This window comes from Janibacter terrae NBRC 107853 (assembly GCF_001591405.1).
In the GTDB taxonomy this organism is placed as follows: domain Bacteria; phylum Actinomycetota; class Actinomycetes; order Actinomycetales; family Dermatophilaceae; genus Janibacter; species Janibacter terrae.
The window spans coordinates 222607-278115 of record NZ_BCUV01000007.1 but is presented as its reverse complement, the minus strand read 5'-3'; the positions used below and the strand labels follow the sequence as shown (position 1 = coordinate 278115).

Sequence of the window (55509 nt, the reverse complement as noted above, 5' to 3'; positions counted from 1 at the left end):
AGGTCCTCGCCGCGGTCGCCGAGGGCCGCTTCCTCATCACGCCGCACGAGGACGTCCGCGAGTTCGCCCGGCGCAAGGCCGCCGACCACGACCGGTGGATCCACGGCATGCAGCGCTACCAGCGCCACCTGAAGGGGGACGTGCCATGACCAACGCAGCCAGCCTGATCTGGCGGTGGGCTCAGGAGACGCCCGACGCACCCGCACTGCGCGAGGACGGCCGCTCGTGGACCTTCGCCGAGCTGCGCACCGCCGTGCGCGGCGCGATGGAGGCGCTCACCGAGCGTGGCCTGCGCCCGCAGGACCGGGTCCTCCTCGTCGTCCCGACGAGCGCGGAGTTCGTCATCACCTACCACGCGGTCCTCGCCCTCGGCGCCACCGCGGTGACGGTCAACCCCCTGTGCACGCAGCGCGAGCTGACCCACTTCGTCGAGGACGCCGGGTGCACCCTCGCGCTCGGCTGGCACGAGGTGCCCGAGGCGGTCACCGCCACGGCTGCTGCGGCGGAGCTGCCCCTGTGGCTGCTCGCGCCGGACTGCGTCCCGGCGCCCCGCGGCATGCCCGACCCGGTCGACGTCGGCTCGGACGAGCCGGCGGTCCTGCTGTACACCTCGGGCACGACCGGTGCGCCCAAGGGCGCGATCCTCTCGCACGGCAACCTGCTGTCCTGCGGCGAGTCCCTCGCCGAGGCGCTCGCCCTCGGCTCCGGCGAGAGCATGGGCACCGCCCTGCCGCTCTTCCACGTGTTCGGCCAGTCGTCGTCGATGTTCACCGTCTACACCGCCGGCGGCTGCATGTCGCTGCTGCGGCCCTTCGACCCGGCCAAGCTCCTGCGGATGGCCGCCGACCAGCAGCTCACCTCCGTCGCGGGCGTCCCGACGATGTGGAACGCCATGCTCCATGCCGAGACGGACGTGACCCGTGAGGACCTCGCCTCCCTCCGCCTCGCGTGCTCGGGAGGTGCCGCGCTGCCGCTCGAGGTGGGCAAGGCCTTCCACGACCGCTTCGGCGCCGTCGTCCTCGACGGCTACGGCCTGAGCGAGACCGCGGGTGCGGCGACCTTCAACCGCGACGACTGCCCGCGCAAGGAGATGAGCGTGGGCCGCGCGCTGCCCGGCGGCGCGCTCGCGATCCTCGACGACGACCACCGCGAGCTGCCCCCCGGCGCGACGGGTGAGGTCGGCATCCGGGGGCCGTACGTCATGAGCGGCTACTGGAACCGTCCGGAGGCCACCGAGGCGGCCTTCGCGAACGGCTGGTTCCTCACCGGCGACATCGGTCGCATGGACGAGGACGGCGACCTGTGGATCGTCGACCGCAAGAAGGACCTCGTGATCCGCGGTGGGTACAACGTCTACCCGCGGGAGATCGAGGAGGTCCTCTACGGCCACCCCGACATCCTCGAGGCCGCCGTCATCGGCGTCCCGGACGAGCGGCTCGGCGAGGAGATCGCCGCCGTCATCACCCCGCAGCCGGGGGCGAGCATCGACCCGACGCGGCTGCGCACCTGGCTCGAGGAGCGCCTCGCGGCCTACAAGGTGCCGCGCATCTACGAGGTCGTCGAGGAGCTGCCCAAGGGTGCGACCGGCAAGATCCTCAAGCGGGCCATCGACCGCCCGACCATCGCGACCACCGGTGAGCGACCCGCCAGGGTCACCGCCACCACACGCTGAGCGAAGGGAGCGGACCGTGGACTTCACGACGGACGCCAGGACCACCGAGCTGCAGGAGCGGCTCACCGCCTTCATGGACGAGCACGTCTACCCCATCGAGGCGACCTACCAGGAGCAGCTCGACGCGGCGCCGGACCGCTGGTCGCCGCCGCCGGTCGTCGAGCAGGCCAAGGAGGCCGCCCGCAGCCTGGGGCTGTGGAACCTCTTCCTGCCCGGTGAGTCCGGCGCCGGCCTGACCAACCTCCAGTACGCGCCCCTGTGCGAGACCCTCGGCCGGAGCCTGCACATCGCCCCGGTCGCGACCAACTGCGCGGCACCGGACACCGGCAACATGGAGGTGCTGCACATGTTCGGCACCCCCGAGCAGCAGGAGCAGTGGCTCACCCCCCTCCTCGCCGGCGAGATCCGCTCGGCCTTCGCGATGACCGAGCCGCGCGTGGCCAGCTCCGACGCGACCAACATCGAGACCTCGATCGTGCGCGACGGGGACGAGTACGTCATCAACGGCCGCAAGTGGTACATCTCCGGCGCGATGAACCCCGACGCCAAGATCTTCATCCTCATGGGCAAGACCGACCCGTCGGCCGACCGTCACCGGCAGCAGTCGATGATCCTCGTGCCGCGCGACACCCCCGGCGTCGACGTGCGCCGCGGCATGAAGGTCTTCGGCTACGACGACCGCGACCACGGCGGCCACGCCGAGATCGACTTCACCGACGTGCGCGTGCCGGCCGCCAACCTCATCGGCGAGGAGGGCTCCGGGTTCGCGATCGCCCAGGCCCGCCTCGGCCCGGGCCGGATCCACCACTGCATGCGGCTCATCGGCATCGCCGAGCGGTCGCTGGAGCTGATGATCGACCGCGCCGCGAGCCGGGTCGCCTTCGGCAAGGCGCTGTCCGAGCAGGGCGTCATCCGCGACTGGATCGCCGAGTCCCGGGTGCGCATCGAGCAGCTGCGGCTGCTCACCCTCAAGGCCGCGTGGCTCATGGACACGGCGGGCAACAAGGGCGCCCACACCGAGATCCAGGCGATCAAGATCGCCGCGCCCGCCACCGTCGAGTGGATCCTCGACAAGGCCGTCCAGGTGCACGGCGCCGGCGGCCTGAGCCAGGACTTCCCCGTCGCCGAGTGGTACGCCCAGGTGCGCACCCTGCGTTTCGCCGACGGCCCCGACGAGGTGCACAAGAACGCCCTCGCCCGACACGAGATCCGCAGGAGGACCGCACATGCCTGATCTGCAGCAGCGGGTCGAGGAGCTCCTCGCGAGCCACGACCCGCAGACGAGCGACCCCGCGCAGTTCCTCGGCGCCCAGTTCGACGCCGGCCTCGCCTGGGTCCACTTCCCGCAGGGGAAGGGAGGCCTCGGCCTCTCGCGTGGACGCCAGCTCGAGGTCGACGCCCTCCTCGAGGAGGCCGGCGCGCCCCGTCCGGACTTCGCGAAGAACAGCATCGGCCTGGGCATGGCCGCTCCGACGCTGCTGGCCTTCGGCACGGAGGAGCTGCAGCAGCGATTCCTGCGCCCGCTCTTCACGTGCACCGAGATCTGGTGCCAGCTCTTCAGCGAGCCCGGTGCCGGCTCCGACCTCGCGGGTGTCGCGACCCGTGCCGTCCCCGACGGTGACGAGTGGGTCGTCGACGGGCAGAAGGTGTGGACCTCCGGGGCGCACAACGCCCAGTTCGCGATCCTCGTGGCCCGCACCGACCCGACGGTCCCCAAGCACGCGGGGATGACCTACTTCGTCGTGGACATGTCCGACCCCGGGATCGAGGTGCGGCCGCTGCGCCAGCTCACCGGCGAGGCGGAGTTCAACGAGGTCTTCCTCACCGGGGTGCGGGTGCCCGACACCCACCGGGTCGGCGCCGTGGGTGCCGGCTGGAAGGTCGCGACGACGACGCTGAACAACGAGCGCGTGGCGATCTCCGCCGGCAACGAGCGCGAGGCCGGCCAGATCGGCGTCGTCACCCAGCGGTGGCGCACCGACCCGTCGGTGCGCACCCCCGGCCACCACACCGAGCTCATGCAGTGGTGGGTCGAGACCGAGGTCACCCGCCTCGCCGGGGAGCGCCTGCGGCAGGGCCTGGAGGTCGGTCAGCCCGGCCCAGAGAGCTCGGCGATGAAGCTCGCCTTCGCCCACCAGGCGCAGCAGGTGAGCGGGTTCGCCCTCGAGGTCGCCCCCGAGGAGGGGCTCGAGTACCACGACTGGACGATGGTCCGCCCCGAGGGCGGCTCCTTCCTCGGTCACGGCCCCGGCTTCCGCTATCTGCGCGCCAAGGGCAACTCGATCGAGGGCGGCACGAGCGAGATCATGCGCAATGTCATCGCCGAGCGCGTGCTCGGCCTGCCACCGGACCACCGCCCCGACAAGGGGATCGCCTTCAAGGATGTGCCGCGATGACCGACCTGCTCTACACCGACGTCGAGGAGGCGCTGCGGGACAGCGTCCGCTCGACCCTGCGCCGCGCGCTGGACGAGACGCTGCCCACCCATCTCGCCGACGAACCCGACACCGACGTGTCCGGCCTGTGGCGCTCGCTGGCCGAGCAGCTCGGCCTCGCCGGCCTGCTCGTCCCCGAGTCGCTCGGCGGCGCGGGAGCCAGCGCCCGAGAGGCGGCCGTGGTCCTCGAGGAGCTCGGCGGGGCCGTCGCGCCCGTCCCCTTCCTCACCAGTGCCGTCATCGCGACGACCGCCCTCCTCGAGGCCGGCGACGAGACCCGTCTGCCGACCCTCGCCTCGGGGGAGCGCACCGCGGCGCTCGTGCTGCCGTGGACCGCGCGCCGTGGGGCGTGGACGGCCGTCGACCCGAGCGCGGGGCCGGTCGCACCGGTCGCCGGTGCGCTCGGTGCCGACCTCTTCCTCGTGCCGACCCGGGGCGAGGGGGGCGTGACCTCCCTTCGTGCTCTCGATCGCGACGAGGTCGAGCTGGAGCCCATCACGTCGCTCGACATGACCCGCCCGCTCGCCAGCGTGAGCGTGACCGGTCAGGGGAACGAGATCGCCTCCGGGACCGCCGCCGACGAGGCCGTCGACGCCGCGCTCGCCGCCGGCGCCGCGCTGCTCGCCTCCGAGCAGCTGGGCGTGGCGCAGTGGTGCCTCGACACGACGGTGGAGTACGCGAAGACGCGGGTGCAGTTCGCCCGACCGATCGGCTCCTTCCAGGCGATCAAGCACCGCCTCGCCGACCTCTACCTGGAACTCGTCGGCACCCGGGCCGCCGCCCGCTACGCCGCCGGCACGCTCGCGGACGGCGACCCCGACCAGCTGGTCTCGCAGGCCGTGGCCCAGTCGTACTGCTCGGACGCCGCGGTGCGGGCGGCCGAGGAGGCCCTGCAGCTGCACGGCGGCATCGGCATGACGTGGGAGGCGTCGGTGCACACCCGGCTCAAGCGGGCCAAGTCCGACCAGCTGGCCCTCGGCACCCCGGACCGGCACCGCAGCGATCTGGCCGAGCTCGTGGACCTCCCGGCGAGCTGACCGAACCCCCTTCGACCCACCCCCTTCGACCTCCCCTCACCCACAGGAGTGACCCCCATGCGCGAAGCAGTCATCGTCTCCACCGCCCGCACCCCGATCGGCCGCGCCTACCGCGGCGCCTTCAACGACACCCAGGCCCAGGAGCTCATCGGCCACGCCGTGCGCCATGCCGTCGAGCGCTCCGGCGTCGAGGGCGAGCGGATCGAGGACGTCGTCATCGGCGCCGCCCTCCAACAGGGCTCGACCGCGATGAACATCGGCCGGCAGGCGGCGCTGCGCGCCGGCCTGCCCGTCACGGTCGCCGGCATGTCCGTCGACCGCCAGTGCGCGAGCGGGCTCATGGCCATCGCCACCGCCGCCAAGCAGGTCGTCCTCGACGGCATGGACGTGGCCGTCGGTGGCGGGGTCGACTCGATCTCGCTGGTGCAGAACGAGCACATGAACACCTACCGCGCGCAGGACCCCTGGCTCGTCGAGCACGTGCCGGCGACCTACATGTCCATGCTCGAGACCGCCGAGATCGTCGCGCAGCGCTACGGCGTCGGCCGGGATGCCCAGGACGAGTACGCCCTCGAGTCCCAGCGACGCACGGCAGCCGGCCAGGAGGCCGGCGCCTTCGACGACGAGATCGTGGCGCTGCCCTCGACGATGCTCAGCAAGGACAAGGCGACGGGTGAGGTCTCCTCGCAGGAGGTCACGCTCGCCAAGGACGAGGGCAACCGCCCCAGCACGACCATCGAGGACCTGGCCAAGCTGAACCCGGTGCTCGCCAAGGACGGCACCGAGGGCTTCTCGATCACCGCGGGCAATGCCTCGCAGCTGTCCGACGGCGCGTCCGCGGCAGTCGTCATGGAGGCCGCCGAGGCCTCCCGCCGCGGGCTGACCCCGCTCGGCGCCTTCCGCGGCATGGCCGTCGCGGGCTGCGAGCCGGACGAGATGGGCATCGGCCCGGTCTTCGCCGTGCCGAAGCTGCTCGCCCAGCACGGGCTCACGGTGGACGACATCGACCTGTGGGAGCTCAACGAGGCCTTCGCCGTCCAGGCGCTCTACTGCCGCGACACGCTCGGCATCGACCCGGCGAAGTACAACGTCAACGGCGGGGCCATCTCGATCGGCCACCCGTACGGCATGAGCGGTGCGCGCATGGCCGGTCACCTCCTCATCGAGGGCCGGCGCCGAGGCGCGCGCTACGGCGTCGTGACGATGTGCGTCGGTGGCGGCATGGGCGCGGCGGGGCTCTTCGAGATCTTCTGACCCGCGCACCCCTTCGCCCCACCCCGTCACGTCCCCGAGGAGCAGCCGTGCCCGTCTTCGTCGCCAACCGTGGCGAGATCGCCGTCCGGATCGTCCGAGCCGCCAGGGAGGCCGGTCTGGACGTCGTGGCGGCCGTGACCCGGGCGGAGGCCGACTCGCTGGCCGCCCGGCTCGCGACGGCGGTCCACGTGCTGCCGGGGGAGGGTGCGGCCGCCTACCTCGATGCGTCCTCCCTCGTCGCCGGGGCGATCGAGCACGGGTGCACGATGCTGCACCCGGGGTACGGCTTCCTCAGCGAGAGTCCGGCGCTCGCACGGGCGTGCGTCGAGGCCGGCGTGGTCTTCGTCGGGCCGGACGCCGAGCTGCTCGAGCTCTTCGGGGACAAGGGCAGCGCCCGGGCGGTGGCGGAGCAGGCCGGGGTCCCGGTCCTGCCCGCCACCCCCGTCGGCGTCACCGAGGCGCAGGCGGAGGCCTTCGCCCTGGCGCAGCGTCCCGCAGGCGTCATGGTCAAGGCGGCGGCGGGCGGCGGCGGCCGCGGCATGCGGGCGGTGCCGGCCGGCGAGCCCCTCGGCGAGGCCTGGGAGCGCGCGCGCTCCGAGGCGGAGCGCAGCTTCGGCTCCGGCGAGCTCTTCGTCGAGCTGTACGTCGAGCGGGCCCGGCACGTCGAGGTCCAGGTCGTGGCCGACGGCGAAGGGGGAGCCACCCACCTCGGCGAGCGGGACTGCACCCTGCAACGCCGCTTCCAGAAGGTCGTCGAGGTCGCGCCCGCACCGGCGCTGCCCGACGACGTCCGGGCGGACCTGCACGCCGCCGCCGTGCGGCTGGTCTCCGGCCGCGGCTACCGCGGGCTGGCCACGGTCGAGTTCCTGCTCGACGCCGACGACCCGAGCCGCTGGTGGTTCATCGAGGTCAACCCGCGTCTGCAGGTCGAGCACCCGGTGACCGAGATGGTCACGGGCGTCGACCTCGTGCTCGCCCAGCTGCGGCTGGCTGCGGGGGAGGGCCTCGCCGACCTCGGCCTGGCGACCCCACCGGCGGTCACCGGCGCCGCCGTCGAGCTGCGGGTCGCCGCAGAGCGCACCGGCAGCCACGGCGAGGCGCTGCCCGCCCACGGCGTCGTCTCCCGACTCGCCCTGCCGACCGGGCCCGGGGTGCGGGTGGACACGCACCTCGTCGAGGGGACCCGCGTCGACGGCTCCTTCGACTCGCTCGTCGCGAAGGTCGTCACCCACAGCCACAGCGGCCTGGCCGCGGCGCTCGGCAAGGCGCGACAGGCGGTCGCGGAGTGCACCGTCGACGGGGTCGAGACCAACCTGCCGCTCCTGCGCGAGGTCCTCGACCACGAGGACGTCGCCGCGTGGGACGTCACGACCCGGTGGTTCGACGAGACCGGCCCGATCCGTGCTCTCGACCGCCCGGACGTGAGCGACGGCGAGGTCCTCGCGGAGATGGCCGGCACCGTCGTCGCCGTCCTCGTCGAGCCCGGCCAGGAGGTCGCCGTCGGGACGCCCCTCGTCGTCGTCGAGGCGATGAAGATGGAGCACCTGGTGCCCGCCCCCGCCACCGGGACGGTCACCGCCGTCCGGGTCCGGGCCGGTGCGACGACCGCGGCCGGTGACCTCCTGGTGCGGCTGCTCCCTTCCTCCGACCAGTCGTCGACCGGCGCGCTCGACGAGGGACCCGACCTCGACGCCGAGCGGGCCGACCTGTCGAGGCTGCTCGAGCGCCGCGACCGGCGCCTGGACGCGGCTCGCCCCGAGGCGGTCGCCAAGCGCCATGCGCGCGGCCGACGCACGGCCCGGGAGAACATCGCCGACCTCGTCGAGGAGGGCAGCTTCATCGAGTACGGCGGTCTCGCCGTCGCGGCCCAGCGCGCGCGGCGCAGCGAGGAGGACCTCATCGCGAGCACCCCGGCCGACGGGATCGTCACGGGGATCGGTCGCATCGGCAGCACCCCCGCCGGAGACTCCCGCTGCGCGGTCCTGGCCTACGACTACACCGTGCTGGCTGGCACCCAGGGCTACCTCAACCACAAGAAGACCGACCGCCTCCTCGAGATCGCCGAGCAGCAGCGCCTGCCCGTCGTCCTCTTCGCCGAAGGGGGCGGGGGCCGTCCCGGGGACACCGACACCACGGTCGCCAGCGGTCTCGACGTGCCGACCTTCGCGACGATGGGCCGGCTCAGCGGGCTCGTCCCGACCATCGGCATCGCGGCCGGTCGCTGCTTCGCCGGCAATGCCGCGCTCCTCGGCTGCTGCGACGTCATCATCGCCACGCGTGACTCGACGATCGGCATGGGCGGTCCCGCGATGATCGAAGGGGGTGGCCTGGGCGTCTTCGCGCCCGAGGAGGTCGGCCCCATCGAGGTGCAGGGCGGCAACGGCGTCGTCGACGTGGTCGTCGACGACGAGGCGGAGGCGGTCGAGGTGGCCCAGCGCTACCTCGGCTACTTCCAGGGGGCGCGCGAGGAGTGGACCGCCGCCGACCAGCGGGCGCTGCGCCACGTCGTCCCGGAGAACAGGGTGCGCGCCTACGACATCCACGCCGCGATCCGCACCCTCGCCGACGAGGGCTCGGTCCTCGAGCTGCGCGCCGGCTTCGCCCCCGGCGTCGTCACCGCGCTCGTGCGCATCGAGGGTCGTCCCATGGGGCTGGTCGCCAACAACCCGCGCCACCTCGGCGGGGCGATCGACACCCCGGCCGCGGACAAGCTCGCGCGCTTCCTCCAGCTCTGCGACGCGCACGGGCTGCCCGTCGTCTCCCTCTGCGACACCCCGGGGTTCATGGTCGGGCCGGAGCACGAGCGCACCGCGACGGTGCGCCACTTCGCCCGCCTCTTCGTCATCGGGTCGCACCTGCGGGTGCCGATGGTGACGGTCGTCCTGCGCAAGGCCTACGGCCTGGGCGCGCAGGCGATGGCCGCGGGCAGCTTCCACCGCCCGGCGGCGACGCTGGCGTGGCCGACGGGTGAGGTCGGCGGCATGGGCCTCGAGGGTGCGGTCCGTCTGGGCTTCCGCCGCGAGCTCGAGGCGGTCGCGGACCCCACGGAGCGCCGGGCGCTGGAGCAGCGGCTTGTCGACGACCTCTACGAACGCGGCCGCGCGGTCAACTCTGCGGCGGTCGTCGAGCTCGACGACGTCATCGACCCGGTCGACACCCGCCGGTGGATCCGCACGGCGATGGCGTCCGTCGTCCCCGACGAGCGGCCGACCCGCTACGTCGACACCTGGTGACCCGAAGGAGCCCCCATGGACTACACGCAGCACCTGCAGGACCTGCGGCAGCGTCAGGAGCGGGTCCGTCCCGCCGGCACCCCCCGCGACGTCGTCCACCCGCTCGGTGACCTCACGGTCCCCGGGTACGTCGACGCGTGGGCGCAGCGGCAGCCGGAAGAGGCCGCGATCGTCCACGACGAGGTCGTCATGGACTACCGCGAGCTCGCCGACCGGCACGCGCGCTGGGCCGGCTGGTTGCGGGCGAAGGGGGTGGCCCCCGGCGAGCGGGTCGGCGTCCACCTGGGCAATGTCCCCGAGTTCGTCATCGCCTTCCTCGGCACGCTGCGGGCCGGGTGCGTGCACGTACCGGTGAACCCGATGTTCCAGCACGCCGAGCTCGTCCACGAGCTGCGCGACTCCGGGGCGAGCGTGGTCGTCACGAGCGCCGCACTCGCGGAGCGGCTCTGCGCGGCCGCCGCCGCGACCGACGTGCACACGGTGGTCGTCCTCGCCACCGGCGGGGACCCCCTTCCCGCCGTCGAGGGGCTCGAGGTCGTGCGCTGGAGCGACACCGAGGCGACGGCGCCGCTGCGCGAGGTGGCCGGGGACCTCGACGCCCTCGCGGCGCTCAACTACACCGGCGGCACGACCGGTCTGCCCAAGGGGTGCGAGCACACCCAGCGGCACATGGTCTACACGGCCGTGAGTGCCTCGGGGGCCAACGGCTTCGACGGGACACGGGTCGTCTCGCTGTGCTTCATCCCCGTCTTCTGGATCGCGGGGGAGGACCTGGGCATCCTCATCCCCCTCGTCACGGGCGGGACCACCGTGCTGCTGGAGCGCTGGGACGCCGCCACCGTCGTGGACCTCGTCGAGAGGTGCCGCGTGACGACGACCGCGGCCACCGTGGAGAGCTACCTCGACCTGCTGCGGGTGCCCGGCGTCGCCGAGCGCGACCTGTCCTGCTTCACCGCGCCGATGACGATGTCCTTCATCCGCAAGCTCACCCCGGAGGTGCGCCGGCAGTGGTCCGAGGTCGTCGGACCCGGCTCGGTCCTGCGCGAGGGCTCCTACGGCATGACGGAGAGCCACACCGTCGACGTCGTGCCGTACGGGTTCCACGAGGGCGACCACGACCTGCTCACCGAGCCGGTGTTCTGCGGGCTGCCCGTGCCGGGCACGGACGTCGTCGTCGTCGACCCCGCGACGGCGGAGCCGATGCCCCTCGGAGAGGCGGGGGAGATCCTCCTGCGCAGCCCCTCGATCATGACCGGATACTGGCGCAACCCGCAGGCGTCGGCGCAGCAGCTGCGGGACGGCTGGCTGCACACGGGCGACACCGGCTACCTCGACGACGACGGGTGCCTGCACTACCTCGCGCGCAGCAAGGACATGATCAAGGTCAACGGCATGAGCGTCTTCCCGGCCGAGGTCGAGATGCTGCTCGCCGGCCACCCCGACGTCGCCTCCGTCGCCGTGGTGCCGGCGGACGACGCGTCCACCGGGCAGCGGCCCGTGGCCTTCGTCAGCCTGGTCCCCGGGTCCTCCGTCACCGCGACCGGGGTGGAGGAGTGGGCTCGCGACCAGATGGCGACGTACAAGCTGCCGCTCGTCGAGGTCGTCGAGGCCTTCCCGCTCACCGACACGGGCAAGATCCGCAAGCCCGAGCTGCTGGGTCGCGCGCAGGACCTCGTCGCCGCCCTCGCCTGACCGTCACCGAGCAGTCGAGGCGACCCTTGACTCGAACTTGAATCCCGATTCAACATATACCTGAATCATCCTTCACCTACAGGAGATCACACATGACTTCACCGACAACGACGTCGGACCAGGTGCATGCGCGGGCCACGCGGAAGGCCTTCGTGCGTCTGGTGCCCCTGCTCATGGCCGCGTACTTCATGGCCTTCGTCGACCGCACCAACGTCGGCCTCGCCAAGACCTCCCTCGAGGTCGACGTCGGGATCGACGCCGCGGCGTACGGCCTGGGCGCCGGGCTGTTCTTCATCACCTATGCCGTCCTCGAGGTGCCGAGCAACCTGCTCCTGCACCGGATCGGGGCGAAGGTGTGGATCAGCCGCATCGCCGTCACCTGGGGCCTGATCACCATGGCGATGATGTTCATCTCCAGCCCGACGGTGTTCTACGTCCTGCGCCTGCTCCTCGGCGCCGCCGAGGCCGGTCTCTACCCGGGGATCATGTACCTCATCACGACCTGGTTCGCGCAGAAGGACCGCGCGACGGTCGTCGGCCTCATCCTCACCGCATCCTCGGTCGCCTTCATCGTGGCCAACCCCATCGGTGGCGCGCTGATGAAGCTGGACGGCCTGGGCGGCCTCCACGGCTGGCAGTGGCTCTTCGTGCTCGAGGGCATCCCCACCGTCCTGCTCGGCATCTACATCTTCTTCACCCTGCCCAGCTCGCCGGCCACGGCGAAGTGGCTCGAGCCCGAGGAGGCCCGGGAGCTCACCCGGCGGGCCGTCGGCGAGGAGCCGGAGGAGACGCGTCCGGGAGCGATCATCCGCAACGCGATGTCCAAGCCCTTCCTGCTGACCATCGCGGCGATCTACTTCATGAACCAGATCGCCACCTACGGCGTCATCTTCTTCGTCCCCTCGATCGTGGAGGCGATGAACGTCTCGGACAGCTTCATGATCGGGTTGATCTCCGGTGTCGTCGGTATCGGTGCCGTCATCGGCGTGCTCGTCGTGCCGCGGGTGCTCCGGCGCGACCCCGGCTCGGAGGTGCGGCTCATCGGCATCACCACCGCCGGCGCGATCGTCTTCGCCCTGATCTTCATCGCCGTCGGCAACCCGGTGGCCAAGATGATCGTCCTCAGCGCCACGATGCTCTTCATCGTCGGGGTGCAGCCGCTCTACTGGTCGGTCCTCATGGCCCGGCTCGGTGGGGTCGCGGCCGCGGCCGGGCTGGCCTTCGTCAACACGATCGGCCTGACCGGGGCCTTCGTCGGCCCGTACGCGTTCGGCCTGACCGAGAAGGCCACCGGCTCGCCCTCCTCGGGCCTGTGGGTCCTCGTCGGCGCGACGCTGCTCGGACTCCTGCTCGTCCCTCTCCTGGGACGTCTGCTGGGTCGCCACGACCGGGCGCACCCCGCCGTGGCGGAGCCGGCCACCGCGTCGATGGTGCCCGACCCCGTCTGACCGACGCGCCCCCGCACGCACCTGAACCCGCATTCCCCTAGGGCAATGCGGGTTCAGGTGCGTCCGCGCTGGCTGCGCGAAGGGGTGGTCAGCGGTAGTTCGTGAACTGCAGTGCGACGTCGAGGTCCTTGCCCTTCAGCAGCGCGATGACCTCCTGCAGCTCGTCGCGCGACTTGCCGGTGACCCGCAGCTCGTCGCCCTGGATCTGCGGCTTGATCCCCTTCGGGCCCTCGTCGCGGATGATCTTGGAGATCTTCTTCGCGTTGTCCTGGTCGATGCCCTCCTTGGTCGGGCCCGAGAGGACGTACTCCTTGCCCGAGGCCTGCGGGTCCTTGTCGCCGAAGTCGATGTTCTTCAGCGAGACCCCGCGGCGCACGAGCTTGGACTCGAAGACGTCGAGCACGGCGAGCACGCGCTCGGCGCTGTTGGCCTTGATGACGACGTTGTCGCCGCTCCACTCGATCGAGGCGCCCACACCCTTGAAGTCGTACCGCTGGGAGACCTCCTTGGCGGCCTGGTTGAGCGCGTTGTCGACCTCCTGGCGGTCGACCTTGCTCACGATGTCGAAGCTGCTGCTGGCCATGGGTCCTCGTCACTCCTTCGGCGGTGGATCTGCCCGGATTTGCGTCCTCGGGCGGTCAACTTGCTATCCTTCCAGACGCACACGGCAGGTTGTCCGAGCGGCCAATGGAAACGGACTGTAAATCCGTCGGGTTATCCCTACGAAGGTTCGAATCCTTCACCTGCCACCCACGTGCACGCAGGCCCCCGCGGAGCGATCCCGGGGGCCTGCGTCGTGCCCGTGGCAGCATGCTCGCCATGGACGTGGTCATCGGTGAGGACGGGCTCGCGCGGCCGGCGTGGGCGCAGGGGGGCGGAGCCCACGGCGAGCTCCTGCGGCGCTACTACGACACCGAGTGGGGCATGCCCGTGCGCGACGAGCGCGGGCTCTTCGAGCGGCTGAGCCTCGAGGCCTTCCAGTCCGGCCTGTCCTGGGCCACGATCCTGGCCAAGCGGGAGTCCTTCCGCGCGGCCTTCGCCGGTTTCGACCCGGACGTCGTCGCGACCTGGGGCGAAGGGGAGGTCGCCCACCTCATGCAGGACGCCGGGATCGTGCGCAACCGCGCGAAGATCGTGGCGACGATCCGCAACGCCGGCGCGACGGTCTCCCTTCGCGCGGACGGGGGCCTGGTCGACCTCGTCTGGTCCCACCGCCCCGAGCGCACCCCGATGCCGCGGACCTTCGCCGAGGTGCCGACGACCTCCGACGAGTCACGTGCCCTGGCCAAGGAGCTGAAGCGGCGGGGCTTCACCTTCGTCGGGCCGACGACGGCCTTCGCGCTCATGGAGGCCGTCGGCATCGTCGACACCCATCTGCTCGACAGCCACCGCCGCGGCACCTCCGGGCTGTGGCGGGCCGACGGGACGCCGGTGCAGGATGACTGACGTGAGCGACACCTTCGACCGCGCCCGATACCCGCACTGGGTCACGATCCCGACCCGCTGGAGCGACAACGACCAGTTCGGCCACGTCAACAACGCCGTGCACTACTCGGTGATGGACACGGCGATCAACGACTGGCTCAAGGCGCACGGCTTCGACGTCGCCGCGGGCGGGGACACGATCAACCTCATCCCCGAGACGGGCTGCCGCTACCTCGCGGAGATCTCCTACCCCGACGCCTTCGAGGTCGGCCTGCGCGCGCTGTCCGTCGGCCGCTCGAGCGTGCGCTGGGAGTGCGCGCTCGCCCGGTCGGGCGACGGCGAGCTCGTCGCCCTCGCGACGTCCGCGCACGTCTTCGTCGACGCGACGAGCCGGCGTCCGACGGCGGTCCCGCAGGTCCTCCGGCCCGCCCTGGAGGCGCTCGTCGGCGAGGCAGCGGCGCCGGTCGAACCCCCGATTTCATGACCACGGCCCCGGGCGTGTAATCTCTCCCGAGGTCGTCCACCGGATCGCTCCTCGAAGCACTCGGTGGTCCTGCCCCCTTAGCTCAGTCGGCAGAGCGTTTCCATGGTAAGGAAAAGGTCGTCGGTTCGATTCCGACAGGGGGCTCTGGTCCGGCCCGCGCGCAGCGCAGGTCGACCGCCAAGGCGGGGTAGCTCAGCTGGTTAGAGCGCACGACTCATAATCGTGAGGTCGCGGGATCGAGCCCCGCTCCCGCTACGCAGTACCACGGTAGGCAGCCACCACCGATTTCCGGTGCTGGTCGTCCGTGGACTATTCTTGTGCGTCGCCGTGTTGAGCCGTGTGGGTCAGCAGGCCCGCACCTCCCGCCCAGCGCAGACCGGCGCCAGGCGAGTACCACCCCGAAGTGTCTGAGAGCAGGTTCTTACCGTGGCCACCAAGAGCGCCGACGTCCGCCCCAAGATCACCCTGGCGTGCACGGAGTGCAAGGAGCGGAACTACATCACCAAGAAGAACCGCCGCAACACGCCCGACCGCATCGAGCTGGCGAAGTTCTGCAACCGGTGCCGCAAGCACACCCCGCACCGCGAGACCCGCTGAGGTCCTGCACCCGCGATCCTTGACGACGCGGCCGTCGAGCACCTGCTCGGCGGCCGCGTCGTCGTGCACGGGGCACCTGCCTAGACTGTCGGGCATGGCCGTGAACGAGGACTTCCAGGGTCGGACCTATGATCCGTCGCCCCCCTTCTGCGTCGGGCGGGAGCACATCCGCGACTTCGCGGCCGCGGTCGGAGCGACCGACCCGGTGCACCACGACCTCGAGGCCGCCCGCGCCGCTGGGTACCCCGACCTCGTCGCCCCGCCGACCTTCGCGGTCATCCCCGGCCAGCGCACGGACGCGCAGTTCGTCACCGACCCCGAGGCGGGCGTCGACTACTCCCGCGTCGTCCACGGCGAGCAGCGCTTCACCCACCACCGCCCGATCGTCGCCGGCGACGAGCTGCGCGGCGTGCTGCACATCGACGCGATCCGGGCGGCCGGTGGCCACCAGATGGTGACGATGCGCAGCGAGATCATCGATGCCGACGACGCACCGGTCGCGACGAGCCTGTCGACGATCGTCGTGCGGGGAGGGGAGTGAGCATGGGCGTGCGCCGCTTCGACGACGTGAGCGAAGGGGAGTCCCTCCCCTCCCGCACCCTGCCCGTGACCCGGGCCCAGCTCGTGCACTACGCGGGGGCCTCCGGCGACCGCAACGTCATCCACTGGGACGAGCGGACCGCGCAGGCCGTCGGCCTGCCCGACGTCATCGCCCACGGCATGTGGACGATGGGCGCGGCCGTCCAGGTCGTCACCGACTGGGTCGGGGACGCCGGCCGCGTCGTCGACTACGGCACCCGCTTCACCAAGCCGGTCGTCGTCCCGCACGGCGAGGGCACCAGCCTCGACGTCACGGGCGTTGTCCGCTCGCTCGACGCCGACGCGCGTCGGGCGACGGTCGAGCTGACCGTCACGTGCCGCGGCGACAAGGTGCTCGGCCGCTGCCGCGCCGTCGTCCAGCTCGACTGATGCCGGTGACGGAGCACGGCGCCCCGCTGGCGCCGCTCACGACCATGCACGTCGGCGGGCCGGCCGACATGCTGGTCACCGCCACGACGAGCGACGAGGTCGTCGAGGCCGTCCGCGCCGCCGACGACGCGGGGACGGCTCTCCTGCTCCTGTCCGGCGGGTCCAACCTCGTCATCGCCGACACGGGTTTCGCAGGCACCGTCGTGCGCATCGCCAGCCGCGGGATCGAGGTCGTCCCCGTCGACGACGCGCACGTCGACGTGACCGTCGCCGCCGGCGAGGTCTGGGACGAGGTCGTCGCCCGCGCCGTCGCCGAGGGCTGGTCCGGCATCGAGGCGCTCTCCGGCATCCCCGGCCTGACCGGGGCGACCCCGGTGCAGAACGTCGGCGCCTACGGCCAGGAGGTCGCCCAGACGATCACGAACGTGCTCGTCTGGGACCGCGACGAGCAGCGCCGCCAGACCTTCAGCGCCGCCGAGTGCGCGTTCACCTACCGCCATTCCGTCTTCAAGGCCACGAGCCGCTTCGTCGTCCTCGAGGTGACCTTCCGTCTCGGCCTCGGCGGGCTGTCCGCCCCCGTGGCCTACGCGGACCTCGCCCGCCAGCTCGGCGTCGAGCAGGGTGAGCGGGTCCCGCTGGCCGCGGCCCGCGACGCGGTCCTCGTCCAGCGCGGCAACCGCGGCATGGTCCTCGACGCGTCCGACCACGACACGTGGAGCTGCGGCTCCTTCTTCACCAACCCGATCCTGCCGAGCGCGCAGATGGACCAGCTCCGCGCGCGCGCCGCGCAGCGTCTCGGCCCGGACGGGCCGGTGCCGCCCGTCTTCCCTGCGGGGGAGGGGCGGGCCAAGACGAGCGCCGCGTGGCTCATCGACCGGGCGGGGTTCGGCAAGGGGCACGGCATGCCCGGCCCGGCCGCGCTCTCGACCAAGCACACGCTGGCGATCACCAACCGTGGCGAGGCCACCGCGGCCGATGTCGCCGCCCTCGCCCGCGAGGTGCGCGACGGGGTGCGCGAGGCCTTCGGCGTCACCCTCGTCAACGAGCCGGTCTTCGTCGGCCACGAGCTCTAGGCGGCCAGCCAGGCGTCGATGTCGTCGAGGGCACGGTCGACGACCTCTCGCGGCGCCCGGCTCGCCCGGAAGGAGCCGCGGGCGAGGTCGGCGAGCTCCGCGTCGTCGAGCCCGTGCACCCGGCGCGCGGTCTCGTACTGCGCCAACAGGCGCGAGTCGAAGAGGAGGGGGTCGTCGGCCCCCAGGGCGATGGTCGCGCCCGCGTCGACGAGCGCGCGCAGCGGCACGTCCTCGTGCTCGCGGTAGACGCCGAGCGAGACATTGGACCCGGGGCAGACCTCGAGCGCCACGCCCGCCGCGACGACGGCCTCGAGGACCCGGGGGTCCTCGGTGCTGCGGATCCCGTGGCCGAGGCGGTCGGGGCGCAGCGACTCCAGCGTCTGCGCGATCGACTCCGGGCCGAGCAGCTCGCCCGAGTGCGGCACCAGGGCCAGCCCGGCGCGGTCGGCGATGCGGAACGCCGGGGCGAAGTCGAGCGTGTCCCCCCTTCGCTCGTCGTTGGACAGGCCGAACCCGAGGACGCCCTCCGGCCCGCGCCCCGCGTACTGCGCCGCGAGACGGGCGAGCGTGCGGGCCTCGAGCGGATGGCGGATGCGGCTGGCCGCCATGAGCACGCCGACACGGGCCGACCCGGTCGCGTCGGCCGTCGTGTTCACGGAGCGCGCCTCGTCGAGAACGATCTCCATCGCCGGGGTGATGCCCCCGACGAAGGGGGCGTAGGACGTGGGGTCGACCTGGATCTCCAGCCAGCGCGAGCCCTCGGCCCCGTCGTCGAGCGCTGCCTCACGCACGATCCGCCGCATGTCCGCCTCGCCGCGCACGCAGTGGCGCGCCGCGTCGTACAGGCGCTGGAAGCGGAACCACCCGCGCTCGTCCGCCGCGGACAGGTGCGGCGGGTACTGCGAGCGAAGGGAGTCCGGCAGCCGCATGCCGTGGCCCACCGCCATGTCACGGACGGTCTCGACCCGCATCGAACCGGTGAAGTGCAGGTGGAGGTGCGCCTTGGGCAGGGCGCGGAGGTCGCGGCCGGAGGTGCTCAGTCGCGGGGCCCGTCACCGTCGATGATGTGCACCGCGGCCTCCTCGGCGGAGGCCGCGCCGCCGTCCACGCCGACGTCCCGGCCCCAGGCCTGGTCGTCGGTGTCCTCGTGGCTGCCCTCGTCCGGGCTCACCAGCCGACCGGCGCGGGCGTCGCCGACCTCCTGGTCGCCGAGCCAGTCGTCCTCGGCGGCGATCGCGTCCGGGTCGTCACCGCCGACGCGGTCGGCTCCGCGTCGACGGTCGTCATCGGTCACCGCGGCGAAGGGATCGGGCTCCTCCTGCTTCAGCCGCTCGTCGATCGTCTCGTCGACGGCCTGCTCCGCGGCGGTCACCCCGTGCGCGTAGGAGCCGCGCGCCGAGTCGGGAGGGGAGTAGCCCACGTCGAGCGCGTCCTCGTCCCCGGAGCCGGTGCCCATGAGGCTGTCCTCGGGCTGCAGCTGGTCTTCGTCGTCGAGGCTGTAGCTCGTGAGGTCGGTGTCGAGGTCCTCGCGCTCTGACATGGTCACTCCTTCGTTGCGCCCAGCTGCTCCGCCGCCGCGATCAGGACGCAGGTCGCGACCGTCTCCATGGCCTCGGTGAGCTCCGACATGGGCGGCATCGTCGGAGCCAGGCGGATGTTGGTGTCCTCGGGGTCCTCGCCGTGGGGGAAGGAGGCTCCGGCCGGCGTGAGGGACAGGCCGGCCTCCTTGGCCAGGGCGACGACCCGGGAGGCGGTGCCGGGGAGCACGTCGAGGTTGACGAAGTACCCCCCGGTCGGGGTGTTCCAGGTGGCCACCCCGAGGCCACCGAGGCGCTCGGAGAGCACCCGGTCGACCTCCGCGAACTTGGGGCCGATGATCTCGGCGTGCTTGCGCATGTGGGCTCGCACGCCCTCTGCGTCGCCGAAGAACTCGACGTGGCGCAGCTGGTTGACCTTGTCCGGGCCGATCGAGCCCTTGCCGAGGTGCTCGAGGTACCAGCGGACCTGCTCGACGGACGAGGCGAGGAAGGCGACGCCCGCGCCTGCCCAGGTGATCTTGGAGGTGGAGGCGAACATCACCGCGCGGTGCGGGTGCCCGGCGCCGGAGCACAGGGTGATGATGTCGGCGCTCTTGACCTCCTCCTGCGTGAGGTGGTGGACCGCGTACGCGTTGTCCCAGAAGATCTTGAAGTCGGGCGCGGCGGTCTCCATGCCGGCCAGGCGGCTGGCGACCTCCTGGCTCACGACCGCGCCGGTCGGGTTGGAGTAGGTCGGGACGACCCACATGCCCTTGATCGAGGGGTCGGACGCCGCCAGCCGGGCGACCTCGTCCGCGTCCGGGCCGTCCTCGCGCATCGGGACGGTGACCATCTTGATGCCGAGGTCCTCGAGGAGGGCGAAGTGGCGGTCGTACCCGGGCACCGGGCAGATGAAGGTGATCTCCTCCTCCCGGGCCCACGGGCGCGGGGAGTCGATCGCCCCGAAGAGGAGCAGGTCGACGAGCACATCGCGCATCATCGTCAGCGACGAGTTGCCGCCGGCGACGATCTGGTCGGTCTCGACCCACAGCAGCTCGGCGAAGATCTCCCGCAGCTCGGTCAGGCCCGCGAGCCCGCCGTAGTTGCGCACGTCGGTGCCCGCCCGGTCCGTGGTCGCCGAGGGGAGGGAGAGCATCGGGTCGGCGAGGTCGAGCTGCGCGGCGCTCGGCTTGCCGCGGGTGACGTCGAGCTTGGTGCCCTTGGCGGCCTGGGCGGCGTGCGCCGCGCGCTGGGTCGTCGCGAGGGCGTTGAGCTCCTCGGCGGAGAGGTCGGACAGGGGGCGGCTGCTCTGCTCGGTCACGCGCCCAGTGTTCCACCTCGCGCGCGCGTGGCGAAGGGAGGTCGCCCCGGCGTGTGCTCGGTTCGCGGTGTGCGCCCTGCGTGACGTAGAGTGGCCCCTCGGTTGACTTCGACCAGACTCTCCGGCGTGCCCGTATGCGTCGAGACGAAGGGGGAGTCGACCCGGGAGACCGGCCCCACCGCGGTCCCCCGAAGGGCAGTGGCTCAATTGGTAGAGCACCGGTCTCCAAAACCGGCGGTTGGGGGTTCGAGTCCCTCCTGCCCTGCGTTGCACGACACCCGTTGCGCAGCCATGTGTGAACCCGGACGAGAAGAGACGATGTGAGCCAGCTCGGAGCGCAGCCGACCAAGGCGCGGCGCGACCCGAAGGGTGGCAATCCCATCTCCCGCTTCTTCGGATCGATCGGCCTCTTCCTGGCCCAGGTCCTCGACGAGCTGCGCAAGGTCGTCCGGCCGACCCGGTCCGAGCTGATCAACTACACGCTCGTCGTCATCGTCTTCGTCGCGATCATGATGCTCATCGTGTCCGGTCTGGACGCGGTGTTCACGCGGGTCGTGCTCTGGGTGTTCGGCGGCTGACGCCGCCGCAGATGCCGCAGTCCGGGCGCACCACCGCGCCGTCGATCGAAGTGTGAAGTGAGGAAACAGGTCATGTCCGAGCAGGCCGGGACCCCCGAGCCCCAGGAGACCGAGACCGAGGGCACCTCGAGCATCGTCGCCGCCGAGCAGGCCGAGCGCGCTGCCCAGCCGCCGGCCGACCTCCCTTCGGCCCAGGACGTCGACGACGCCCGCGCCGCCGACGAGGCCCTCGAGGAGGCCGCCTCCGAGGAGGCCGCCTCCGAGGAGGCCGCCTCCGAGGAGGTTGAGGACGACGGAGCCGAGGCAGGCACCGCTGAGCACGACACCGCCGGCGTCGACGAGGACGGTGACGTGCTCCCCGAGGAGGCCGCCGACCCCGTGCAGGCCTTCAAGGACGACCTCGCCTCGAAGTTCGGTGACTGGTACGTCATCCACACCTATGCGGGCTACGAGAACCGTGTGAAGCACAACCTCGAGACGCGTGTCGCCAACCTCGACATGGAGGACTACATCTTCGAGGTGGCCGTCACGATCGACGAGGTCACCGAGATCAAGTCCGGCCAGAAGAAGGTGCGCAAGCAGCCGCGCATGCCCGGCTACGTCCTCGTGCGCATGGACCTGACGGACGAGTCCTGGGGCGCCGTCCGGCACACCCCGGGCGTCACCGGCTTCGTCGGCAACGCGCACGACCCCGTGCCGCTGAGCCTCGACGAGGTCTTCACCATGATCAAGCCCGCCGACCTCGACAAGCCCGCCGCGCCCAGCGCGGGCGGCGCCCCCTCCCACGACGGGCTCACCCCCGCCACCGCGGTGGACGTCGACTTCGAGATCGGCGAGTCGGTCACCGTCATGGACGGCCCCTTCGAGACCATGCCCGCGACGATCTCCGAGATCCTCCCGGAGAGCCAGAAGCTCAAGGTCCTCGTCTCCATCTTCGGCCGGGAGACCCCGGTCGAGCTCGGCTTCCACCAGGTCGCCAAGCTGTAAGGGACGTGCGGGAGCGACCTGCTCCCGTACGTCGTGCAACCGGGTCATCGCCCACGGCGTGGGCCCACAACACGAAAGCAGGAACACCGCATGCCTCCCAAGAAGAAGGTCTCCGGCTACATCAAGCTGCAGATCCAGGCGGGTGCCGCCACCCCGGCCCCGCCCGTCGGCCCGGCCCTCGGTCAGCACGGCGTCAACATCATGGAGTTCGTCAAGGCGTACAACGACGCCACGGCGGACATGCGCGGCAACGTCGTGCCGGTCGAGATCACGGTCTACGAAGACCGCTCCTTCACCTTCATCACGAAGACGCCGCCGGCCGCCGAGCTGATCAAGAAGGCCGCGGGCGTCAAGAAGGCCTCGGGCGAGCCGCACAAGGTCAAGGTCGCCTCCCTGACCGCCGACCAGGTCCGCGAGATCGCCGAGACCAAGATGCCCGACCTCAACGCCAACGACATCGACGCCGCGATGAAGATCATCGCCGGCACCGCCCGTCAGATGGGCATCGAGACCCCGGGCGTCTGACGCCCGACCCCGTGGGAGGGCCAGCGCTGGCCCGGACCACACCTCCACCACCATCCAAGGAGCAGCACATGAAGCGCAGCAAGAGCTACCGCGCCGCGGCCGAGAAGATCGACCGCGACGTCGCCTACGGCCCTCTCGAGGCGGTCCGCCTCGCCAAGGAGAGCGCCAAGACGTCCTACGACGAGACCGTCGAGGTCGTCTTCCGTCTCGGCATCGACCCGCGCAAGGCCGACCAGATGGTCCGCGGCACGGTCAACCTGCCGCACGGCACGGGCAAGACCGCCCGCGTCCTCGTCTTCGCCAACGGTGACAAGGCCGACGCCGCCCGCGAGGCCGGCGCCGACTACGTCGGGTCCGACGACATGCTCGAGAAGGTCCAGGGCGGCTGGATGGACTTCGACGCCGTCGTCGCCACCCCGGACCTCATGGGCAAGGTCGGTCGTCTCGGCAAGGTCCTCGGTCCCCGCGGCCTCATGCCGAACCCGAAGACCGGCACCGTCACGATGGACACGGCCAAGGCCGTGACCGACATCAAGGGCGGCAAGATCGAGTTCCGCAACGACAAGCACGCCAACCTGCACTTCATCATCGGCAAGGCGAGCTTCGACGAGACCAAGCTGGTGGAGAACTACCAGAGCGCGCTCGAGGAGATCCTGCGCCTCAAGCCCTCCGCCTCCAAGGGCCGCTACATCACCAAGGCCGTGCTCAGCACGACCATGGGCCCGGGCATCCTGATCGACAGCTCGCGGACCAAGAACCTGCTCGAGGAGGCCGCCCCGGTGGCCGCCGACGAGGTTCCCGCCGGCGAGTGATCCACTGCCCCGGCGAGAGCGAAGGGGGCCGCTTCCCGACAGGGGGGCGGCCCCCTTCGTCGTCGATTTGGCCGGTGCCCCGCCCTGCCGTACGCTGATCCACGACCATTGACCGTCGGTTGCCGCCCTCTGGGTGGCTGAAGGTTCCGCGAGAGCGGGCGACCCACGCAGGCCACCCGATTGCTGCACACCTCGGTGTGCGTGGAGTCCCGTGCCTGCGCCGGGGCTCCTTTTCTCGTTCCGGGCCCCGACGGCACCACACGAGAAGGGAGGCCCGCATGGCGACTGCCGAGAAGAACGCCGCCATCGCCGAGATGGCGGACAAGCTCCGCACCTCGAGCGCGGCGGTTCTCACGGAGTACCGCGGTCTGACCGTGGCCCAGCTCGCCGAGCTGCGCAACAACCTCCGTGGCAACGCCACCTACTCCGTGGTGAAGAACACGCTGGCCGAGCGCGCTGCCAAGGAGGCGGGCGTCGAGTCCGCCTTCGAGGGTCAGCTCGTCGGCCCGAACGCGATCGTCTTCGTCGAGGGTGACCCCGTCGAGGCGGCCAAGGGCCTGCGTGACTTCGCCAAGGACAACCCCCTCCTGGTGATCAAGGGTGGGCTCCTCGACGGGAACCCGCTCACGCCGGAGGACATCGAGAAGCTCGCGAAGCTTGAGTCGCGCGAGGTTCTCCTGGGCAAGCTTGCTGGGGCCATGAAGGCCAAGCTCACCCAGGCCGCATACCTCTTCAACGCGCCGCTGTCGCAGACCGCTCGGGTCGTCGACGCGCTGCGCGCGAAGGTGGAGGAGCAGGGTCCGGTCTCGACCGACGCTGCTGCGGACACCGAGGAGCCGGCTGCGGCCGACGCCTCCACCGAGACCACCCCCGAGGGTGGCGACGAGGCCTGAGGCATCCGCCTCGAGCCACAGCACATCCCCGCCACTCACGGCACAGACGTTTGACAAGAAAGGACGCCCATCATGGCGAAGCTCAGCACCGACGAGCTCCTTGAGGCCTTCAAGGAGATGACCCTCATCGAGCTCTCCGAGTTCGTGAAGCAGTTCGAGGAGACCTTCGAGGTCACCGCCGCCGCCCCGGTCGCCGTCGCGGGTGCCGCCCCGGCCGCCGCCGGTGGCGACGCTGGTGCCGAGGCCGAGGAGCAGGACGAGTTCGACGTCATCCTCACCGCGGCCGGCGACAAGAAGATCCAGGTCATCAAGGAGGTCCGCGCGCTCACGAGCCTCGGCCTCAAGGAGGCCAAGGACCTCGTCGACGGCGCCCCCAAGCCCGTCCTGGAGAAGGTCGACAAGGATGCCGCCGAGAAGGCCAAGGAGGCCCTCGAGGGCGCCGGCGCCTCCGTCGAGCTCAAGTGATCTCGGCCCGTCACTGACGGGCACTGATCTGCGCGAAGGGCGGGTCGCACCTCACGGTGCGGCCCGCCCTTCGCGCTGCTCCGGCGCCTACAGCAGCGGACGCCAGGGGGAGAGGACGCCCTCGGAGACCCGGGCGATGAGCGGCCTGCGGACCCACTCGGCGAGCGTGAGCTCGGTGCAGTTGCCCGAGTCCAGCTCGAAGATCTCCTCCATCCGCCGGGCGACGTCGGCGTCGAGGATCTCCATGTTGACCTCGTAGTTGCCGGCGAGGCTCAGCCGGTCGATGTTGGCGGTGCCGATCGTCGACCAGATCCCGTCGATGGTCGCGGTCTTGGCGTGCACCATCGCGTTCTCGAAGCGCAGCAGCCGCACCCCGCCCCGCAGCAGGCGCTCGTAGGTGACCCGGCTCAGCCAGTCGGCGACGATGTGGTTGCTGAAGTGCGGGACGATCACGCGCACGTCGACCCCGCGCCCGGCCGCCTGCACGAGGCTGCGGACGAAGGCGTCGTCGGGGATGAGGTAGGCGGTCGTGAGCCAGACCCGCGTGTCGGCGCGGTCGATCGCCTCGAGGTACATGTTGCGGATCGGGTAGACCATGTCGGTCGGCAGGTTGCGGTGGACCCGCATCTCCCGGCTCCACGTGCGGCGGGCCGGCTGGGGGAGCGGGGGCCTGCCGTCGTAGTTGTTCCAGTAGTCGACGAAGGCGTTCTCGAGCTCGACGACCATGTCGCCCGAGAAGCGGGCGTGCGTGTCGCGCCAGCGGTTGGCGTAGTCCTGACCGATGTTGTAGCCGCCGACGTAGGCGGCGGTCCGGTCGACCACGAGCAGCTTGCGGTGGTTGCGGCCCCAGTGGCTGGGGAAGAAGAACTTCGCGCCCCCGGTCATGAGCGGGTGGCGCTTGACGTGGATGCCCTCGGGCAGGTCCCTGTAGAACGCTGGTGGGACGACGAGGTTGGCGAAGGCGTCGAAGACGACGTAGACCTCGACGCCCCGCGCGTGGGCGTCGACCAGCGCCTGGCGGAAGCGGCGCCCGACGGCGTCGTCCTTCCAGATGTAGGTCTCGAAGAGGACACGGGTGCTCGCCGCCTCGATGTCCGCCAGCATGTCCTCGAAGAGGTTCTCCCCGAAGGTGTAGATGCGCACCTCACCGCCGTCGACGGGCACCGGGTCACCGTGGCGGTGGGGGAACTCGTGGTCGGGGCGGTCCTTGCGCCGGGCGCTGTCGAAGACGAGCAGGCCTGCGACAGTGGCGACCTGGGTGCCCAGGGTGGCCAGCGCGGCCCGTCGGACGACGCGCCGCACGTGCTGGCGCCGGCGACGTCGGCGAGTGGCGCGGAGCTCCATGGGCCCCACCCTAGGGCGAGGCCGAAGGGGGTGCCCCCCGCCCTCGTCCGCGGCGCGCCGCGGGTCGGCGCTGCGCGACCCGCCGGGACGAGTCTTGACGTCGCTCCCTTCGTCGTCCATCCTCATGGCGTCGAATGATTCGGTCGCCCCGCCACCGCGGGTGTGTGGCCGATGACCACCGTCGCGCCGTCGGCTCGCTCGGGTTGGACACACGTGTGTTGATGCGTCTATGCTGTCGCTTTGCGCTGACTTGTTCCTGTCGTGCTGTCGTCGGGTCGCTCCAATCCCCTCACCGCTGAGGTGTGTCGAGCCCCTGGCGGGACGCGCGCACAGGATGCCCGAGCGCGCCGCCCGACTCTCAAGGCCCGTGGAAGGATCCATCCTTGGCTGCCTCGCGCACCGCTTCCCCGATGTCCACCGCACGGACGGCCAGTGGCCGTCTGTCCTTCGCCAAGATCCGCGAGCCCCTCGAGGTCCCCGACCTCCTGGCACTGCAGACCGAGAGCTTTGACTGGCTCCTCGGCAACGAAAAGTGGCAGGAGCGCGTCGCGGAGGCCCTCGACGCCGGCCGTCGTGACGTCCCGGAGCACCCGGGTCTGGAGGAGATCTTCGAGGAGATCTCCCCGATCGAGGACTTCTCCGGCTCGATGAGCCTCTCCTTCCGGGAGAGCCGCTTCGAGGAGCCGAAGTACTCCGTCGACGAGTGCAAGGAGCGCGACCAGACCTACTCCGCGCCCCTCTTCGTCACCGCCGAGTTCATGAACGCCGAGACCGGGGAGATCAAGAGCCAGACGGTCTTCATGGGCGACTTCCCGCTCATGACCGAGCGCGGCACCTTCATCATCAACGGCACCGAGCGCGTCGTCGTCTCGCAGCTCGTGCGCAGCCCCGGCGTCTACTTCGAGCGCACGGCCGACAAGACGTCCGACAAGGACATCTACTCGTCCAAGATCATCCCGAGCCGTGGTGCCTGGCTCGAGTTCGAGGTCGACAAGCGCGACATGGTCGGCGTGCGCGTCGACCGCAAGCGCAAGCAGTCCGTCACGGTCCTGCTCAAGGCCCTCGGCATGACCTCCGCCGAGATCCTCGAGGAGTTCGGTGACTATGAGTCCATGCGCGCCACCCTCGAGAAGGACACGGTCGAGGACCAGGACGCCGCGCTGCTCGACATCTACCGCAAGCTGCGCCCCGGCGAGCCGCCGACCCGTGAGGCCGCGCAGAACCTGCTCGACAACCTGTACTTCAACCCCAAGCGCTACGACCTGGCCAAGGTCGGTCGCTACAAGGTCAACCGCAAGCTCGGTCTCGAGGCCGAGCTGCGCTCCTCCGTGCTCACGCTCGAGGACATCGTCGCGACGCTCAAGTACCTCGTCGCGCTGCACGCCGACCAGGCGACCCTGCCGGGCACGCGTGACGGCGAGGCCATCGAGGTCCCCGTCGAGACCGACGACATCGACCACTTCGGCAACCGTCGCGTCCGCAGCGTCGGGGAGCTGATCCAGAACCAGGTCCGTACCGGTCTCTCCCGCATGGAGCGCGTCGTCCGCGAGCGCATGACCACGCAGGACGTCGAGGCCATCACGCCGCAGACCCTGATCAACATCCGGCCGGTCGTCGCCTCCATCAAGGAGTTCTTCGGCACCAGCCAGCTGTCGCAGTTCATGGACCAGAACAACCCGCTGTCGGGTCTGACGCACAAGCGTCGCCTGAACGCGCTGGGCCCGGGCGGTATCTCCCGTGACCGCGCGCAGATGGAGGTCCGTGACGTCCACCCGTCGCACTACGGCCGCATGTGCCCGATCGAGACCCCTGAGGGTCCCAACATCGGTCTGATCGGCTCGCTCGCCAGCTACGGGCGGATCAACGCCTTCGGCTTCATCGAGACCCCCTACCGCAAGGTCGTCGGCGGCCGCGTCACGGACGAGATCGTCTACATCTCCGCGGACGAGGAGGACAAGGTCGTCGTCGCGCAGGCCAACGCGGTGCTGCTCGACGACGGCAACTTCGCCGAGGAGCGGGTGCTCGCGCGCACCAAGGGTGGCGAGGTCGACCAGATCCCGGCCGAGGACGTCGACTTCATGGACGTCTCGCCGCGGCAGATGGTCTCCGCCGCCACCGCGATGATCCCCTTCCTCGAGCACGACGACGCCAACCGCGCGCTCATGGGTGCCAACATGCAGCGTCAGGCCGTGCCGCTCGTGCAGTCCGAGGCCCCCTACGTGGGCACCGGCATGGAGCACCGCGCCGCGCTCGACTCCGGTGACGTGGTCCGCGCGCTCAAGGCCGGCGTCGTCACGGAGGTCTCCGCGGACCTCGTGACGGTCACGCAGGACGAGGGTGGTTCGCACACCTACAAGATGATGAAGTTCTCCCGGTCCAACCAGGGCAACAGCTACAACCAGCGCGTCATGGTCACCGAGGGTGACCGCGTCGAGGCCGGCCAGCTGATCGCCGACGGTCCGGCGACCGACGGTGGGGAGATGGCCCTGGGCCGCAACCTCCTCGTCGCCTTCATGCCGTGGGAGGGCTACAACTACGAGGACGCGATCATCCTCAGCCAGCGTCTGGTGCAGGACGACGTCCTCTCCTCGATCCACATCGAGGAGCACGAGGTCGACGCCCGTGACACCAAGCTCGGCCCGGAGGAGATCACCCGGGACATCCCCAACGTCTCCGAGGACGTCCTCGCCGACCTGGACGAGCGCGGCATCATCCGCATCGGTGCCGAGGTCCGCGACGGCGACCTGCTCGTCGGCAAGGTCACGCCCAAGGGCGAGACCGAGCTGACCCCGGAAGAGCGCCTGCTGCGCGCCATCTTCGGCGAGAAGGCCCGTGAGGTCCGCGACACGTCGATGAAGGTCCCGCACGGCGAGACCGGCACGGTCATCGCGGTCAAGGTCTTCGACAAGGACGAGGGCGACGAGCTGCCCCCGGGCGTCAACCAGCTCGTCCGCGTCTACGTGGCCAACAAGCGCAAGATCACCGACGGTGACAAGCTCGCCGGCCGCCACGGCAACAAGGGCGTCATCTCCAAGATCCTCCCGGTCGAGGACATGCCCTTCCTCGAGGACGGCACGCCGGTCGACGTCGTGCTCAACCCGCTCGGTGTCCCCGGTCGCATGAACATCGGGCAGATCATGGAGCTGCACCTCGGGTGGGCCGCCAGCCGCGGCTGGGACATCGAGGGCTCGCCCGAGTGGGCCCAGATGATCCCCGAGGACGCGCGCCAGGCCCCGGCCGACACGCGTGTCGCCAGCCCCGTCTTCGACGGTGCCCGCGAGGAGGAGATCGCCGGTCTGCTCGACTCGACGACCCCGACCCGCGACGGTGTTCGCTTGATCGACAGCAGCGGCAAGGCGCAGCTCTTCGACGGCCGCACCGGCGACCCCTACCCGGCCCCGACCTCCGTCGGGTACATGTACATCCTCAAGCTGCACCACCTCGTGGACGACAAGATCCACGCGCGCAGCACGGGGCCGTACTCGATGATCACCCAGCAGCCGCTCGGTGGTAAGGCCCAGTTCGGCGGCCAGCGCTTCGGCGAGATGGAGGTGTGGGCCCTCGAGGCCTACGGCGCCTCCTACGCGCTCCAGGAGCTGCTGACGATCAAGTCCGACGACGTCACCGGTCGCGTCAAGGTCTACGAGGCCATCGTCAAGGGCGACAACATCCCGGAACCCGGTATCCCGGAGTCCTTCAAGGTGCTCATCAAGGAGATGCAGAGCCTCTGCCTCAACGTGGAGGTCCTCAACTCTGAGGGCGGCACCATCGAGATGCGCGACAACGAGGACGACGTCTTCCGCGCGGCCGAGGAGCTCGGCATCGACCTGTCCCGGCGCGAGCCGAGCAGCGTCGAGGAGGTCTGACCCTCCGGGGGGTCCACGGCCCAGCGGGCCATGGACCCCCCGGACCCCCTCGACAGCCCGCACGGTCACCCTCACGGTGACCCAGGGCCACAGAACTTATCGAGTCATCCTCGACAACGAGAGAAGGAAGCACGAAGTGCTGGACGTCAACTTCTTCGACGAGCTGCGCATCGGTCTGGCCTCCGCGGAGGACATCCGTAACTGGAGCCACGGCGAGGTCAAGAAGCCCGAGACCATCAACTACCGCACCCTCAAGCCTGAGAAGGAGGGCCTCTTCTGCGAGCGGATCTTCGGTCCGACGCGGGACTGGGAGTGCTCCTGCGGCAAGTACAAGCGGGTCCGCTTCAAGGGCATCATCTGCGAGCGCTGCGGCGTCGAGGTCACTCGCGCCGGCGTGCGTCGTGAGCGGATGGGCCACATCGAGCTCGCCGCCCCCGTCACCCACATCTGGTACTTCAAGGGCGTCCCCTCGCGCCTGGGGTACCTGCTCGACCTGGCCCCGAAGGACCTCGAGAAGGTCATCTACTTCGCGGCCTACATGATCACGAGCGTCGACGTGGACCAGCGACACACCGACCTGCCCTCGCTCGAGGCCCAGATCGAGGCCGAGAAGAAGGAGCTCGAGAACCGCCGCGACGCGGACGTCGAGACCCGCGCGCAGAAGCTCGAGAAGGACATCGCCGAGCTCGAGGCCGAGGGCGCCAAGTCCGACGCCAAGCGCAAGGTCCGCGACTCCGCCGAGCGCGAGATGAACCAGATCCGCAAGCGTGCCGACCAGCAGGTCGAGCGCCTCTCCCAGGTCTGGGAACGGTTCAAGAACCTCAAGGTCCAGGACCTCGAGGGCGACGAGGTCCTCTACCGCGAGATGCGCGACCGCTTCGGTCTGTACTTCGAGGGCGGCATGGGTGCCGCGGCGATCCAGAAGCGTCTGGAGACCTTCGACCTCGAGGCCGAGTCCGACAAGCTGCGCGAGATCATCGCCACCGGCAAGGGGCAGAAGAAGACCCGTGCGCTCAAGCGCCTCAAGGTCGTCACCGCCTTCCTCACCACCGACAACAAGCCCGCGGGCATGGTCCTGGATGCCGTCCCGGTCATCCCCCCGGACCTGCGCCCGATGGTCCAGCTCGACGGTGGCCGGTTCGCCACGTCCGACCTGAACGACCTGTACCGCCGGGTCATCAACCGCAACAACCGCCTCAAGCGCCTGCTCGACCTCGGTGCGCCCGAGATCATCGTCAACAACGAGAAGCGGATGCTGCAGGAGGCCGTCGACAACCTCTTCGACAACGGTCGTCGTGGTCGCGCGGTCACCGGCCCGGGCAACCGGCCGCTGAAGTCCCTGTCCGACATGCTCAAGGGCAAGCAGGGTCGCTTCCGTCAGAACCTCCTCGGCAAGCGCGTCGACTACTCCGGCCGTTCGGTCATCGTCGTCGGCCCGCAGCTGAAGCTGCACCAGTGCGGTCTGCCGAAGGCCATGGCGCTCGAGCTCTTCAAGCCCTTCGTCATGAAGCGGCTCGTGGACCTCGACCACGCCCAGAACATCAAGTCGGCCAAGCGCATGGTCGAGCGGCACCGTTCCGTGGTCTGGGACGTCCTCGAAGAGGTCATCACCGAGCACCCGGTCCTGCTCAACCGCGCGCCCACGCTGCACCGTCTGGGCATCCAGGCCTTCGAGCCGCAGCTCATCGAGGGCAAGGCCATCCAGATCCACCCGCTCGTCTGCACCGCCTTCAACGCGGACTTCGACGGTGACCAGATGGCCGTCCACCTCCCGCTGAGCGCCGAGGCGCAGGCCGAGGCCCGGATCCTGATGCTCTCGAGCAACAACATCCTCAAGCCGGCCGACGGTCGACCCGTCACGATGCCGACCCAGGACATGATCATCGGGCTCTTCCACCTCACCTCCGAGGTGGACCTGGAGACCGAGCACCCTCGCGCCTTCTCCTCGACGGCCGAGGCCCGCATGGCCTACGACGCCGGGGCGATCAAGATCGGCACGCCGATCCGGGTCCGCCTGCACGACATCGTCCCCACGGCCGGTCAGCTCCCCGAGGGCGCCGAGACCGACGAGCAGGGTCGCGTCACCAGCTGGACCGCGGAGACCACCCTCGGCCGCGCCCTGTTCAACGGGACGCTGCCGGAGGACTACCCCTTCGTCAACGAGCCGGTGGACCGCAAGCGCCTGTCGACGATCGTCAACGACCTCGCCGAGCGCTACACCAAGGTGCAGGTCGCGGCCTCCCTGGACGCCCTCAAGGAGGCCGGCTTCCACTGGGCCTCCCGCTCGGGCACCACGGTCGCGCTGTCCGACGTCGTCACGCCGCCGCGCAAGCCCGAGATCCTCGCGGCCTACGAGGAGAAGGCGACCAAGGTCCAGAAGCAGTACGAGCGCGGTCTGATCACCGACGACGAGCGTCGCCAGGAGCAGATCGAGATCTGGACCCAGGCCACCAACGAGGTCTCCGCAGAGATGCAGGAGAACTTCCCGAAGGACAACCCGATCTACCGGATGGTCTCCTCGGGTGCCCGTGGTAACTGGTTCCAGCTGCGTCAGATCGCCGGTATGCGCGGCCTCATGGCCAACCCGAAGGGCGAGATCATCCCGCGCCCGATCCGCACGAACTTCCGTGAGGGTCTGTCCGTCGTCGAGTTCTTCATCTCGACGCACGGTGCGCGCAAGGGACTGGCCGACACCGCCCTTCGTACCGCCGACTCCGGGTACCTCACCCGTCGTCTCGTCGACGTCTCCCAGGACGTCATCGTCCGCGAGGACGACTGCGGGACCGAGCGCGGCCTGACGATGCCGATCGCGCAGTTCGACGAGCTCACCGGCACCCGTCGCCTCCACGACGACGTCGAGTTCACCGTCTACGCGCGCTGCGTCGCCAGTGACGTGGAGCACGAGGGCCAGGTCCTGGCGCCGGCCGGGTCCGACCTCGGTGACGTCGTCATCGACCGCCTCTACAAGGCGGGTGTCGACGAGGTCAAGATCCGCTCGGTCCTCACCTGCGAGTCGAAGGTCGGTACGTGCGCCAAGTGCTACGGCCGCAGCCTGGCCACCGGCCAGCTCGTCGACATCGGCGAGGCCGTCGGCATCATCGCGGCCCAGTCGATCGGTGAGCCCGGCACCCAGCTGACCATGCGGACCTTCCACACCGGTGGTGTGGCAGGTGACGACATCACGCAGGGTCTGCCGCGTGTCGTCGAGCTCTTCGAGGCGCGCACCCCCAAGGGTGTGGCCCCGATCGCCGAGGCCGACGGCAAGGTCACGATCGAGGAGACCGACAAGGGCCGTCGTCTCCTGCTCGTCGCGGACCGCGACGGCGAGGAGCACGCCTACCCCGTGAGCAAGCGTTCGCGCCTGCTCATCGAGGACGGTCAGCGCGTCGAGGTCGGCACCCAGCTCGTCCAGGGCGCCATCGACCCGAAGCAGGTCCTGCGCATCCTGGGCCCGCGCCAGGCGCAGAAGCACCTGGTCGACGAGGTGCAGAACGTCTACCGCCAGCAGGGTGTGTCGATCCACGACAAGCACATCGAGGTCATCGTCCGGCAGATGCTGCGCCGGATCACGATCCTCGAGTCGGGGGACACCGGTCTGCTCCCGGGCATGCTCGCCGAGCGGGGTCGCTTCGAGACCGAGAATCGTCGCGTCGTCTCCGAGGGCGGGCGCCCGGCCTCGGGTCGTCCGGAGCTCATGGGGATCACCAAGGCCTCGCTGGCCACGGACTCCTGGCTCTCCGCCGCCTCCTTCCAGGAGACGACCCGCGTCCTCACCGAGGCCGCGATGGAGGGTCGCTCCGACCCGCTGCTGGGTCTGAAGGAGAACGTCATCCTCGGCAAGCTCATCCCCGCCGGTACGGGCCTGCCCCGCTACCGCAACGTGGACGTCGAGCCCACCGAGGAGGCCAAGGCGGCGATGTACTCGCTGCCCAGCTACGACGAGTACGCCTACCCGGTCTTCGGTCCCGGTTCGGGCGAGGCGATCCGCCTCGACGACCTCGACCTGGACGTCTGAGTCGACGCACCTCCCACGAAGGGGGTCCCACCGCGGTCGCGGTGGGACCCCCTTCGTCGTGGGGCTGGCGGGACGGGTGGGGCTGCGATGCCCGGATCTGGCGGAAAATCAAGGGAAACACGCCGTAGGGCAAGTCGACGAGGCCCGCGTTTTCGTGGTTGATTGGTCTCTGTTCGATTCACGAACTTCAAGGATGGAGATCCACATGAACAAGTCTGAGCTCGCCAGCGCCGTCGCCGAGAAGGCGGGCGTGTCCGCCTCCGCGGCGTCCGAGGTCATCACCGCCCTCCAGGCGGTCCTGTCCGAGTCCGTCGGCAAGGGCGAGAAGGTCACCGTCCCCGGCTTCTTCAGCCTCGAGCGCGTCGAGCGCGCCGAGCGCAAGGGTCGCAACCCGCAGACCGGTGCCGAGATGACGATCCCCGGTGGCTACGCCGCCAAGCTCACCGCCGGCAGCGCCCTCAAGGCCGCCGCGAAGGGCTGATCCCAGCCGCTGCACGAAGGGGGCCGGTCACCGTCGAGGTGACCGGCCCCCTTCGTGCTGCCCGCAGTGCCGTGGGGGAGGATGAGCGCATGACCGAACCCGACCGCCGCCACCCGATGTCGGTGCGCGCCACCGCGGCCCGCTGGGGTCTGGGGGCCGTGCTCGTGGTGGGCGCCCTCGTGCTCCTGGTCAAGCCCGGGGGAGTGAGCAAGCTGCTCGGCCTCGCCCTGGCCGGCGCCGCCGTCGTCACCTTCACCCGCCGCTCACGCAGCGACGCGACGATCGTGACGGTCGTGCTCCTCCTGGTCGCCGCGGTCTACGTCGGCGCCTTCGTCAGCGGCAACAGCCACTGGATCACGGACCGGTACTGATGCGCGACGACCTGGTGATCCGCCGGGAGACCCCGGCCGACGCCCTCCCGACGGAGCTCCTCCACGACGCGGCCTTCGGCATCCCGCACGGACGAAGGGAGACCATCGAGCGCGAGCTGCTGCGCGGCCTGCGCGCCGACGGCTCGGTCCTCGACGAGCTGACCTTCGTCGCCGAGCTGGACGGCGGGGTGGTCGGGCACATCGTGTGCAGTCGGGCCGCGCTGGGTGGGTCACCCTCCGTCGCGCTGGGGCCCCTCTCGGTCCGTCCCGACCTGCAGGGGCAGGGGATCGGCGCCGCGCTCGTCATGGCCGTCGTCGCCAGCGCCGAGCGGATCGCGGTCCCGGTCATCGTGCTCCTGGGGGACCCGGGGTACTACGGCTTCTTCGGTTTCGTCCCGGCCGCCGGGCACGGCATCGGGTCCCCGGGGCCGTGGGGGGAGCAGTACTTCCAGGCGCTGACGCTGCGCGCCTGGCGGCCGCAGATGGCCGGCGACTTCCGCTACGCGCCCGCCTTCGACCGTCTCGGCTGACATCCCGCGACGGGGCGCGGCCGGATCGGATTTGTGGCGCTCGGGACCCGCCGGTATCGTTGATCAGCGTGCGTGGCACGGCTGTGCCGTGAAGCGCGCCGGGAGCGGTCGGTGACGACCGCCTCCGCCCTCTTGCCGGGCGCCCGGGCGCGGTCCATCCGGACCGTGGTGGGGAGTGCAGGGAAGAGCACCATCGACGACACGCCCGAGTGCGGGGGTCGTGGATGGCATCCAAGGAGCGTCGCCCGGGTCCACCCGGTCGGCGCAGACAACATCACCAACGTACGGAGATCAGGTTGCCTACCATCAACCAGCTGGTGCGCAAGGGTCGGCAGGACAAGCCGTCCAAGGCCGCCACGCCCGCCCTCAAGGGCTCGCCGCAGCGCCGTGGCGTGTGCACGCGTGTGTACACCACCACCCCCAAGAAGCCGAACTCTGCCCTTCGCAAGGTCGCCCGCGTGCGCCTGACGAGCGGCATCGAGGTCACCGCCTACATCCCGGGTGTCGGTCACAACCTGCAGGAGCACTCCATCGTGCTCGTGCGCGGTGGCCGAGTGAAGGACCTCCCCGGTGTCCGTTACAAGATCGTCCGCGGGTCCCTCGACACCCAGGGCGTCAAGGGTCGTCAGCAGGCCCGCAGCCGTTACGGCGCCAAGAAGGAGAAGAAGTAATGCCTCGCAAGGGTCCCGCCCCGAAGCGCCCGCTCGTCGTCGACCCGGTCTTCCAGTCCCCGCTGGTGACCCAGCTGGTCAACAAGATCCTCCTCGACGGCAAGAAGTCCATCGCCGAGTCGATCGTGTACGACGCCCTCGAGGGTTGCCGTGAGAAGACCGGCACCGACCCGGTCCAGACGCTCAAGCGCGCGCTCGACAACGTCAAGCCCTCCTTGGAGGTCAAGTCCCGCCGTGTCGGTGGCGCGACCTACCAGGTCCCGATCGAGGTCAAGCCCGGCCGCGCCACGACCCTGTCGCTGCGCTGGCTCGTCGGCTACGCCCGTCAGCGTCGCGAGAAGACGATGACCGAGCGCCTCATGAACGAGATCCTGGACGCCAGCAACGGCCTCGGTGCCGCGGTGAAGCGTCGCGAGGACACCCACAAGATGGCCGAGTCCAACAAGGCCTTCGCGCACTACCGCTGGTGACAGCAGGTCGGGGCCGGCACCCGTCGGCCCCGACCACCAGCCCGCACGGGCAGACACGACCGCAACGAGCGAGATGAGATAACGAGTGGCACAGGACGTCCTGACGGACCTGACCAAGGTCCGCAACATCGGCATCATGGCGCACATCGACGCCGGCAAGACGACGACGACTGAGCGCATCCTTTTCTACACCGGCGTCAACCACAAGCTGGGCGAGACGCACGACGGTGCCTCCACCACGGACTGGATGGAGCAGGAGAAGGAGCGCGGCATCACCATCACGTCCGCCGCGGTCACCTCCTTCTGGGACGACACCCAGATCAACATCATCGACACCCCCGGCCACGTCGACTTCACCGTCGAGGTCGAGCGGTCGCTGCGCGTGCTCGACGGCGCGGTCGCGGTCTTCGACGGCAAGGAAGGGGTCGAGCCCCAGTCCGAGACCGTCTGGCGCCAGGCGGACAAGTACGACGTCCCCCGCATCGCGTTCGTCAACAAGATGGACAAGCTCGGCGCGGACTTCTACTTCACCGTGCAGACGATCAAGGACCGCCTCGGTGCGGAGCCGCTCGTCATGCAGCTGCCGATCGGCGCCGAGAACGACTTCGTCGGCGTCGTCGACCTGATCAAGATGAAGGCGCTCGTGTGGCCCGGCGACGCCAAGGGTGACGTCACCCTGGGTGCCTCGTACGAGACCCAGGAGATCCCGGCGGACCTGCAGGCCAAGGCGGAGGAGTACCGCAACCACATCGTCGAGCGCGTCGCCGAGGCTGACGACGAGCTCATGGAGAAGTACCTCGGTGGCGAGGAGCTGACCGACGAGGAGCTCAAGGCGGGCATCCGCAAGCTCACGGTCAACTCGGAGCTGTACCCGATCTTCTGCGGCTCGGCGTTCAAGAACCGTGGCGTCCAGCCGGTGCTCGACGCCGTGCGCGACTACCTGCCCAGCCCCCTCGACGTCGCCGCCATGGAGGGCCACGCCCCCGGCAACGAGGACGAGGTCGTGCTGCGCCGGCCGAGCGTCGACGAGCCCTTCTCGGCGCTCGCCTTCAAGATCGCGGCGCACCCCTTCTTCGGCACGCTGACCTTCATCCGCGTGTACTCGGGCAAGCTCGTCCCCGGCACCCAGGTCATCAACTCGACCAAGGGCAAGAAGGAGCGCATCGGCAAGCTCTTCCAGATGCACGCCAACAAGGAGAACCCGGTCGACGAGGCGATGGCGGGCCACATCTACGCCGTCATCGGTCTGAAGGAGACCACCACGGGTGACACCCTGAGCGACATCCAGGCGCCGGTCATCCTCGAGTCGATGTCCTTCCCCGCCCCGGTCATCCAGGTGGCCATCGAGCCCAAGACCAAGGGCGACCAGGAGAAGCTCGGCTCCGCGATCCAGCGTCTCGTCGCCGAGGACCCGACCTTCCAGGTCTCCCTCGACGAGGAGACGGGCCAGACGATCATCGCCGGCATGGGCGAGCTCCACCTCGACGTCTTCGTCGACCGGATGCGGCGCGAGTTCAAGGTCGAGGCCAACATCGGCAAGCCGCAGGTAGCCTACCGCGAGACCATCCGTCGCGCGGTCGAGAAGTACGACTACACGCACAAGAAGCAGACCGGTGGGTCCGGCCAGTTCGCCAAGGTGCAGATCACCTTCGAGCCCCTCGTCACGGACGAGGAGAACGAGGGCGAGATGTACGAGTTCAAGAACGCCGTCACCGGTGGTCGCATCCCGCGCGAGTACATCCCGAGCGTCGACGCCGGCATCCAGGACGCGATGCAGTACGGCGTCCTCGCCGGGTACCCGGTGGTCGGTGTCAAGGCCACCCTGATCGACGGCGCCTACCACGACGTCGACTCCTCGGAGATGGCCTTCAAGATCGCCGGCTCGATGGCCTTCAAGGAGGCCGCCCGCAAGGCCGACCCGGTGCTCATGGAGCCGATGATGAAGGTCGAGGTGCGCACCCCCGAGGACTACATGGGTGACGTCATCGGCGACATCAACTCGCGCCGTGGCCAGATCCAGTCCATGGAGGACGTCAGCGGCGCCAAGGTGGTCACCGGTCTGGTCCCCCTGTCCGAGATGTTCGGCTACGTCGGCGACCTGCGGTCGAAGACCCAGGGCCGGGCGAACTACTCGATGGAGTTCGACTCGTACGCAGAGGTCCCCAAGGCCGTTGCCGAGGAGATCATCAAGAAGACCCGAGGCGAGTGACCGGTAGCATTACCGGGATCCCGACGCGGAACATCCACACACACCCCCAATCGACGCCACCCTGCCGGGATAAGGCGTAACCAAAGAAGACGTCCTGAGGAGGACAACACAGTGGCGAAGGCAAAGTTCGAGCGGAGCAAGCCGCACGTCAACATCGGCACCATCGGTCACATCGACCATGGCAAGACGACGCTGACGGCCGCGATCTCCCGCGTGCTGCACGACAAGCTCCCCGACCTCAACGAGGCATCGGCGTTCGACACGATCGACAAGGCTCCTGAGGAGAAGCAGCGCGGTATCACCATCTCGATCTCGCACATCGAGTACCAGACGGAGTCGCGTCACTACGCGCACGTCGACTGCCCGGGTCACGCCGACTACGTCAAGAACATGATCACCGGTGCGGCTCAGATGGACGGCGCGATCCTCGTGGTCGCCGCCACCGACGGCCCCATGCCGCAGACGAAGGAGCACGTCCTCCTGGCCCGCCAGGTCGGCGTCCCCTACATCGTCGTGGCGCTCAACAAGGCCGACATGGTCGACGACGAGGAGATCCTGGAGCTCGTCGAGATGGAGGTCCGCGAGCTGCTGTCCTCCTACGAGTTCCCGGGCGACGACGTCCCGGTCGTCAAGGTCTCGGCGCTCAAGGCGCTCGAGGGCGACGCCACGTGGGGCGAGTCGATCATGGAGCTCATGGACGCTGTCGACTCCTACATCCCCGAGCCGGAGCGTGACCTCGACAAGCCGTTCATGATGCCCGTCGAGGACGTCTTCACGATCACCGGTCGTGGCACCGTCGTCACCGGTCGCATCGAGCGCGGCATCCTCAACGTCAACGAGGAGGTCGAGATCGTCGGTATCCGCGAGGAGAAGACGACCACGACCGTCACCGGCATCGAGATGTTCCGCAAGCTCCTCGACGAGGGTCGCGCGGGCGAGAACGTCGGTCTGCTCCTCCGCGGCACCAAGCGCGAGGACGTCGAGCGCGGGCAGGTCATCTGCAAGCCGGGCTCGATCACCCCGCACACCGAGTTCGAGGCGCAGGTCTACATCCTGTCGAAGGAGGAGGGTGGCCGGCACACGCCGTTCTACGACTCCTACCGTCCGCAGTTCTACTTCCGGACCACCGACGTCACCGGCGTCGTCTCCCTGCCCGAGGGCACCGAGATGGTCATGCCCGGTGACAACACCGACATGAAGGTCGAGCTCATCCAGCCGATCGCCATGGAGGAGGGCCTGAAGTTCAACATCCGCGAGGGTGGCCGCACCGTCGGCGCCGGTCGCGTCACCAAGATCCTCAAGTGATCCTGGGCTGACCCCGGTCAGCGACCACGCAGGGCCCGTCTCCCCGTCAGGGGAAGGCGGGCCCTGCGTCGTGCCTCGGCCGTGCCGTCGTGTCGGGAGGGCGGAGGCGCTCCCTTCGGCCTAGGGTTGGGTCGACCCCTGTACCCGAGCACGGAGAGGCCGCGCCATGGCCACCGCCGAGACCACAGGCGCCGACAGGCGCACCGAGCACGACGGGTTCGACGAGGACGTCAAGCCGTCCCTGCGCGAGCTCAAGGGACGCAGCTGGCGCTTCGCCGCCAAGCGGGCCCTCAAGGAGTTCAGCGCCGACGGGTGCACGGACCTCGCCGCGGCGCTGACCTACTTCTCCGTGCTCTCGATCTTCCCCGCGCTCCTCGCGCTGGTCTCCATCCTCGGTCTGGTGGGGGAGCCGGAGCAGACCAAGACGACGATCCTCGACGTGCTCGACCAGCTCGGCACCGGCAGCGTGAGCGACACGCTCGAGGGGCCGCTGGAGCAGATGGTCACGTCGTCCGCAGCCGGGCTCGGCCTCGTCGTGGGTCTGGCCGGTGCGTTGTGGTCGGCCTCCGGCTACGTCGGGGCCTTCGGCCGGGCACTCAACAAGATCTACGAGGTGCCGGAGGGCCGCAAGTTCATCAAGCTGCGCCCGATGCAGCTCGTCGTCACCGCCGTGCTCCTCGTGCTCGCGGCCGCGATCATCCTCTCGGTCGCGGTGAGCGGCGACCTCGCCCGCGTCATCGGCGACACGATCGGCCTCGGCGACGCGGCGGTGATGGCCTGGAACATCGCCAAGTGGCCGGTCATCCTGCTCGTCGTGGTCTTCATGGTCGGCCTGCTCTACTGGGCGACCCCAAATGTCCGTCAGCCCAAGTTCCGCTGGCTCAGCCCGGGCGCAGCGGTGGCGATCGTCGTCGCGATCCTCGCCTCGGTCGTCTTCGGCTTCTACGTCTCCAACTTCGGCTCGTACAACAAGACCTACGGGTCGCTCGCCGGCGTGATCGTCACACTCCTGTGGCTGTGGATCATCAACAACGTCCTGCTCCTGGGTGCCGAGCTCGACTCCGAGATCGAGCGCTCCCGGCAGCTGCAGGCGGGTCTGCCCGCCGAGGACGAGCTGCCGCTCCCGTTGCGCGACACGACGAAGTCCGATGCGGCCGCCGAGGCCCAGGGCGAGATCGTCGAGGAGGCCCGTTCGCTGCGTATCGAGGGCCTGCACGATCAGGGTCGTTCGGCCGCCGACCTCGCCGACCGGGACCGCCCGGAGTAACCCCCTTCGCCTCCGATTTGGATCAGGCGCGCCGCCTCTGGCACACTTGTCAGGTTGCTTGTTGAGCGGTGGTGCCGCGACCAGCCCTGTGCTGTGGTCGCCGGCGTCATCGCCAGCCCGATGACAACGCATCGCACCGCGCAGCGGGGCGACACATCGGAGCCAGAGCACGATCCGGTTCGTCCGGGTCGACGACCAGGCGCACGATCTGCCCTTCGGCATGTCGTCGCGCTGCGGAGCGGGTGCGACACACCCGACCGCGGGGGTCGGAGACCGGGCCGGGCCCACACAGACCACAGCACGACGGCGAGAGAGAGACGGACACACAGATGGCGGGACAGAAGATCCGCATCCGGTTGAAGTCGTATGACCACGAGGTCATCGACAACTCGGCGCGAAAGATCGTCGACACCGTGACCCGTGCCGGCGCAACGGTGGTCGGCCCCGTGCCGCTGCCGACGGAGAAGAACGTGTTCTGCGTCATCCGTTCGCCGCACAAGTACAAGGACAGCCGCGAGCACTTCGAGATGCGCACCCACAAGCGCCTCATCGACATCATCGACCCGACGCCCAAGGCCGTCGACTCGCTGATGCGTCTCGACCTCCCGGCTGACGTCAACATCGAGATCAAGCTCTGATCCGGGGAAGACGAGACATGACCACCACTGCCACCAAGACCGTCAAGGGCGTGCTCGGCGAGAAGCTCGGCATGACGCAGGTCTGGGACGAGGAGAACCGCCTCGTCCCGGTCACCGTCATCCAGGCCGGCCCGTGCGTCGTCACCCAGGTCCGCAATGTCGAGACCGACGGGTACGACGCCGTGCAGATCGCCTACGGCGCCATCGACCCCCGCAAGGTGAACCAGCCCACGAGCGGCCACTTCGCCAAGGCCGGCGCCACCCCGCGCCGCCACCTCATCGAGCTGCGCACCGCCGACGCCGCCGAGTACACCCTCGGCCAGGAGGTGACGGTCGAGCTGTTCGAGAACGGGCAGGCCATCGACGTCACCGGCACCACCAAGGGCAAGGGCTTCGCCGGCGTCATGAAGCGTCACGGCTTCGCCGGCGTCAGCGCCTCCCACGGTGCCCACCGCAACCACCGCAAGCCCGGCTCGATCGGTGGCTGCGCCACCCCGGGTCGCGTCTTCAAGGGGATGCGCATGGCCGGCCGCATGGGCGGCGTGCGCCAGACCACCCAGAACCTGACGATCCACGCCGTGGACGCCGAGAAGGGCCTGCTGCTCGTCAAGGGTGCCGTCCCCGGCCCCCGCGGTGGCGTCGTCCTCGTCCGCACCTCGGTGAAGGGAGCCTGACGTGCCGAGCATCGACATCATCAACCCGGCCGGAACCGCTGCCGGGACCGTGGAGCTGCCCGCCGAGATCTTCGACGTGCAGGTCAACGTCCCGCTCATCCACCAGGTCGTCGTCGCCCAGCTCGCCGCAGCGCGCCAGGGCACGCACTCGACCAAGACCCGCGCAGAGGTGCGCGGTGGTGGCCGCAAGCCGTACCGGCAGAAGGGCACCGGCCGGGCCCGTCAGGGCTCGACCCGCGCCCCGCAGTTCGCCGGCGGTGGCGTCGTCCACGGCCCGCAGCCGCGTGAGTACAGCCAGCGCACCCCCAAGAAGATGAAGGCCGCCGCCCTGCGCGGTGCCCTCTCCGACCGGGCGCGCCACGGCCGCATCCACGTGCTGAGCGCGCTCCTCGAGGGGGAGACCCCCTCCACCAAGAGCGTCGCCGCGATCCTCGGTGGCCTGAGCGAGCGCAAGAACCTGCTCGTCGTCATCGAGCGCGGCAACGACGCGGCGTGGAAGTCGGTCCGCAACCTCGTGGACGTCCACGTGCTCGCGGCCGACCAGCTCAACACCTACGACGTGCTGTGCTCCGACGACGTCGTCTTCACCCAGGCGGCTCTCGAGGCCTTCCTCGCCGGGCCCGCGCCCAAGAACGCAGAGGAGACGGACAAGTGAGCGAGTCCATCACGAGCGCGTCCCAGATCAAGGACCCGCGCGACATCCTGATCCGTCCCGTCGTCTCGGAGAAGTCCTACGGTCTCCTCGACGAGGGCAAGTACACCTTCATCGTCGACCCGCGGTCCAACAAGACCGAGATCAAGATCGCCGTCGAGCAGATCTTCGGCGTCAAGGTCGACTCCGTGCACACCATGAACCGAGTCGGCAAGGCCCGACGCACCCGGTTCGGCACCGGTAAGCGCAAGGACACGAAGCGCGCGATCGTCACCCTCCGCGAGGGCACGATCGACATCTTCGGCGGCCAGGGCTGACGGAGAGGACAAGGAAGAACCAATGGGTATCCGTAAGTACAAGCCGACCACCCCGGGTCGTCGCGGCAGCTCTGTCGCCGACTTCGTCGAGGTCACGCGCTCCACGCCTGAGAAGTCGCTGGTCCGTCCGCTGAGCAAGACCGGTGGCCGCAACTCCACCGGCCGCATCACCACCCGTCACATCGGTGGTGGCCACAAGCGTGCCTACCGCGTCATCGACTTCCGTCGCCACGACAAGGACGGCGTGCCGGCCAAGGTCGCTCACATCGAGTACGACCCCAACCGCACCGCCCGCATCGCGCTGCTGCACTACGCCGACGGCGAGAAGCGCTACATCCTGGCGCCGAACAAGCTCGCGCAGGGCACGGTCATCGAGAACGGCCCGTCCGCCGACATCAAGGTGGGCAACAACCTGCCGCTGCGCAACATCCCCAACGGCACGACGATCCACGCCGTGGAGCTGCGTCCGGGTGGCGGTGCCAAGCTGGCCCGCTCCGCGGGTGTCAGCATCCAGCTGCTCGCCAAGGAAGGGCCGTACGCCACGCTGCGCATGCCCTCCGGTGAGGTCCGTCGCGTCGACGTGCGCTGCCGCGCCACCGTCGGTGAGGTCGGCAACGCCGAGCAGTCGAACATCAACTGGGGCAAGGCCGGCCGCATGCGGTGGAAGGGCAAGCGCCCGACCGTCCGTGGTGTCGTCATGAACCCGGTCGACCACCCGCACGGTGGTGGCGAGGGCCGTACTTCCGGTGGCCGTCACCCCGTCTCGCCCTGGGGTAAGCCCGAGGGCCGTACCCGGCGTCCCGGCAAGGCGAGCGACAAGCTCATCGTCCGTCGCCGCCGCACCGGCAAGAAGCGCTGATAGGAGCCTTTGGACATGCCTCGTAGTTTGAAGAAGGGCCCCTTCATCGACGACCACCTTCAGAAGAAGGTCGACGTCCAGAACGAAGCGGGCACCAAGAACGTCATCAAGACCTGGTCGCGCCGTTCGGTGATCTCGCCGGACATGCTCGGCCACACCTTCGCCGTGCACGACGGCCGCAAGCACGTCCCGGTGTTCGTCACCGAGGCGATGGTCGGCCACAAGCTCGGCGAGTTCGCACCGACCCGCACCTTCCGCGGTCACGTGAAGGACGACAAGAAGGGACGTCGTCGCTGATGCCTGCCACCGAGACCACCGAGCAGGAGACGCTGTTCGCCCGTGCCTCCGCGCGTCACGTCCGCGTGACGCCGCAGAAGGCGCGTCGTGTCGTGGACATGATCCGCGGCAAGGACACCATGACCGCGATCGCGACCCTGCAGTTCGCGCCGCAGACCGCGTCCGAGCCGACCCTCAAGGTCCTGCAGAGCGCCATCGCCAACCTGCGCGTCAAGGCCGACGAGGCGGGGGAGCCCTTCGACGAGCGCAACCTCGTCATCTCCTCGGCCTTCGTCGACGAGGGCCCGACGATGAAGCGTTTCCGTCCGCGGGCCCAGGGCCGCGCCGGCCGGATCAACAAGCGCACCAGCCACATCACCGTCCTCGTGACGAGCAAGCCTGAGAAGGCCGCGAAGGGAGGGACCCGCTGATGGGTCAGAAGATCAACCCGCACGGCTTCCGTCTGGGCATCACCACCGACCACAAGAGCCGCTGGTTCGCCGACTCCAACAAGGAGGGCCAGCGCTACCGCGACTACGTCAAGGAAGACGTCGCGATCCGCAAGCTCATGTCCACGGGCATGGAGCGCGCCGGCATCGCCCGCGTCGAGATCGAGCGCACCCGTGACCGCGTGCGTGTGGACATCCACACCGCGCGCCCGGGCATCGTCATCGGTCGCCGTGGCGCCGAGGCCGACCGCATCCGCGGCGAGCTCGAGAAGCTCACCGGCAAGCAGGTGCAGCTGAACATCCTCGAGGTCAAGAACCCCGAGATCGAGGCCCAGCTCGTCGCCCAGGGCATCGCCGAGCAGCTCGCTGCTCGCGTCACCTTCCGTCGCGCCATGCGCAAGGGGATGCAGTCCTCCCTCCGCGCCGGTGCGAAGGGCATCCGGATCCAGTGCTCCGGCCGCCTCGGTGGTGCCGAGATGTCCCGCTCCGAGTTCTACCGCGAGGGTCGCGTGCCGCTGCACACCCTCCGCGCGAACATCGACTACGGCTTCTACGAGGCCCGCACGACCTTCGGCCGCATCGGCGTCAAGGTCTGGATCTACAAGGGCGACATGACCGAGAAGGAGTTCGCGGCGCAGCAGGCGACCGCAGCTCCCCGTGGTCGTGGCCCGCGTCGCGACCGCGACGACCGCCCCGCCCGCGCCCGTCGCGGTGGCGACCGCAACGAGGGTCAGGCCCAGGCCGCCCCCGCTGAGGCTCCCGCCGCCGAGGCTCCGGCCAAGACCGAGGGAGAGTCCTGAGATGTTGATCCCCCGACGGGTCAAGCACCGCAAGCAGCACCACCCCAAGCGCTCCGGCATGGCGAAGGGCGGCACGGCCGTCACCTTCGGTGACTACGGGCTCCAGGCGCTATCGCCGGCGTACGTCACCAACCGGCAGATCGAGGCCGCTCGTATCGCCATGACGCGCTACATGAAGCGTGGTGGCAAGGTCTGGATCAACATCTACCCGGACCGTCCGCTCACCAAGAAGCCGGCTGAGACCCGCATGGGTTCCGGCAAGGGCTCGCCCGAGTGGTGGGTCGCCAACGTCAAGCCCGGCCGGATCATGTTCGAGATCTCCGGCGTGGACGAGGAGACCGCTCGCGAGGCCATGCGCCTGGCGATGCACAAGCTGCCGATGAAGTGCCGCTTCGTCGCGCGTGAGGGTGGTGACATCTGATGGCAGTCGGATCGAAGGACCTGACCCCCACGGACCTGCGTGAGCTGACCGACGAGCGTCTGGTCGACGAGCTGCGCAAGGCCAAGGAGGAGCTCTTCAACCTCCGTTTCCAGTCGGCCACCGGCCAGCTGGACAACCATGGCCGCCTCCGCGCGGTCCGCAAGGACATCGCTCGGATCTACACCGAGATGCGCGAGCGCGAGCTCGGGATCGGTGGGTCCAAGTGAGCGAAAACGTGAAAGGACCCGTGAGCTCCACCGTGCGAAACGACCGCAAGACGCGCCGCGGCTACGTCGTCTCCGACAAGATGGACAAGACCGTTGTCGTCGAGGTCGAGGACCGCGTCAAGCACGCGCTGTACGGCAAGGTCATGCGCAAGACCTCCAAGGTCAAGGCGCACGACGAGCAGAACAGCGCCGGCGTCGGCGACCACGTCGTCATCATGGAGACCCGACCGCTGTCCGCCACCAAGCGCTGGCGCATCGTCGAGATCCTCGAAAAGGCCAAGTAAGGCCACCCCGGACGCGAAGGGGGCACACGCCCCCTTCGCCCGGACGAAGACCACATCAGTTCGGCCAGGCTCGCCGCGGCGAGAACCAGCACGACGACAGGAGTGAGAAGTGATCCAGCAGGAGTCGCGACTTCGCGTCGCCGACAACACCGGTGCCAAGGAGATCCTGTGCATCCGTGTGCTCGGCGGCTCCGGTCGCCGGTACGCCGGCATCGGCGACACGATCGTCGCCACCGTCAAGGACGCCATCCCCGGTGGCAATGTCAAGAAGGGTGACGTCGTCAAGGCGGTCATCGTTCGTACCACCAAGGAGCGTCGCCGCAACGACGGTTCCTACATCAAGTTCGACGAGAACGCCGCCGTCATCCTCAAGGCCGACGGCGAGCCGCGCGGGACGCGCATCTTCGGCCCGGTCGGTCGCGAGCTGCGCGACAAGAAGTTCATGAAGATCGTCTCGCTCGCACCGGAGGTGATCTGATCATGGCAAAGCTCAAGATCAAGAAGGGCGACCTCGTCCAGGTCCTGTCCGGCAAGGACAAGGGCCTGCAGGGCAAGGTCATCTCGGTCGACACCGAGACCCAGCGCGTCGTGGTCGAGGGTGTCCAGCGGGTCACCCGCCACACCAAGGCCGGCATGGGTGGCCAGGCCGGTGGCCTGGTCGTCTCCGAGGCGCCGATCCACGTGAGCAACGTGGCCGTCGTCGACCCCGAGGACAACAAGCCGACCCGCATCAGGACCCGCGTCGAGACCGTCGAGCGTGACGGTCGCACCAAGGCGAGCCGCACCCGCGTCGCGGGCCGCTCGGGCAAGGACCTCTGAGATGACTGACACCATCGAGACCCAGGCCGTCGAGGCCCCGCGCCTCAAGGGCAAGTACGCCGACCAGGTCGTGCCGGCCCTCCAGGAGCAGTTCGGCTACGGCAACGCGATGCAGGTTCCCCGCGTCGTCAAGGTCGTCGTCAACATGGGCGTCGGCGACGCCGCCAAGGACAGCAAGCTGATCGAGGGTGCCATCCGCGACCTGACCGCCATCACCGGTCAGAAGCCGCAGGTGACCAAGGCCCGCAAGTCCATCGCGCAGTTCAAGCTCCGCGAGGGCATGCCGATCGGTGCGCACGTCACGCTGCGCGGCGCCCGCATGTGGGAGTTCCTCGACCGCCTCACGGCGATCGCGCTCCCGCGCATCCGTGACTTCCGTGGCCTGAACCCCAAGCAGTTCGACGGCAACGGCAACTACACCTTCGGTCTCACCGAGCAGTCCATGTTCCACGAGATCGACCAGGACAAGATCGACCGCGTCCGGGGCATGGACATCACGGTGGTCACCACCGCGACGAACGACGACGAGGGCCGCGCGCTGCTCAAGCAGCTGGGCTTCCCCTTCAAGGAGAACTGACATGGCGAAGACCGCCCTGATCAACAAGGCGAACAAGAAGCCGAAGTTCAAGGTCCGCGGTTACACGCGGTGCCAGCGCTGCGGCCGGCCGCACTCGGTCTACCGCAAGTTCGGCCTGTGCCGTGTGTGCCTTCGTGAGATGGCGCACCGCGGCGAGCTCCCCGGCGTGACCAAGTCCAGCTGGTGACCCACCCGGGCCGACCGACCCCGGCCGGCCCACTGCGACCCCAGGTCGCACCACCCCCCACGAACCGTTCTACATCGAAGGTCGCTCCGGTCCCCGGAGGGAAACCGCGATGAGAGAGGGCAGGCAGAGCCCATGACCATGACCGACCCGATTGCGGACATGCTGACCCGCGTCCGGAACGCCAACTCGGCGCACCACGACGAGGTCTCCATGCCGTACTCCAAGCTCAAGTCGCACATCGCGGAGATCCTCCAGGCGGAGGGTTTCATCGCGGGTTGGACCGTCGAGGAGGCGACCGTCGGCAAGACGCTGACCGTCTCCCTCAAGTACGGCCCCAACCGTGAGCGCTCCATCGCGGGCGTGCGCCGGGTGTCCAAGCCCGGTCTGCGCGTGTACGCGAAGTCCACCAACCTGCCGAAGGTGCTCGGCGGCCTGGGCGTGGCGATCATCTCCACGTCCTCCGGCCTCCTCACCGACAAGCAGGCCGCAACCAAGGGTGTGGGTGGGGAAGTCCTCGCCTACGTCTGGTAAGGGGAAGCAGACATGTCGCGTATTGGACGACTCCCGGTCGCCATCCCCAGCGGTGTCGACATCGCCATCGAGGGCCAGACCGTCAAGGTCAAGGGCCCCAAGGGCGAGCTGCAGGTCAACGTGACCGAGCCGATCACGGTCGAGAAGACCGAGGCCGGCGTCGAGGTCAGCCGCCCGAACGACGAGCGCGAGTCGCGTTCGCTGCACGGCCTGACCCGCAGCCTCATCCACAACATGGTCATCGGTGTCACCGAGGGCTACGAGAAGAAGCTCGAGATCCACGGCACCGGTTACCGCGTGGTCAACAAGGGCGGTTCCCTGGAGTTCGCTCTGGGCTACAGCCACCCGATCACGATCGAGGCCCCCGAGGGCATCAGCTTCAACGTCGAGAACCCGACGCGCTTCAGCGTGCAGGGCATCGACAAGCAGCTCGTCGGCGAGACCGCTGCCGTCATCCGCAAGCTCCGCCGTCCCGACCCGTACAAGGGCAAGGGTGTCCGGTACGAGGGCGAGCACATCCGTCGCAAGGTCGGAAAGGCTGGTAAGTAAGCCATGGCCAAGATCATCAAGCGTGCCAAGGGCAAGAGCGCTGCTCGTGGCCGTCGCCACCTGCGCCTGCGCAAGAAGGTCAGCGGGACCGCCACGCGCCCCCGTCTGGTCGTGACGCGCAGCAGCCGCCACGTCTTCGTCCAGGTCGTCGACGACACCGTCGGCAAGACCGTCGCGTCCGCGTCGACCATGGAGGCCGACGTTCGCGCCCTCGATGCCGACAAGACCGAGCGGGCCAAGAAGGTCGGTGAGCTCGTCGCCGAGCGCGCGAAGTCCGCTGGCGTCGAGGCCGTCGTCTTCGACCGCGGTGGCAACCGCTACCACGGTCGCGTCGCCGCCATCGCGGACGGCGCCCGCGAAGGGGGTCTGACCCTGTGATGCAGGCCCAGAACGTCGAGAAGAGGAACATCTGATGCCCGGACCCCAGCGTCGAGGCGCCGGTGCCGCCGCAGGCACCAACGAGCGCTCCAGCAACGACCGTCGTGACAACCGTGGCGGTGGCCGCGACCGTCGTGACGGTGGCCGTGACCGCACCGAGAGCCAGTTCCTCGAGCGCGTCGTGACCATCAACCGCGTCTCCAAGGTCGTCAAGGGTGGTCGTCGCTTCAGCTTCACCGCCCTGGTCGTCGTCGGTGACGGCGACGGCACCGTGGGTGTCGGCTACGGCAAGGCCAAGGAGGTGCCCGCGGCGATCGCCAAGGGTGTCGAGGAGGCGAAGAAGAGCTTCTTCACCGTCCCGCGCATCCAGGGCACCATCCCTCACCCCGTCCAGGGTGAGGCCGCGGCCGGTGTCGTCATGCTCCGTCCGGCCTCCCCGGGTACCGGTGTCATCGCCGGTGGTCCGGTGCGCGCCGTGCTCGAGTGCGCCGGCATCCACGACGTGCTGTCCAAGAGCCTCGGCTCGGACAACGCGATCAACATCGTCCACGCGGCGGTCGCGGCCCTGAAGGGTCTCGAGCGTCCGGAGGCCGTCGCGGCTCGCCGCGGTCTGCCCCTGGACCAGGTCGCCCCGGCAGCCATGCTGCGTGCCCAGGCCGCTGGTCGCGCCGAGGCCGCCGACAAGGCGAAGGCGGGTGCATGATGGCACGTCTGAAGGTGACCCAGACCCGTTCCGAGATCGGTGGCAAGCAGAACCAGCGCGACACCCTGCGCAGCCTCGGTCTGAAGCGCATCGGCGACGTCGTCGTCAAGGAGGACCGCCCGGAGATCCGTGGCATGGTCCAGACGGTTCGCCACCTGGTGACCGTCGAGGAGGTTGACTGATCATGGCTGACTCCAAGGCCACCCCGAACCCGGAGCAGGGTTCCACCCACGCGCTGAAGGTGCACCACCTTCGTCCCGCCCCCGGTGCCAAGACCGCGAAGACCCGTGTGGGTCGCGGTGAGGGCTCCAAGGGCAAGACGGCCGGTCGCGGTACCAAGGGCACCAAGGCCCGGTACCAGGTGCCGGAGCGCTTCGAGGGTGGTCAGACGCCGCTGCACATGCGTCTGCCCAAGCTCCGTGGCTTCAAGAACCCGTTCAAGACCGAGTACCAGGTCGTGAACCTCGACCGCATCTCCGCGCTCTTCCCCGAGGGCGGCAGCGTGGGCGTCGAGGAGCTCGTGGCGAAGGGGGCCGTCCGCGACGGCCACCTCGTCAAGGTGCTCGGCTCCGGCGACATCACGGTGAAGGTCGACCTCACGGTCGACGCCTTCTCCGCGAGTGCCAAGGACAAGATCGAGGCGGCCGGCGGCAGCATCACCGCTCGCTGACCCCCTTCGGTCCCGCGTGAGGCCGCCCCGTGCTCGGGGCGGCCTCGACGCGTCTTCTTGACCCGTGCCGGCGCACCCGGGCGAGCGGGTCATGTCGCGGCCTCCCGGACGCGGCAGGTATCGTCTGACAGGTTGCGCCGCCGCCGGTGGCCACCTGCCCGCAGCACACCCACTGCACCCACGGCACCGTCCCTGGAGGAACCCACGTGCTCTCCGTCTTCACCCGGGCGTTCAAGACGCCCGACCTGCGGCGCAAGCTGCTCTTCACGTTGGGCATCATCGTGCTCTTCCGCCTCGGCTCCCACGTGCCGACGCCGAACGTGAACTACACGGCCGTGCAGGCGTGCATCGCCGGTGCCCGGGACGACGCCAGCAACAACTTCCTCGGCATGGCCAACCTCTTCAGCGGGGGTGCCCTCCTGCAGCTGTCGATCTTCGCGCTCGGGATCATGCCGTACATCACGGCGAGCATCATCGTGCAGCTGCTGACGGTCGTCATCCCCCGCTTCGAGCAGCTGAAGAAGGAGGGGCAGCAGGGCCAGGCGAAGATGACGCAGTACACGCGGTACCTGACCATCGCGCTGGCCGTCCTGCAGTCGGCCACCTTCATCACCTTCGCGCGCAACCCCGCGAGCCTGTTCAACAACGCGGACTGCGGACCGATCCTCTACCGCGAGTCGATGTTCTCGATCATCCTCATGGTGCTGACGATGACCGCCGGCACGGGCCTGATCATGTGGCTCGGCGAGCTCGTCACGGACAAGGGTGTCGGCAACGGCATGTCCCTGCTGATCTTCACCTCGATCACCGCGACCTTCCCCGGCTCCCTGTGGGCCATCCAGCAGAAGGACGGCCGCTGGGACATCTTCTTCCTCGTCATCGCCATCGGCCTGGTGATCATCGCCGCGGTCGTCTTCGTCGAGCAGAGCCAGCGCCGCATCCCGGTGCAGTACGCGAAGAAGATGGTCGGGCGCCAGATGTACGGCGGGACCTCCACGTACATCCCGATCAAGGTCAACATGGCCAACGTCATCCCGGTCATCTTCGCCAGCTCCATGCTCGCGCTGCCGCAGATGATCGCCCAGTTCCAGACCGACCCGGCGGGCAACAACCCCGGGTGGGTGGACTGGATCAACACCTACCTCGTGCGGGGTGACCACCCCATCTACATGGCGGTCTTCACCGCGATGATCCTCTTCTTCACCTTCTTCTACGTCTCGATCACCTTCAACCCCACGGAGGTCGCGGACAACATGAAGAAGTACGGGGGGTTCATCCCCGGTATCCGCGCCGGGCGACCCACGGCCGAGTACCTCCAGTACGTGCTCACCCGCATCACCGTGCCGGGAGCCATCTACCTCGCTCTGGTCTCGTTGATCCCGCTGATCGCCCTCGTGCTCGTCGGCGCCAACCAGAACTTCCCCTTCGGCGGTACGTCTATCCTCATCATGGTGGGCGTCGGTCTGGAGACGGTGAAGCAGATCGAGTCCCAGCTCCAGCAACGCCACTACGAAGGATTCCTCCGCTGATGCGTCTCATCATCCTCGGCCCGCCCGGCGCCGGCAAGGGCACCCAGGCCACCGCGATCGCCCGGCACTACGGCATCCCGGCTGTCTCCACCGGTGACATCTTCCGGGCCAACATCAAGAACGAGACCGAGCTCGGGCTCCAGGTCAAGGAGATCCTCGCGACGGGTGGCTACGTCTCCGACGACATCACCAACGCGATCGTCGAGGCCCGCCTCGACGAGGCCGACGCCGAGCCCGGCTTCCTCCTCGACGGCTACCCGCGCACGACCGCGCAGGTGACCGCCCTGGACGCCATGCTCGCCAAGAGCGACCACTCCATCGACAAGGTGCTCGAGCTCGTCGTCGACGACGAGGTCGTCGTCCAGCGGCTCCTCAAGCGCGCCGAGCTCGAGGGGCGCGTCGACGACACCGAGGACGTCATCCGCGAGCGGATGGCCATCTACCACCGCGAGACCGAGCCGCTGTCCGACGCGTACGAGGCCCGTGGGCTCCTCGTCACCGTCGACGGCGAGGGCGAGGTCGAGGACGTGGCGCGGCGGATCTTCGCCGCCCTCGACGCCTGAGCCTTGTCGTTCTTCGGCCGCGAGCGGTTCCGCGCGCGCACCCCGGACGAGCTCCGGGCCATGCGCGTGGCGGGGCTGCTCACCGGCCGCACCCTGGAGATGCTGAGGGGGGAGGTCCGCGCGGGCACCACGACCGGGCACCTCGACGCGCTCGCGGAGGAGTTCATCCGTAGCGGCGGGGGAGTGCCCAACTTCCAGCTCGTGCCCGGCTACGCGCACACCCTCTGCACGTCGGTCAACGACGAGATCGTCCACGGGATCCCCGGTGACCGCGTGCTGCGCGAGGGTGACCTGCTGAGCATCGACTGCGGTGCCGAGGTCGACGGGTGGAACGGCGACAGCGCCATCACCGTCGTCGTCGGCGGGGACGACGCGGCGCACCCGGCCGCGGCGCGCCTGTCCGAGATCACCCGACGCTCCCTGTGGGCCGGGATCGCCGCCCTTCGTCCCGGTGGGGACCTGAACGACGTCGGGGGCGCGATCGAGGACTCGATCCGCGACGACGGCCGGGCCGATGGCGTGGCCTACGGCATCGTCGAGGACTACACGGGGCACGGCATCGGCGAGCACATGCACCTGCCGCCCAACATCCCCAACTACCGCGTCCGGGGCCGCACCCCGCAGACGCCCGTCGGCACCACGATGGCGATCGAGCCCATGGTCACCCTCGGCGACCAGGCCAACCACGTCCTCGACGACGACTGGACCGTGGTCACCGACGACGGCGGGCCCGCGGCGCACTGGGAGCACTCCGTCGCCCTCACCGCGCGCGGCATCTGGGTGCTCACGGCCCTCGACGGCGGCGAGGCCGAGCTGACGGCCCGCGGCGCCCCCTTCGCCCCCCTGGACTGACCCCGACGAGGACCGGCGGATGTGGCGCACGCGACGTCGGGTACCGGTTCGCGGGCCGTCGTCGCTCGGTAGGGTGCGAGTCAGTCATGCCATCGGCGGCGCGCCGGTGCCTGCGTCGATGAGGAGAGCTGCCCGGATGTCCCTTCCCCCTGCACACGACGACGTGATGGGGCTGGCTGCCGGCTTCCCGAGCACGGGCCCCGATGCGTGGGCCGAGCTCGCCGCCGCGGTGGTCAACAGGTCCCGCCCCGAGGACCGTCGGGTCGACGGCGCCGGCGCCCGTGAGGCGCTGACCAGCCACCTGCCCGGTGGGCTCGACATCGACCCGATCTACTGGCCGGAGCCGGGGCGCGCGCTCGGTCTGCCGGGGGCGATGCCCTTCACCCGCGGCCGCGGCCCGCGCCACCCCGACCTGCCGTGGGACGTGCGCCAGCTCCACGACGACCCGGACGCCGCGACGAGCCGCGCCGCCGTCCTCGACGACCTCGAGCGCGGCGTCAGCTCGGTCTGGTTGCACCTCGGCGCCGACGGCATCACCGCCGGTGACGTCGCCGAGGTCCTCACCGATGTCATGGTCGACCTCGCCCCGGTCGTCGTCAGCTCGAGCGACGACCAGCCCGCCGCCGCCGCCGCGCTCGTCGCCGCCTGGGAGGCGAAGGGGGTCGACCCTGCCCTCGTCGCCGGCAGCCTCGGTCACGACCCGGTCGGCCAGGTCGCCGCCCGTGGTGGCACCCCCGACCTGGCTCCGCTCGCGGACGCCGTCGCCACCTGTCGCGACCGGTTCACCGGGGTCCGCGCGATCACCGTCGACGCCCGCGTCCACCACGACGCCGGCGCGAGCGACCAGGACGAGATCGCCCTCGCCCTGGCCACCGCGCTCGACTACGTGCGCCACCTGTCGCAGTCGGGCGTCGACCCGGCCGAGGCCTTCCGCCGCATCGACTTCCGCGTGGCGGCCACTGCCGACCAGTTCGCGACCATCGCCAAGCTGCGCGCGCTGCGCCGCACGTGGGCGCGCGTCGGCGAGGTCCTCGAGGTCCCCGAGCCCGACCGGGGTGCATGGGTCCACGCCGTCACGTCCTGGCGCATGCAGACCCGCACCGACCCCTGGGTCAACCTCCTGCGGGACACGATCGCGTGCTTCGCCGCCGCTGCGGGCGGCGCCGACGCGATCACCGTGCTGCCGTACGACCACGCCCTGGGCCTGCCGACGGCCTTCTCCCGCAGGGTCGCCCGCAACACCCAGTCGCTGCTGTCGTCCGAGTCCAATGTCGCCAGGGTGGCCGACCCCGCGGGTGGCTCGGCCTATGTCGAGTCGCTGACCGACGAGCTGGCCCGTGCCGCCTGGGCCTGGTTCGGAGAGCTCGACGCCGCGGGTGGTGCTGCCGCCGGCCTGGCGTCCGGTGCGGTCGCCGAGCGCCTCGCGGCGACCCGCGCCGAGCGCGACGCCGCCCTCGCCACGCGGGCCCTCCCGCTCACCGGCACCTCGACCTTCCCGCTGGCGGGGGAGCAGCTGCTCCAGCGCACCGCCCGGGTGCAGCTGCCCGGCGAGGGCCTGCCCCGCCGTCGTGACGGTGAGGTCTTCGAGGCGTTGCGCGAGCGCACCGC

General features: G+C 69.8%; 61 protein-coding genes and 4 tRNA genes (2 of these 65 cut by a window edge). 60 read left to right on the top strand and 5 right to left on the bottom strand.

Going from position 1 to position 55509, the window contains the following annotated elements:
- From JT1_RS10880 to JT1_RS10840, 9 genes are all read left to right on the top strand, one after another.
- Nucleotides 1-149, top strand: partial view of an SDR family oxidoreductase gene (locus JT1_RS10880; RefSeq protein WP_369407439.1) — the end only. Its footprint begins 688 nt before the window's first position; only the last 149 of its 837 coding nucleotides appear in the window; its start codon lies beyond the left edge, outside the window; the stop codon is at nt 147-149.
- Nucleotides 146-1672, top strand: coding sequence for a class I adenylate-forming enzyme family protein (locus tag JT1_RS10875; RefSeq protein ID WP_068326156.1), 1527 nt, complete (start codon nt 146-148; stop codon nt 1670-1672). The genes JT1_RS10880 and JT1_RS10875 overlap by 4 nt, the downstream gene beginning before the upstream one ends.
- A 16-nt stretch (nt 1673-1688) precedes the next feature.
- Complete coding sequence (locus tag JT1_RS10870; RefSeq protein ID WP_068326153.1) at nt 1689-2906, top strand: acyl-CoA dehydrogenase family protein; 1218 nt, start codon at nt 1689-1691, stop codon at nt 2904-2906.
- Nucleotides 2899-4068 (top strand): acyl-CoA dehydrogenase family protein, encoded by a 1170-nt coding sequence (locus tag JT1_RS10865; protein ID WP_068326151.1) that lies wholly within the window; start codon nt 2899-2901, stop codon nt 4066-4068. The genes JT1_RS10870 and JT1_RS10865 overlap by 8 nt, the downstream gene beginning before the upstream one ends.
- Nucleotides 4065-5144: an acyl-CoA dehydrogenase family protein gene (locus JT1_RS10860; protein WP_068326149.1), complete on the top strand. Its 1080-nt coding sequence runs from the start codon at nt 4065-4067 to the stop codon at nt 5142-5144. The genes JT1_RS10865 and JT1_RS10860 overlap by 4 nt, the downstream gene beginning before the upstream one ends.
- Nucleotides 5145-5201: 57 nt before the next feature.
- Entirely contained in the window at nt 5202-6398 is a 1197-nt protein-coding gene (locus JT1_RS10855; RefSeq protein WP_068326147.1) for an acetyl-CoA C-acyltransferase, read from the top strand.
- Nucleotides 6399-6445: 47 nt separating this feature from the next.
- A complete protein-coding gene (locus JT1_RS10850; protein ID WP_068326145.1) occupies nt 6446-9631 on the top strand; it encodes a carboxyl transferase domain-containing protein in 3186 nt (1061 codons plus the stop codon).
- A gap of 15 nt (nt 9632-9646) precedes the next feature.
- Nucleotides 9647-11323, top strand: a complete 1677-nt coding sequence (locus tag JT1_RS10845) for an AMP-binding protein (protein WP_068326142.1) — start codon at nt 9647-9649, stop codon at nt 11321-11323.
- 152 nt (nt 11324-11475) lie between these two features.
- Nucleotides 11476-12771, top strand: a complete 1296-nt coding sequence (locus JT1_RS10840; RefSeq protein ID WP_255218311.1) for an MFS transporter — start codon at nt 11476-11478, stop codon at nt 12769-12771.
- 88 nt (nt 12772-12859) lie between these two features.
- Here JT1_RS10840 and JT1_RS10835 read toward each other — a convergent pair whose 3' ends face one another.
- Nucleotides 12860-13354 (bottom strand): YajQ family cyclic di-GMP-binding protein, encoded by a 495-nt coding sequence (locus JT1_RS10835; RefSeq protein WP_068326134.1) that lies wholly within the window; start codon nt 13352-13354, stop codon nt 12860-12862.
- An 83-nt stretch (nt 13355-13437) separates the two neighbouring features.
- Between JT1_RS10835 and JT1_RS10830 the strand changes: the two genes are divergently transcribed.
- From JT1_RS10830 to JT1_RS10790, 9 genes are all read left to right on the top strand, one after another.
- Nucleotides 13438-13520: transfer RNA gene (locus JT1_RS10830), tRNA-Tyr, on the top strand.
- A gap of 70 nt (nt 13521-13590) precedes the next feature.
- Entirely contained in the window at nt 13591-14217 is a 627-nt protein-coding gene (locus tag JT1_RS10825) for a DNA-3-methyladenine glycosylase I (RefSeq protein ID WP_068329061.1), read from the top strand.
- A 1-nt stretch (nt 14218) separates the two neighbouring features.
- Nucleotides 14219-14680 (top strand): acyl-CoA thioesterase, encoded by a 462-nt coding sequence (locus JT1_RS10820; RefSeq protein ID WP_068326127.1) that lies wholly within the window; start codon nt 14219-14221, stop codon nt 14678-14680.
- A gap of 71 nt (nt 14681-14751) precedes the next feature.
- Nucleotides 14752-14824: transfer RNA gene (locus JT1_RS10815), tRNA-Thr, on the top strand.
- A gap of 37 nt (nt 14825-14861) precedes the next feature.
- A tRNA-Met gene (locus JT1_RS10810) sits at nt 14862-14935 on the top strand.
- 171 nt (nt 14936-15106) lie between these two features.
- Nucleotides 15107-15277, top strand: a complete 171-nt coding sequence (rpmG, locus tag JT1_RS10805) for a 50S ribosomal protein L33 (protein WP_068326124.1) — start codon at nt 15107-15109, stop codon at nt 15275-15277.
- 94 nt (nt 15278-15371) lie between these two features.
- Nucleotides 15372-15818, top strand: a complete 447-nt coding sequence (locus tag JT1_RS10800) for an FAS1-like dehydratase domain-containing protein (protein ID WP_068326121.1) — start codon at nt 15372-15374, stop codon at nt 15816-15818.
- A gap of 2 nt (nt 15819-15820) precedes the next feature.
- Nucleotides 15821-16246: a MaoC family dehydratase gene (locus JT1_RS10795; RefSeq protein WP_068326119.1), complete on the top strand. Its 426-nt coding sequence runs from the start codon at nt 15821-15823 to the stop codon at nt 16244-16246.
- Nucleotides 16246-17319, top strand: a complete 1074-nt coding sequence (locus tag JT1_RS10790) for a UDP-N-acetylmuramate dehydrogenase (RefSeq protein ID WP_068326117.1) — start codon at nt 16246-16248, stop codon at nt 17317-17319. Before JT1_RS10795 ends, JT1_RS10790 begins: the two co-directional genes overlap by 1 nt.
- Here the strand turns inward: JT1_RS10790 and JT1_RS10785 are convergent.
- The 3 genes from JT1_RS10785 to JT1_RS10775 are packed head-to-tail and all read right to left on the bottom strand — an operon-like array spanning nt 17316 to nt 20157.
- Nucleotides 17316-18359, bottom strand: coding sequence for an adenosine deaminase (locus JT1_RS10785; RefSeq protein ID WP_068326115.1), 1044 nt, complete (start codon nt 18357-18359; stop codon nt 17316-17318). The two genes, JT1_RS10790 and JT1_RS10785, sit on opposite strands and share 4 nt — an antisense overlap.
- On the bottom strand, nt 18356-18859 hold the full coding sequence (locus tag JT1_RS10780; RefSeq protein WP_068326113.1) for a DUF5709 domain-containing protein: 504 nt from the start codon (nt 18857-18859) through the stop codon (nt 18356-18358). The genes JT1_RS10785 and JT1_RS10780 overlap by 4 nt, the downstream gene beginning before the upstream one ends.
- A 2-nt stretch (nt 18860-18861) precedes the next feature.
- On the bottom strand, nt 18862-20157 hold the full coding sequence (locus JT1_RS10775; RefSeq protein ID WP_068326111.1) for an aspartate aminotransferase type Ic: 1296 nt from the start codon (nt 20155-20157) through the stop codon (nt 18862-18864).
- 192 nt (nt 20158-20349) lie between these two features.
- Here JT1_RS10775 and JT1_RS10770 point away from each other — a divergent pair.
- The 7 genes from JT1_RS10770 to rplL all read left to right on the top strand — a co-directional run bounded on the left by JT1_RS10770 (nt 20350) and on the right by rplL (nt 24417).
- Nucleotides 20350-20422, top strand: a tRNA-Trp gene (locus tag JT1_RS10770).
- A 55-nt stretch (nt 20423-20477) separates the two neighbouring features.
- The gene (secE, locus tag JT1_RS10765) at nt 20478-20735 is read left to right on the top strand and encodes a preprotein translocase subunit SecE (RefSeq protein WP_068326108.1); all 258 of its coding nucleotides are present in this window, start codon (nt 20478-20480) and stop codon (nt 20733-20735) included.
- 72 nt (nt 20736-20807) lie between these two features.
- Complete coding sequence (gene nusG, locus JT1_RS10760) at nt 20808-21722, top strand: transcription termination/antitermination protein NusG (protein WP_068326105.1); 915 nt, start codon at nt 20808-20810, stop codon at nt 21720-21722.
- 90 nt (nt 21723-21812) lie between these two features.
- Complete coding sequence (rplK, locus tag JT1_RS10755) at nt 21813-22247, top strand: 50S ribosomal protein L11 (RefSeq protein ID WP_068326103.1); 435 nt, start codon at nt 21813-21815, stop codon at nt 22245-22247.
- Between the two features lie 68 nt (nt 22248-22315).
- Nucleotides 22316-23059 carry a 50S ribosomal protein L1 gene (rplA, locus tag JT1_RS10750; protein ID WP_068326100.1) on the top strand — a complete coding sequence of 248 codons (744 nt, stop codon included), beginning with the start codon at nt 22316-22318 and terminating at the stop codon, nt 23057-23059.
- Between the two features lie 278 nt (nt 23060-23337).
- The gene (gene rplJ / locus JT1_RS10745) at nt 23338-23952 is read left to right on the top strand and encodes a 50S ribosomal protein L10 (RefSeq protein ID WP_068326097.1); all 615 of its coding nucleotides are present in this window, start codon (nt 23338-23340) and stop codon (nt 23950-23952) included.
- A gap of 72 nt (nt 23953-24024) precedes the next feature.
- On the top strand, nt 24025-24417 hold the full coding sequence (gene rplL / locus JT1_RS10740) for a 50S ribosomal protein L7/L12 (RefSeq protein WP_068326090.1): 393 nt from the start codon (nt 24025-24027) through the stop codon (nt 24415-24417).
- Nucleotides 24418-24504: 87 nt separating this feature from the next.
- Here the strand turns inward: rplL and JT1_RS10735 are convergent, their stop codons facing one another.
- Entirely contained in the window at nt 24505-25887 is a 1383-nt protein-coding gene (locus JT1_RS10735) for a phospholipase D-like domain-containing protein (RefSeq protein WP_255218310.1), read from the bottom strand.
- 257 nt (nt 25888-26144) lie between these two features.
- Here JT1_RS10735 and rpoB point away from each other — a divergent pair, with 257 nt between their 5' ends.
- From rpoB to JT1_RS10560, 35 genes are all read left to right on the top strand, one after another.
- Nucleotides 26145-29627, top strand: a complete 3483-nt coding sequence (gene rpoB / locus JT1_RS10730) for a DNA-directed RNA polymerase subunit beta (RefSeq protein WP_068326084.1) — start codon at nt 26145-26147, stop codon at nt 29625-29627.
- Nucleotides 29628-29763: 136 nt separating this feature from the next.
- The gene (locus tag JT1_RS10725; RefSeq protein WP_068326083.1) at nt 29764-33642 is read left to right on the top strand and encodes a DNA-directed RNA polymerase subunit beta'; all 3879 of its coding nucleotides are present in this window, start codon (nt 29764-29766) and stop codon (nt 33640-33642) included.
- 205 nt (nt 33643-33847) lie between these two features.
- Nucleotides 33848-34123 (top strand): HU family DNA-binding protein, encoded by a 276-nt coding sequence (locus JT1_RS10720; RefSeq protein ID WP_169701955.1) that lies wholly within the window; start codon nt 33848-33850, stop codon nt 34121-34123.
- Between the two features lie 89 nt (nt 34124-34212).
- Nucleotides 34213-34494 (top strand): hypothetical protein, encoded by a 282-nt coding sequence (locus JT1_RS10715; protein WP_068326080.1) that lies wholly within the window; start codon nt 34213-34215, stop codon nt 34492-34494.
- The gene (locus JT1_RS10710; protein ID WP_068326077.1) at nt 34494-35024 is read left to right on the top strand and encodes a GNAT family N-acetyltransferase; all 531 of its coding nucleotides are present in this window, start codon (nt 34494-34496) and stop codon (nt 35022-35024) included. The genes JT1_RS10715 and JT1_RS10710 overlap by 1 nt, the downstream gene beginning before the upstream one ends.
- 296 nt (nt 35025-35320) lie before the next feature.
- Nucleotides 35321-35695, top strand: coding sequence for a 30S ribosomal protein S12 (rpsL, locus tag JT1_RS10705; protein WP_007930014.1), 375 nt, complete (start codon nt 35321-35323; stop codon nt 35693-35695).
- Nucleotides 35695-36165, top strand: coding sequence for a 30S ribosomal protein S7 (gene rpsG, locus JT1_RS10700; RefSeq protein WP_068326069.1), 471 nt, complete (start codon nt 35695-35697; stop codon nt 36163-36165). Before rpsL ends, rpsG begins: the two co-directional genes overlap by 1 nt.
- An 85-nt stretch (nt 36166-36250) precedes the next feature.
- Complete coding sequence (gene fusA, locus JT1_RS10695; RefSeq protein WP_068326066.1) at nt 36251-38374, top strand: elongation factor G; 2124 nt, start codon at nt 36251-36253, stop codon at nt 38372-38374.
- 111 nt (nt 38375-38485) lie between these two features.
- Nucleotides 38486-39679 (top strand): elongation factor Tu, encoded by a 1194-nt coding sequence (gene tuf / locus JT1_RS10690; RefSeq protein WP_068326060.1) that lies wholly within the window; start codon nt 38486-38488, stop codon nt 39677-39679.
- Nucleotides 39680-39845: 166 nt separating this feature from the next.
- Nucleotides 39846-40946, top strand: a complete 1101-nt coding sequence (locus JT1_RS10685; protein WP_068326057.1) for a YihY/virulence factor BrkB family protein — start codon at nt 39846-39848, stop codon at nt 40944-40946.
- A 329-nt stretch (nt 40947-41275) separates the two neighbouring features.
- Nucleotides 41276-41584, top strand: coding sequence for a 30S ribosomal protein S10 (gene rpsJ / locus JT1_RS10680; RefSeq protein ID WP_007924661.1), 309 nt, complete (start codon nt 41276-41278; stop codon nt 41582-41584).
- Nucleotides 41585-41601: 17 nt separating this feature from the next.
- On the top strand, nt 41602-42258 hold the full coding sequence (rplC, locus tag JT1_RS10675) for a 50S ribosomal protein L3 (protein ID WP_068326054.1): 657 nt from the start codon (nt 41602-41604) through the stop codon (nt 42256-42258).
- A 1-nt stretch (nt 42259) separates the two neighbouring features.
- The gene (rplD, locus tag JT1_RS10670) at nt 42260-42913 is read left to right on the top strand and encodes a 50S ribosomal protein L4 (protein ID WP_068326048.1); all 654 of its coding nucleotides are present in this window, start codon (nt 42260-42262) and stop codon (nt 42911-42913) included.
- Entirely contained in the window at nt 42910-43227 is a 318-nt protein-coding gene (gene rplW, locus JT1_RS10665) for a 50S ribosomal protein L23 (RefSeq protein WP_281178012.1), read from the top strand. Before rplD ends, rplW begins: the two co-directional genes overlap by 4 nt.
- 22 nt (nt 43228-43249) lie before the next feature.
- Nucleotides 43250-44086: a 50S ribosomal protein L2 gene (gene rplB, locus JT1_RS10660; protein WP_068326045.1), complete on the top strand. Its 837-nt coding sequence runs from the start codon at nt 43250-43252 to the stop codon at nt 44084-44086.
- Nucleotides 44087-44101: 15 nt separating this feature from the next.
- Nucleotides 44102-44383: a 30S ribosomal protein S19 gene (gene rpsS / locus JT1_RS10655; protein ID WP_007924678.1), complete on the top strand. Its 282-nt coding sequence runs from the start codon at nt 44102-44104 to the stop codon at nt 44381-44383.
- Between the two features lie 32 nt (nt 44384-44415).
- Nucleotides 44416-44793: a 50S ribosomal protein L22 gene (gene rplV / locus JT1_RS10650; protein WP_068329053.1), complete on the top strand. Its 378-nt coding sequence runs from the start codon at nt 44416-44418 to the stop codon at nt 44791-44793.
- The gene (gene rpsC / locus JT1_RS10645; RefSeq protein WP_068326042.1) at nt 44793-45611 is read left to right on the top strand and encodes a 30S ribosomal protein S3; all 819 of its coding nucleotides are present in this window, start codon (nt 44793-44795) and stop codon (nt 45609-45611) included. The genes rplV and rpsC overlap by 1 nt, the downstream gene beginning before the upstream one ends.
- A gap of 1 nt (nt 45612) precedes the next feature.
- The gene (rplP, locus tag JT1_RS10640; protein ID WP_068326038.1) at nt 45613-46032 is read left to right on the top strand and encodes a 50S ribosomal protein L16; all 420 of its coding nucleotides are present in this window, start codon (nt 45613-45615) and stop codon (nt 46030-46032) included.
- Nucleotides 46032-46259 (top strand): 50S ribosomal protein L29, encoded by a 228-nt coding sequence (gene rpmC / locus JT1_RS10635; RefSeq protein ID WP_068326035.1) that lies wholly within the window; start codon nt 46032-46034, stop codon nt 46257-46259. Before rplP ends, rpmC begins: the two co-directional genes overlap by 1 nt.
- A gap of 20 nt (nt 46260-46279) precedes the next feature.
- Nucleotides 46280-46543 (top strand): 30S ribosomal protein S17, encoded by a 264-nt coding sequence (rpsQ, locus tag JT1_RS10630; protein ID WP_255218309.1) that lies wholly within the window; start codon nt 46280-46282, stop codon nt 46541-46543.
- Between the two features lie 109 nt (nt 46544-46652).
- Nucleotides 46653-47021: a 50S ribosomal protein L14 gene (rplN, locus tag JT1_RS10625; RefSeq protein ID WP_007924689.1), complete on the top strand. Its 369-nt coding sequence runs from the start codon at nt 46653-46655 to the stop codon at nt 47019-47021.
- A gap of 2 nt (nt 47022-47023) precedes the next feature.
- Complete coding sequence (gene rplX, locus JT1_RS10620) at nt 47024-47362, top strand: 50S ribosomal protein L24 (protein WP_068326030.1); 339 nt, start codon at nt 47024-47026, stop codon at nt 47360-47362.
- 1 nt (nt 47363) lies between these two features.
- A complete protein-coding gene (rplE, locus tag JT1_RS10615) occupies nt 47364-47939 on the top strand; it encodes a 50S ribosomal protein L5 (RefSeq protein WP_068326028.1) in 576 nt (191 codons plus the stop codon).
- A gap of 1 nt (nt 47940) precedes the next feature.
- On the top strand, nt 47941-48126 hold the full coding sequence (locus JT1_RS10610; protein ID WP_007924699.1) for a type Z 30S ribosomal protein S14: 186 nt from the start codon (nt 47941-47943) through the stop codon (nt 48124-48126).
- 132 nt (nt 48127-48258) lie between these two features.
- Nucleotides 48259-48657 carry a 30S ribosomal protein S8 gene (rpsH, locus tag JT1_RS10605; RefSeq protein ID WP_068326025.1) on the top strand — a complete coding sequence of 133 codons (399 nt, stop codon included), beginning with the start codon at nt 48259-48261 and terminating at the stop codon, nt 48655-48657.
- 12 nt (nt 48658-48669) lie between these two features.
- The gene (gene rplF, locus JT1_RS10600) at nt 48670-49206 is read left to right on the top strand and encodes a 50S ribosomal protein L6 (RefSeq protein ID WP_068326022.1); all 537 of its coding nucleotides are present in this window, start codon (nt 48670-48672) and stop codon (nt 49204-49206) included.
- Between the two features lie 3 nt (nt 49207-49209).
- Entirely contained in the window at nt 49210-49584 is a 375-nt protein-coding gene (gene rplR / locus JT1_RS10595; RefSeq protein ID WP_068326019.1) for a 50S ribosomal protein L18, read from the top strand.
- Between the two features lie 34 nt (nt 49585-49618).
- Nucleotides 49619-50287: a 30S ribosomal protein S5 gene (rpsE, locus tag JT1_RS10590; RefSeq protein ID WP_068326006.1), complete on the top strand. Its 669-nt coding sequence runs from the start codon at nt 49619-49621 to the stop codon at nt 50285-50287.
- On the top strand, nt 50287-50469 hold the full coding sequence (gene rpmD / locus JT1_RS10585) for a 50S ribosomal protein L30 (protein ID WP_007924709.1): 183 nt from the start codon (nt 50287-50289) through the stop codon (nt 50467-50469). Before rpsE ends, rpmD begins: the two co-directional genes overlap by 1 nt.
- A 2-nt stretch (nt 50470-50471) precedes the next feature.
- Nucleotides 50472-50957, top strand: coding sequence for a 50S ribosomal protein L15 (rplO, locus tag JT1_RS10580; RefSeq protein ID WP_068326004.1), 486 nt, complete (start codon nt 50472-50474; stop codon nt 50955-50957).
- Between the two features lie 206 nt (nt 50958-51163).
- The gene (gene secY, locus JT1_RS10575) at nt 51164-52486 is read left to right on the top strand and encodes a preprotein translocase subunit SecY (RefSeq protein WP_068326002.1); all 1323 of its coding nucleotides are present in this window, start codon (nt 51164-51166) and stop codon (nt 52484-52486) included.
- A complete protein-coding gene (locus tag JT1_RS10570; RefSeq protein ID WP_068326000.1) occupies nt 52486-53049 on the top strand; it encodes an adenylate kinase in 564 nt (187 codons plus the stop codon). The genes secY and JT1_RS10570 overlap by 1 nt, the downstream gene beginning before the upstream one ends.
- Before the next feature lie 3 nt (nt 53050-53052).
- Nucleotides 53053-53901: a type I methionyl aminopeptidase gene (map, locus tag JT1_RS10565; protein ID WP_082807616.1), complete on the top strand. Its 849-nt coding sequence runs from the start codon at nt 53053-53055 to the stop codon at nt 53899-53901.
- Nucleotides 53902-54037: 136 nt separating this feature from the next.
- Nucleotides 54038-55509: the 5' portion of a methylmalonyl-CoA mutase family protein gene (locus JT1_RS10560; protein ID WP_255218308.1), read on the top strand. Its footprint extends 391 nt past the window's final position; 1472 of the gene's 1863 nt are visible here — the first part of the coding sequence; it begins with the start codon at nt 54038-54040; its stop codon lies off the right edge, out of view.

Bases quoted from the DNA above. Each gene is read 5' to 3' on its own strand.
- JT1_RS10875 (WP_068326156.1), top strand. From the start codon at position 146: ATGACCAACGCAGCCAGCCTGATCTGGCGGTGGGCTCAGGAGACGCCC.
- rplL (WP_068326090.1), top strand. From the start codon at position 24,025: ATGGCGAAGCTCAGCACCGACGAGCTCCTTGAGGCCTTCAAGGAGATG.
- JT1_RS10790 (WP_068326117.1), top strand. From the start codon at position 16,246: ATGCCGGTGACGGAGCACGGCGCCCCGCTGGCGCCGCTCACGACCATG.
- rpsE (WP_068326006.1), top strand. From the start codon at position 49,619: ATGCCCGGACCCCAGCGTCGAGGCGCCGGTGCCGCCGCAGGCACCAAC.
- rpsJ (WP_007924661.1), top strand. From the start codon at position 41,276: ATGGCGGGACAGAAGATCCGCATCCGGTTGAAGTCGTATGACCACGAG.
- rplE (WP_068326028.1), top strand. From the start codon at position 47,364: ATGACTGACACCATCGAGACCCAGGCCGTCGAGGCCCCGCGCCTCAAG.
- rplR (WP_068326019.1), top strand. From the start codon at position 49,210: ATGGCCAAGATCATCAAGCGTGCCAAGGGCAAGAGCGCTGCTCGTGGC.
- JT1_RS10860 (WP_068326149.1), top strand. From the start codon at position 4,065: ATGACCGACCTGCTCTACACCGACGTCGAGGAGGCGCTGCGGGACAGC.
- JT1_RS10835 (WP_068326134.1), bottom strand. From the start codon at position 13,354: ATGGCCAGCAGCAGCTTCGACATCGTGAGCAAGGTCGACCGCCAGGAG.
- JT1_RS10780 (WP_068326113.1), bottom strand. From the start codon at position 18,859: ATGTCAGAGCGCGAGGACCTCGACACCGACCTCACGAGCTACAGCCTC.
- JT1_RS10610 (WP_007924699.1), top strand. From the start codon at position 47,941: ATGGCGAAGACCGCCCTGATCAACAAGGCGAACAAGAAGCCGAAGTTC.
- rplA (WP_068326100.1), top strand. From the start codon at position 22,316: ATGAAGCGCAGCAAGAGCTACCGCGCCGCGGCCGAGAAGATCGACCGC.
- JT1_RS10865 (WP_068326151.1), top strand. From the start codon at position 2,899: ATGCCTGATCTGCAGCAGCGGGTCGAGGAGCTCCTCGCGAGCCACGAC.
- rpsH (WP_068326025.1), top strand. From the start codon at position 48,259: ATGACCATGACCGACCCGATTGCGGACATGCTGACCCGCGTCCGGAAC.
- nusG (WP_068326105.1), top strand. From the start codon at position 20,808: ATGTCCGAGCAGGCCGGGACCCCCGAGCCCCAGGAGACCGAGACCGAG.
- rpsC (WP_068326042.1), top strand. From the start codon at position 44,793: ATGGGTCAGAAGATCAACCCGCACGGCTTCCGTCTGGGCATCACCACC.
- JT1_RS10715 (WP_068326080.1), top strand. From the start codon at position 34,213: ATGACCGAACCCGACCGCCGCCACCCGATGTCGGTGCGCGCCACCGCG.
- JT1_RS10710 (WP_068326077.1), top strand. From the start codon at position 34,494: ATGCGCGACGACCTGGTGATCCGCCGGGAGACCCCGGCCGACGCCCTC.
- JT1_RS10800 (WP_068326121.1), top strand. From the start codon at position 15,372: ATGGCCGTGAACGAGGACTTCCAGGGTCGGACCTATGATCCGTCGCCC.
- rplK (WP_068326103.1), top strand. From the start codon at position 21,813: ATGCCTCCCAAGAAGAAGGTCTCCGGCTACATCAAGCTGCAGATCCAG.
- JT1_RS10570 (WP_068326000.1), top strand. From the start codon at position 52,486: ATGCGTCTCATCATCCTCGGCCCGCCCGGCGCCGGCAAGGGCACCCAG.
- JT1_RS10735 (WP_255218310.1), bottom strand. From the start codon at position 25,887: ATGAGGATGGACGACGAAGGGAGCGACGTCAAGACTCGTCCCGGCGGG.
- rplO (WP_068326004.1), top strand. From the start codon at position 50,472: ATGGCTGACTCCAAGGCCACCCCGAACCCGGAGCAGGGTTCCACCCAC.
- rplJ (WP_068326097.1), top strand. From the start codon at position 23,338: ATGGCGACTGCCGAGAAGAACGCCGCCATCGCCGAGATGGCGGACAAG.
- rpmC (WP_068326035.1), top strand. From the start codon at position 46,032: ATGGCAGTCGGATCGAAGGACCTGACCCCCACGGACCTGCGTGAGCTG.
- JT1_RS10855 (WP_068326147.1), top strand. From the start codon at position 5,202: ATGCGCGAAGCAGTCATCGTCTCCACCGCCCGCACCCCGATCGGCCGC.
- JT1_RS10825 (WP_068329061.1), top strand. From the start codon at position 13,591: ATGGACGTGGTCATCGGTGAGGACGGGCTCGCGCGGCCGGCGTGGGCG.
- rpsG (WP_068326069.1), top strand. From the start codon at position 35,695: ATGCCTCGCAAGGGTCCCGCCCCGAAGCGCCCGCTCGTCGTCGACCCG.
- JT1_RS10845 (WP_068326142.1), top strand. From the start codon at position 9,647: ATGGACTACACGCAGCACCTGCAGGACCTGCGGCAGCGTCAGGAGCGG.
- rplX (WP_068326030.1), top strand. From the start codon at position 47,024: ATGGCAAAGCTCAAGATCAAGAAGGGCGACCTCGTCCAGGTCCTGTCC.
- JT1_RS10795 (WP_068326119.1), top strand. From the start codon at position 15,821: ATGGGCGTGCGCCGCTTCGACGACGTGAGCGAAGGGGAGTCCCTCCCC.
- rpmD (WP_007924709.1), top strand. From the start codon at position 50,287: ATGGCACGTCTGAAGGTGACCCAGACCCGTTCCGAGATCGGTGGCAAG.
- rplF (WP_068326022.1), top strand. From the start codon at position 48,670: ATGTCGCGTATTGGACGACTCCCGGTCGCCATCCCCAGCGGTGTCGAC.
- JT1_RS10720 (WP_169701955.1), top strand. From the start codon at position 33,848: ATGAACAAGTCTGAGCTCGCCAGCGCCGTCGCCGAGAAGGCGGGCGTG.
- rplP (WP_068326038.1), top strand. From the start codon at position 45,613: ATGTTGATCCCCCGACGGGTCAAGCACCGCAAGCAGCACCACCCCAAG.
- JT1_RS10685 (WP_068326057.1), top strand. From the start codon at position 39,846: ATGGCCACCGCCGAGACCACAGGCGCCGACAGGCGCACCGAGCACGAC.
- rpsS (WP_007924678.1), top strand. From the start codon at position 44,102: ATGCCTCGTAGTTTGAAGAAGGGCCCCTTCATCGACGACCACCTTCAG.
- rplB (WP_068326045.1), top strand. From the start codon at position 43,250: ATGGGTATCCGTAAGTACAAGCCGACCACCCCGGGTCGTCGCGGCAGC.
- rplC (WP_068326054.1), top strand. From the start codon at position 41,602: ATGACCACCACTGCCACCAAGACCGTCAAGGGCGTGCTCGGCGAGAAG.